The 56,577-nt window shown below is 41.2% G+C and carries 49 protein-coding genes and 2 tRNA genes; 30 read left to right on the top strand and 21 right to left on the bottom strand.

The window, feature by feature from the left end:
• Positions 1-184: 184 nt before the first annotated feature.
• The 10 genes from HCZ11_RS17665 to HCZ11_RS17620 all read left to right on the top strand — a co-directional run bounded on the left by HCZ11_RS17665 (position 185) and on the right by HCZ11_RS17620 (position 10,506).
• Positions 185-261, top strand: a tRNA-Arg gene (locus HCZ11_RS17665).
• Between the two features lie 476 nt (positions 262-737).
• On the top strand, positions 738-1,997 hold the full coding sequence (locus tag HCZ11_RS17660; RefSeq protein WP_167659082.1) for a hypothetical protein: 1,260 nt from the start codon (positions 738-740) through the stop codon (positions 1,995-1,997).
• Positions 1,998-2,013: 16 nt separating this feature from the next.
• Positions 2,014-3,390: an SH3 domain-containing protein gene (locus HCZ11_RS17655; RefSeq protein ID WP_167659081.1), complete on the top strand. Its 1,377-nt coding sequence runs from the start codon at positions 2,014-2,016 to the stop codon at positions 3,388-3,390.
• A gap of 8 nt (positions 3,391-3,398) precedes the next feature.
• Entirely contained in the window at positions 3,399-4,511 is a 1,113-nt protein-coding gene (locus tag HCZ11_RS17650; RefSeq protein ID WP_130050798.1) for a dipeptide epimerase, read from the top strand.
• Positions 4,508-5,257 (top strand): L,D-transpeptidase, encoded by a 750-nt coding sequence (locus tag HCZ11_RS17645; RefSeq protein WP_167659080.1) that lies wholly within the window; start codon positions 4,508-4,510, stop codon positions 5,255-5,257. The genes HCZ11_RS17650 and HCZ11_RS17645 overlap by 4 nt, the downstream gene beginning before the upstream one ends.
• An 80-nt stretch (positions 5,258-5,337) precedes the next feature.
• The gene (locus HCZ11_RS17640; protein ID WP_130050800.1) at positions 5,338-6,906 is read left to right on the top strand and encodes a sodium:solute symporter; all 1,569 of its coding nucleotides are present in this window, start codon (positions 5,338-5,340) and stop codon (positions 6,904-6,906) included.
• Positions 6,907-7,818 carry a BadF/BadG/BcrA/BcrD ATPase family protein gene (locus HCZ11_RS17635; RefSeq protein ID WP_167659079.1) on the top strand — a complete coding sequence of 304 codons (912 nt, stop codon included), beginning with the start codon at positions 6,907-6,909 and terminating at the stop codon, positions 7,816-7,818.
• Entirely contained in the window at positions 7,808-8,743 is a 936-nt protein-coding gene (murQ, locus tag HCZ11_RS17630; RefSeq protein ID WP_130050802.1) for an N-acetylmuramic acid 6-phosphate etherase, read from the top strand. Before HCZ11_RS17635 ends, murQ begins: the two co-directional genes overlap by 11 nt.
• On the top strand, positions 8,743-9,921 hold the full coding sequence (locus HCZ11_RS17625) for an exo-beta-N-acetylmuramidase NamZ domain-containing protein (protein ID WP_167659078.1): 1,179 nt from the start codon (positions 8,743-8,745) through the stop codon (positions 9,919-9,921). The genes murQ and HCZ11_RS17625 overlap by 1 nt, the downstream gene beginning before the upstream one ends.
• Before the next feature lie 153 nt (positions 9,922-10,074).
• A complete protein-coding gene (locus HCZ11_RS17620; protein ID WP_167659077.1) occupies positions 10,075-10,506 on the top strand; it encodes an energy transducer TonB in 432 nt (143 codons plus the stop codon).
• Between the two features lie 69 nt (positions 10,507-10,575).
• Here HCZ11_RS17620 and HCZ11_RS17615 read toward each other — a convergent pair whose 3' ends face one another.
• Positions 10,576-13,596: a carboxypeptidase regulatory-like domain-containing protein gene (locus tag HCZ11_RS17615; RefSeq protein ID WP_167659076.1), complete on the bottom strand. Its 3,021-nt coding sequence runs from the start codon at positions 13,594-13,596 to the stop codon at positions 10,576-10,578.
• A gap of 377 nt (positions 13,597-13,973) precedes the next feature.
• Entirely contained in the window at positions 13,974-14,819 is an 846-nt protein-coding gene (locus tag HCZ11_RS17610) for a MurR/RpiR family transcriptional regulator (protein WP_054560797.1), read from the bottom strand.
• 337 nt (positions 14,820-15,156) lie between these two features.
• On the opposite strand from HCZ11_RS17610, the gene pbp4b reads away from it, so the two are divergent.
• Together pbp4b and HCZ11_RS17600 are read left to right on the top strand one after the other, a co-directional pair.
• On the top strand, positions 15,157-17,604 hold the full coding sequence (gene pbp4b / locus HCZ11_RS17605) for a penicillin binding protein PBP4B (RefSeq protein WP_167659075.1): 2,448 nt from the start codon (positions 15,157-15,159) through the stop codon (positions 17,602-17,604).
• 94 nt (positions 17,605-17,698) lie between these two features.
• Positions 17,699-19,075: a Na+/H+ antiporter NhaC family protein gene (locus HCZ11_RS17600; RefSeq protein WP_130050807.1), complete on the top strand. Its 1,377-nt coding sequence runs from the start codon at positions 17,699-17,701 to the stop codon at positions 19,073-19,075.
• A 265-nt stretch (positions 19,076-19,340) separates the two neighbouring features.
• Here the strand turns inward: HCZ11_RS17600 and HCZ11_RS17595 are convergent, their stop codons facing one another.
• The 4 genes from HCZ11_RS17595 to HCZ11_RS17580 form a co-directional block, all read right to left on the bottom strand.
• On the bottom strand, positions 19,341-20,477 hold the full coding sequence (locus HCZ11_RS17595; protein WP_167659074.1) for a PQQ-dependent sugar dehydrogenase: 1,137 nt from the start codon (positions 20,475-20,477) through the stop codon (positions 19,341-19,343).
• A gap of 261 nt (positions 20,478-20,738) precedes the next feature.
• Positions 20,739-21,338 (bottom strand): hypothetical protein, encoded by a 600-nt coding sequence (locus tag HCZ11_RS17590; protein WP_167659073.1) that lies wholly within the window; start codon positions 21,336-21,338, stop codon positions 20,739-20,741.
• Positions 21,328-21,879, bottom strand: coding sequence for an RNA polymerase sigma factor (locus tag HCZ11_RS17585; protein ID WP_130050812.1), 552 nt, complete (start codon positions 21,877-21,879; stop codon positions 21,328-21,330). Before HCZ11_RS17585 ends, HCZ11_RS17590 begins: the two co-directional genes overlap by 11 nt.
• A gap of 6 nt (positions 21,880-21,885) precedes the next feature.
• Positions 21,886-22,533, bottom strand: coding sequence for an energy transducer TonB (locus HCZ11_RS17580; protein WP_130050813.1), 648 nt, complete (start codon positions 22,531-22,533; stop codon positions 21,886-21,888).
• A 118-nt stretch (positions 22,534-22,651) separates the two neighbouring features.
• Between HCZ11_RS17580 and HCZ11_RS17575 the strand changes: the two genes are divergently transcribed.
• Together HCZ11_RS17575 and HCZ11_RS17570 are read left to right on the top strand one after the other, a co-directional pair.
• Positions 22,652-23,158, top strand: coding sequence for a DUF3087 domain-containing protein (locus HCZ11_RS17575; RefSeq protein ID WP_130050814.1), 507 nt, complete (start codon positions 22,652-22,654; stop codon positions 23,156-23,158).
• A gap of 9 nt (positions 23,159-23,167) precedes the next feature.
• Positions 23,168-23,617 carry a low molecular weight protein-tyrosine-phosphatase gene (locus tag HCZ11_RS17570; RefSeq protein ID WP_167659072.1) on the top strand — a complete coding sequence of 150 codons (450 nt, stop codon included), beginning with the start codon at positions 23,168-23,170 and terminating at the stop codon, positions 23,615-23,617.
• A 190-nt stretch (positions 23,618-23,807) separates the two neighbouring features.
• Here the strand turns inward: HCZ11_RS17570 and HCZ11_RS17565 are convergent, their stop codons facing one another.
• Complete coding sequence (locus HCZ11_RS17565; RefSeq protein WP_167659071.1) at positions 23,808-24,881, bottom strand: energy transducer TonB; 1,074 nt, start codon at positions 24,879-24,881, stop codon at positions 23,808-23,810.
• A 544-nt stretch (positions 24,882-25,425) separates the two neighbouring features.
• Here HCZ11_RS17565 and ribA point away from each other — a divergent pair.
• From ribA to csrA, 6 genes are all read left to right on the top strand, one after another.
• The gene (ribA, locus tag HCZ11_RS17560; RefSeq protein WP_130050817.1) at positions 25,426-26,052 is read left to right on the top strand and encodes a GTP cyclohydrolase II; all 627 of its coding nucleotides are present in this window, start codon (positions 25,426-25,428) and stop codon (positions 26,050-26,052) included.
• A gap of 78 nt (positions 26,053-26,130) precedes the next feature.
• Positions 26,131-26,925: a BPSS1780 family membrane protein gene (locus HCZ11_RS17555; RefSeq protein WP_130050818.1), complete on the top strand. Its 795-nt coding sequence runs from the start codon at positions 26,131-26,133 to the stop codon at positions 26,923-26,925.
• Positions 26,925-27,377 (top strand): regulatory protein RecX, encoded by a 453-nt coding sequence (locus HCZ11_RS17550; protein ID WP_130050819.1) that lies wholly within the window; start codon positions 26,925-26,927, stop codon positions 27,375-27,377. Before HCZ11_RS17555 ends, HCZ11_RS17550 begins: the two co-directional genes overlap by 1 nt.
• Before the next feature lie 17 nt (positions 27,378-27,394).
• Positions 27,395-29,995 carry an alanine--tRNA ligase gene (gene alaS / locus HCZ11_RS17545; RefSeq protein ID WP_167659070.1) on the top strand — a complete coding sequence of 867 codons (2,601 nt, stop codon included), beginning with the start codon at positions 27,395-27,397 and terminating at the stop codon, positions 29,993-29,995.
• Between the two features lie 6 nt (positions 29,996-30,001).
• Positions 30,002-31,219 (top strand): aspartate kinase, encoded by a 1,218-nt coding sequence (locus HCZ11_RS17540; protein ID WP_130050821.1) that lies wholly within the window; start codon positions 30,002-30,004, stop codon positions 31,217-31,219.
• A 93-nt stretch (positions 31,220-31,312) separates the two neighbouring features.
• Complete coding sequence (csrA, locus tag HCZ11_RS17535) at positions 31,313-31,504, top strand: carbon storage regulator CsrA (RefSeq protein WP_036970495.1); 192 nt, start codon at positions 31,313-31,315, stop codon at positions 31,502-31,504.
• A 27-nt stretch (positions 31,505-31,531) separates the two neighbouring features.
• Here the strand turns inward: csrA and HCZ11_RS17530 are convergent, their stop codons facing one another.
• Positions 31,532-31,999, bottom strand: a complete 468-nt coding sequence (locus tag HCZ11_RS17530; RefSeq protein ID WP_167659069.1) for a YcxB family protein — start codon at positions 31,997-31,999, stop codon at positions 31,532-31,534.
• Between the two features lie 123 nt (positions 32,000-32,122).
• On the opposite strand from HCZ11_RS17530, the gene HCZ11_RS17525 reads away from it, so the two are divergent.
• On the top strand, positions 32,123-33,046 hold the full coding sequence (locus HCZ11_RS17525) for a hypothetical protein (protein ID WP_167659068.1): 924 nt from the start codon (positions 32,123-32,125) through the stop codon (positions 33,044-33,046).
• A 429-nt stretch (positions 33,047-33,475) separates the two neighbouring features.
• Here the strand turns inward: HCZ11_RS17525 and HCZ11_RS17520 are convergent, their stop codons facing one another.
• Complete coding sequence (locus HCZ11_RS17520) at positions 33,476-33,667, bottom strand: hypothetical protein (RefSeq protein ID WP_054551284.1); 192 nt, start codon at positions 33,665-33,667, stop codon at positions 33,476-33,478.
• 49 nt (positions 33,668-33,716) lie between these two features.
• A complete protein-coding gene (locus HCZ11_RS17515; RefSeq protein WP_130050825.1) occupies positions 33,717-33,890 on the bottom strand; it encodes a DUF1328 domain-containing protein in 174 nt (57 codons plus the stop codon).
• A gap of 534 nt (positions 33,891-34,424) precedes the next feature.
• On the opposite strand from HCZ11_RS17515, the gene HCZ11_RS17510 reads away from it, so the two are divergent.
• The 4 genes from HCZ11_RS17510 to HCZ11_RS17495 all read left to right on the top strand — a co-directional run bounded on the left by HCZ11_RS17510 (position 34,425) and on the right by HCZ11_RS17495 (position 37,878).
• On the top strand, positions 34,425-34,673 hold the full coding sequence (locus HCZ11_RS17510) for an OadG family protein (protein WP_130050826.1): 249 nt from the start codon (positions 34,425-34,427) through the stop codon (positions 34,671-34,673).
• Positions 34,674-34,688: 15 nt separating this feature from the next.
• Positions 34,689-36,461, top strand: a complete 1,773-nt coding sequence (gene oadA, locus HCZ11_RS17505; protein WP_130050827.1) for a sodium-extruding oxaloacetate decarboxylase subunit alpha — start codon at positions 34,689-34,691, stop codon at positions 36,459-36,461.
• Positions 36,462-36,473: 12 nt separating this feature from the next.
• Positions 36,474-37,604: a sodium ion-translocating decarboxylase subunit beta gene (locus HCZ11_RS17500; protein ID WP_130050828.1), complete on the top strand. Its 1,131-nt coding sequence runs from the start codon at positions 36,474-36,476 to the stop codon at positions 37,602-37,604.
• 97 nt (positions 37,605-37,701) lie between these two features.
• On the top strand, positions 37,702-37,878 hold the full coding sequence (locus tag HCZ11_RS17495; protein WP_165385086.1) for a hypothetical protein: 177 nt from the start codon (positions 37,702-37,704) through the stop codon (positions 37,876-37,878).
• A gap of 150 nt (positions 37,879-38,028) precedes the next feature.
• On the opposite strand, the gene HCZ11_RS17490 is transcribed toward HCZ11_RS17495, so the two are convergent.
• Positions 38,029-39,345 (bottom strand): peptidoglycan DD-metalloendopeptidase family protein, encoded by a 1,317-nt coding sequence (locus tag HCZ11_RS17490; protein WP_130050829.1) that lies wholly within the window; start codon positions 39,343-39,345, stop codon positions 38,029-38,031.
• A gap of 398 nt (positions 39,346-39,743) precedes the next feature.
• Here HCZ11_RS17490 and tyrS point away from each other — a divergent pair, with 398 nt between their 5' ends.
• Complete coding sequence (gene tyrS / locus HCZ11_RS17485) at positions 39,744-40,943, top strand: tyrosine--tRNA ligase (RefSeq protein WP_130050830.1); 1,200 nt, start codon at positions 39,744-39,746, stop codon at positions 40,941-40,943.
• A gap of 61 nt (positions 40,944-41,004) precedes the next feature.
• On the opposite strand, the gene HCZ11_RS17480 is transcribed toward tyrS, so the two are convergent.
• The 4 genes from HCZ11_RS17480 to folE2 form a co-directional block, all read right to left on the bottom strand.
• On the bottom strand, positions 41,005-41,955 hold the full coding sequence (locus HCZ11_RS17480; RefSeq protein ID WP_130050831.1) for a regulatory signaling modulator protein AmpE: 951 nt from the start codon (positions 41,953-41,955) through the stop codon (positions 41,005-41,007).
• Position 41,956: 1 nt separating this feature from the next.
• A complete protein-coding gene (gene mtnN, locus HCZ11_RS17475; protein ID WP_130050832.1) occupies positions 41,957-42,664 on the bottom strand; it encodes a 5'-methylthioadenosine/S-adenosylhomocysteine nucleosidase in 708 nt (235 codons plus the stop codon).
• A gap of 103 nt (positions 42,665-42,767) precedes the next feature.
• Positions 42,768-43,361 carry a DUF2726 domain-containing protein gene (locus HCZ11_RS17470; RefSeq protein ID WP_130050833.1) on the bottom strand — a complete coding sequence of 198 codons (594 nt, stop codon included), beginning with the start codon at positions 43,359-43,361 and terminating at the stop codon, positions 42,768-42,770.
• A gap of 81 nt (positions 43,362-43,442) precedes the next feature.
• Positions 43,443-44,363, bottom strand: a complete 921-nt coding sequence (folE2, locus tag HCZ11_RS17465) for a GTP cyclohydrolase FolE2 (protein ID WP_167659067.1) — start codon at positions 44,361-44,363, stop codon at positions 43,443-43,445.
• Positions 44,364-44,537: 174 nt separating this feature from the next.
• Between folE2 and arcB the strand changes: the two genes are divergently transcribed.
• Positions 44,538-46,865, top strand: coding sequence for an aerobic respiration two-component sensor histidine kinase ArcB (gene arcB, locus HCZ11_RS17460; protein ID WP_130050835.1), 2,328 nt, complete (start codon positions 44,538-44,540; stop codon positions 46,863-46,865).
• A gap of 6 nt (positions 46,866-46,871) precedes the next feature.
• On the opposite strand, the gene arcA is transcribed toward arcB, so the two are convergent.
• The 5 genes from arcA to trmB all read right to left on the bottom strand — a co-directional run bounded on the left by arcA (position 46,872) and on the right by trmB (position 51,727).
• Entirely contained in the window at positions 46,872-47,588 is a 717-nt protein-coding gene (gene arcA / locus HCZ11_RS17455; RefSeq protein WP_054551295.1) for a two-component system response regulator ArcA, read from the bottom strand.
• Positions 47,589-47,693: 105 nt separating this feature from the next.
• The gene (locus HCZ11_RS17450) at positions 47,694-48,215 is read right to left on the bottom strand and encodes a YfiR family protein (RefSeq protein WP_130050836.1); all 522 of its coding nucleotides are present in this window, start codon (positions 48,213-48,215) and stop codon (positions 47,694-47,696) included.
• Complete coding sequence (locus tag HCZ11_RS17445) at positions 48,215-49,837, bottom strand: ATP-binding protein (protein WP_130050837.1); 1,623 nt, start codon at positions 49,835-49,837, stop codon at positions 48,215-48,217. The genes HCZ11_RS17450 and HCZ11_RS17445 overlap by 1 nt, the downstream gene beginning before the upstream one ends.
• Positions 49,838-49,955: 118 nt before the next feature.
• Positions 49,956-50,984: a 16S rRNA (guanine(1207)-N(2))-methyltransferase RsmC gene (gene rsmC, locus HCZ11_RS17440; protein ID WP_167659066.1), complete on the bottom strand. Its 1,029-nt coding sequence runs from the start codon at positions 50,982-50,984 to the stop codon at positions 49,956-49,958.
• 17 nt (positions 50,985-51,001) lie between these two features.
• Positions 51,002-51,727 carry a tRNA (guanosine(46)-N7)-methyltransferase TrmB gene (gene trmB / locus HCZ11_RS17435; RefSeq protein WP_130050839.1) on the bottom strand — a complete coding sequence of 242 codons (726 nt, stop codon included), beginning with the start codon at positions 51,725-51,727 and terminating at the stop codon, positions 51,002-51,004.
• Between the two features lie 200 nt (positions 51,728-51,927).
• Here trmB and mutY point away from each other — a divergent pair, with 200 nt between their 5' ends.
• Complete coding sequence (gene mutY, locus HCZ11_RS17430) at positions 51,928-53,007, top strand: A/G-specific adenine glycosylase (RefSeq protein ID WP_167659083.1); 1,080 nt, start codon at positions 51,928-51,930, stop codon at positions 53,005-53,007.
• Positions 53,008-53,022: 15 nt separating this feature from the next.
• On the top strand, positions 53,023-53,295 hold the full coding sequence (locus HCZ11_RS17425; RefSeq protein WP_036970432.1) for an oxidative damage protection protein: 273 nt from the start codon (positions 53,023-53,025) through the stop codon (positions 53,293-53,295).
• Positions 53,296-53,346: 51 nt separating this feature from the next.
• Here HCZ11_RS17425 and HCZ11_RS17420 read toward each other — a convergent pair whose 3' ends face one another.
• Positions 53,347-56,109, bottom strand: coding sequence for a hybrid sensor histidine kinase/response regulator (locus HCZ11_RS17420; RefSeq protein WP_167659065.1), 2,763 nt, complete (start codon positions 56,107-56,109; stop codon positions 53,347-53,349).
• Between the two features lie 393 nt (positions 56,110-56,502).
• Here HCZ11_RS17420 and HCZ11_RS17415 point away from each other — a divergent pair.
• Positions 56,503-56,575 (top strand) — tRNA-Phe (locus HCZ11_RS17415).
• The last annotated feature ends 2 nt before the right edge of the window (positions 56,576-56,577 follow it).

The following is a 56,577-nucleotide window of genomic DNA, read 5'->3' as shown; positions in this document are numbered from 1 at the left end:
GCATAGCTCAGCTGGATAGAGTACCTGGCTACGAACCAGGCGGTCGGAGGTTCGAATCCTCCTGCGCCCACCACTTTCTATACATTCATACTGCAATGTTCGAAAGTGCAAACCGACTAAATGTCGGTTTTTTTGTGTTTTAATAACACCGTCATTGCAAGACGTAAATAAGCAGAACAATTGCGGACGCGTAGCTCAGCTGGATAGAGTACCTGGCTACGAACCAGGCGGTCGGAGGTTCGAATCCTCCCGCGTCCGCCACTTTCTTCTGGAAAGTGACATAAACCGACGAAAGTCGGTTTTTTTGTGCCTGCAATTCGCGTAGGAGCTTGAAAACTCGATATAAACCTGTAGCAGCGATTTTATATCGCGTTTATTATCGTAATATTCGTAGCAGCGACTTCAGTCGTGAACATCACGCTTCCACTCCACAAATTAAACCCCAACTCAAAATACAAAAAATACACCCAGTAGGCGTGAAACTTGTTTCGCGCGCATCGCGCATTAAGATAATGTCGCTCCAGACGATGAACAATACCCCTTCGAGACGATAGACTTTAATCGTTAAATTATTTTTTAAGCCAGCGTCTTATAGGCAATAAAACCGAGTTAATTTGCTTCATGAAGAAATTGTGTTAGATTTAATAAAATATTCCAAAAAAAATAACAAGTGGGAATTTTATTTTATGTATGCGAAAGGTGCATATCAAAAACGGCTGGCTATAAGTTGCGGCTTGATGCTTTTGACTGGTTGTGAAGCGAACACAGAAAAAACCCCATTAACCGACAAACAATACTTTGAGCAGGTAATGTTAGCTCCCGCTATTTTGCCAAAAGATTTAAAAAATACTGGTTGCTTATCACTGGAAGGTGAAAGTCAGCAGCCAGGCTATAAATCAGCAACTGAGGTTAATTATCAACAGGCAGGTTGGCAAAACAGAGTGGCGGCCGATTGGCAGTATTTCTTAGCCTCTGAGCAGCCAGGTAAATTTCTATTAATAGATTATCAAGTACAGGCTGGGCAGCTAGCCTATCGCTATTTAAGTGATGGCAGCCATAATGAATTGTATGAGCCTTGGAGCTCATCAAAAATTCAAGCATTTAGCGGTGCGCTATCTAAAGTAAGACAAACCCACCCAGAGCTTGGTGCAACGCTCTATGCAGGTGATACAGCGCTGGCAGATTTGATCAGCAGTATTAATAGCTATGAAGCATTTGGTAAAGCCGATGGCAACTCAAATGCTATTGCCAGTTATTTTGTGAATGTGGCAGGGCGAGAGTACTTACGTGGACTTTTTAATGATGGCTGGCTCAAACTACAGGATGAGCGTTTGTTATTTAACGGCGCATATGGCTCAGAGCAGTTTATGCCATCAGACGAGTATTGGCATAACCCTGCAAAGAATGAGCTTGATGCAAAAGTCGTTCATTATATAACAAGCAGTGATGATCCCGGCTATTTAGGATATCGTTGCGACAGTTGTGGCTTAACGGGCAACAAAGCAATGACTACACTTGCTCAAGCTGAATGGTTAAAGCGCTTGGTTAGTCATCAGCGTGAGCCAAGTACACAAATGCCTTATTTACAAGCAAGTGATGTTGATGTGCTACTTAACGGCACAGGTCATACCTACGAACAGGCTCAAGTAGGCGGCATGATGGTAGGTATCAGTCATATTGTTACAAATGCGTTGGCAGATGTTATTGCGCCAAATGATAGTCGCTCTGCAAAAGAGGTGCTCGATAGCGCAACCAATGGGCAGTGGCGTGTATGGCAAAAAATTGGTTGGGGACCAAGTGAAACGCGCTCCACCACAGAAGCCGTGATGCTGGCACATGTGTGTCTAGGAAATTATCAAGGTGGGCGTGAGTTTACATTTAGTGTACAGCAGTCAACTCAGGGGGCTGACGAAGCCAATTTGCCGACAGTCGGTAAGCAAATGCAGCAAAAATTGCAGCATGCTTTTACAAAATTATTAGATTCACGCTTTCAATAAGAATTAAGGTACAGCTATGCGTCGTTCAATTATCGCTTTATCAATTACTTTAGGTGTTGCCTTTAGTGCACCCATGCATGCCGAAGGTTGGCAATCAGATGTTATCGGGGTCACGCAGTCACAGCTTTCTCCTAGCTACTGGTTAGCGCAAGGGGCATCGGCAAAAATGATTATGACGGAGGCTCAAATTACTGCCTTCAACGAAAAACTTATTAAAGATAATAAATACATTGTTGATCCACTGTCTTTCCAAAAATCGCTCAGTAAAGACGAGCTAACAAGTGCCATTCACTCGGCAAGTTCAATTCCAAAAAGCCCGCGTTTTTTTACCGACGGCCGACAACTCACAGCGAAAGATTTTGCTAAATATCAGGCTAACTTAAATCTTAACAAAGTCGCAGATACTAATAAGGTGCGTTTTGCAGTGGTAGTTAAACGTACTGCATTACGTACATTTCCAACTTGGGATCGGGTTTTAAATAGTGGCCTTGATCAAGACTTAGATCGCTTCCAAGAAAGTGGCATGTTCCCGGGTGAGGCTGTGGCTGTATTACATCAAAGTGCAGATAAAAAATGGTTGTTAGTACGTGCTTACAACTACTTAGCATGGGCACCTGCCGAAGATCTTGCCTTTGCTGATGCGGATAAAATAAAAGCTTATCGTGAACAAGATAATTTCTTGGTTGTGACAGGTGCAAAAGTAAATACTGCTTATGTGCCAAACGATGAAAGCCGCTCAGAAGTGCAACTAGATATGGGGGTACGCTTACCCTTAGTTGATAGTGAGAAAGTACCTTATTTGCTAAACGGCCAAAATAGCTATGCCAGCCATGTTGTACAGTTACCTACTCGTGATGAGCAAGGTCAACTTGTAATTAAACCAGCGATGATCAGCAAAACTGCCGATGTAAATTTAGGTTACTTAGACTACAACGAGCAAAATCTAATTAAACAAGGCTTTAAGTTTTTAGGTGAGCGTTATGGTTGGGGGCATGATTACAATGGCCGCGACTGCACCGGGTTTGTTGGTGAAATTTATAAAAGCTTTGGCCTATTAATGCCGCGTAATTCAGGGCAGCAAGGCAGTAGTGAATACGGGCAAAATAATCGTTTTGATAAGAATACCGCTGCGGATGCCAAGATACCAACGGTTAAAAATATGGCGATTGGCGATCTGATCTATATTCCTGGTCACGTGATGATGTACTTAGGGGAGCATCACGGCGAGCCGTATGTTATTCATGATGTCAAAGGATTAGGTTACAACAAAGGCGATGGCAGCTTTTATAGTAGTGCCTTGAATGGGGTGTCTGTGACACCTTTATTGCCACTAAGATTATCTCAAGAAACCAGTTATTTAGACCGTGTTTATAACATTAAGCGTATTCGCTAGAGGCCGATATGAAAATTAAAGCTGTTCGCTTTGCAAAGCTCAAAGTGCCATTAGTTACCCCATTTAAAACAGCACTGAGAGAAGTGAGTTTTATCGAAGACTTAGTGGTTTTAATCGACACTGAATGTGGTCAAACTGGCTATGGCTCAGCGGCCTCAACACCGGTTATCACTGGTGATACCCATCAAGGGATGATAGCGGTCATTAAGCAGTTTATTGCGCCTAAGTTGGTGGGGCAAGAAATTGAAAACATCAACCAGCTCACTCAAATTATTCAATCAACCGTGGTTGGCAACAGTAGCGCAAAAGCCGCCCTAGAACTGGCTGTGTACGACTTGTGGGGTAAGCTCTATCAAGCACCTTTATATAAGTTACTTGGCGGCGGTAAGTCAGAACTTAAAACGGATATTACCATTAGCGTCGATAACATAGATAAAATGCTCAGTGACTGTCAGCTAGCCGTTGAGCAGGGCTTTGACGTATTAAAAATAAAAATTGGCAATAACCTTAATCAAGATATTGAACGTGTCAAAGCAATCCACGCGGGGTTTGCTGCTAAGGCGCAATTACGTTTAGATGTAAACCAAGGTTGGAATGCCAAACAAACTGTGTTTGCATTACAACAACTTGAGCAAGCTGGCGTGGTGTTAGAGTTAGTTGAGCAACCAGTAAAAAGCAGTGACTTTCAAGGCCTCAAATATATTACTGAGCGGGTGAATACACCGATTATGGCTGATGAAAGCGCCTTTTCACCTAAGCAAGTAATCCAGCTTTTAGAGTTGGGAGCGGTTGATATTATCAACATCAAGTTAATGAAAACGGGCGGTTTAAGCCGGGCAATTGAGATTGCTAACATCACAGCCCAATATCAAGCTGAATGTATGATTGGTTGTATGCTAGAGGGCAGTATTGCTGTCGCAGGGGCTGCGCATTTAGCTTCTGCCAAAGCACAACAAATCAGTAAAATTGACCTAGATGGTCCAGCTCTTGGTCAGTATGACCCTGTACAAGGTGGGGTTGAGTTTATCGGCCCTCAAATAAGCTTATCGGATAAACCAGGTCTTGGTATTGAATCAATAAAAGGGCTTGAACTAATAACAAACGGAGTATGGCCAGCATGAAAAAACTAGTTAGTCTTATTGCAGCTATGAGCTTAACGGCTTGTGCAAGCAAAGAGTCACCTAAACCTGTTATTGATAACAGTCATCAGCAACTCGTGGTGGTGGTCGCTAATGACAGTGATGCTATTGATGCCACGCTGTATCGCTATGAAAAAGACGCCGGTAAATGGCAACAACAAGGCGAACAACATGCGGTAGTACTTGGTCGTACCGGTCTTGCTTGGGGAGTGGGGCTGCACCCTGCACAACCAGGTCAGCAAAAACAAGAAGGGGATGGTAAAGCGCCTGCTGGTATTTTTGAGCTAGGTACTGCATTTGGGTATTTAGATTCATTACAAACGAACCTAAGTTATCAAGCAATGACTGCAAACGATTACTGCATTGATGTGAAAGGCTCGCCTTTTTACAATCAACTGGTCGACAAAGCACAAGTAGGCGAAGACGCAGTAAAAGACTCTTCAGAATGGATGCGCCGTGATATATACAGCCAAGATAATTTGTATAAAAAAGGCATTGTTGTTAAGCATAATCCAAGCAATATCAATGGCGCGGGTAGTTGTATCTTTATGCATTTATGGCGTGCGCCTAGCAAGCCTACAGCTGGTTGTACAGCAATGACAGAACGCAATATGGACGCTTTGCTTGCTTGGTTAGATGAACGTAAAAAGCCTTTATTAGTCAGCTTGACCAAGGCGCAATATCAACAAAAGCAAAGTCAGTGGCAATTACCTAACTTAGCTGAATAAAAATAATAAAATAAAAGTATTTTAATTCTGTCATAATGATGGAATAATATATTCCATTGAGGTTTGGGTTAGGATAATAAATGAGTGCAAATTACGCTTTACTTGATTGGCTAGTATTCGCAAGTTACGGTGCAATTTTATTGCTAAGTGGCTGGTGGTTTAATCGCAAACGCGCTAACTCAAGCCAAGATTTTTTTCTAGGCGGAAATAGTATGCCAACTTGGATGGTGGCTATTTCTGTTTTAGCTACCTCACAATCTGCAGCAACCTTTATCGGTGGGCCAGATCAAGGCTATCAAGGTGACTTTTCCTACATAGCCACTAATATCGGTGCGTTTATTGCCGCCTTTGTCGTATCGGCATTTTTAATTCCAAAGTTCTATCAGCAAAAAGTATTTACGGTTTATGAGCTACTAGAAAAACGCATCGGTCCAAAGGCAAAGCGTCGCAGTGGCTTGATGTATTTATTTGGCCGTGTGTTTGCCAGTGGTGCGCGTTTGTACATGGCGGCCATTGCCGTGGCGATGATTTTATACGGAAATATAGATGCAGACAGTGTGGTTATAGCTACTCTGGTGTTAGCACTTGCTGGCTTGCTTTATACCTTTTTGGGGGGGATTCGCAGTGTTATTTACTCAGACGTGTTGCAAAGTATTGTTTACGTGAGTGCTGCTATAGCGGTCATATGGAGCTTACTTGCCGTTATTCCTGCTGATTTTTCGACTATTATCGCAACACTCAATGAGCCAAGCCCAGGTGCAGATTCTAAACTAGCACTGTTTAAATTTGATTTAGATTTTGGCCCGTCTGGGGTGTTTAACATGGCCTCTGTTTTAACAGGTTTTGTACTTTTAAACATCGCTGCATTTGGTTTAGACCAAGATATGACGCAGCGTTTATTAACCTGTAAAAGCCCTAAAGAAGGCAGTAAGGCGTTATTACTATCTGTAGTGATGGTGATTCCCGTTATGGCTATTTTTATCTTTATAGGTTTTCTGCTTTATATTGTTTATCAGCAACCTGCATTGATGAACAGCGAGGCAGGCCAAGCCGTTGTACAAGAGTTTAATGGCGAAAAAATCACAATCTTTATGTACTACGTATTGAACGAAGTACCAGCAGGAGTTAAAGGTTTGGTGAGCGTTGGTATTATTGCTGCCGCTATTTCTACGTTGAACTCAGGGCTTAGTTCGATGTCTTCAGTCATCGTACAAGATATCTATCGTCCGTATTTAGAAAAACATAATAAACAAGTTAGTGATCATCACTTTGTCAAAGCAGGTCGTGTCGGTATGGCAGTGGTGAGCCTTGCCTTAGCGCTAATGGCTATTCTTTGTTATTTCTGGCAGCAATACAGTGATATGCCATTATTAAAATTTGCTTTAAGTGTGATGGTGTTCTCGTACAGTGGCTTGTTAGGTGTGTACTTTACGACGTTGTTCACCAAACGTGGCAGTGAAGGCTCAGTGTTAGCTGCGCTGATAGCAGGTTTTATGGTGACCTTATTAATGCAGCCATACATGATTGACTGGTTACTACCTGAGACAATGCGTTTTTACCTAGGATTTACTTGGCAACTGTGTATAGGCACTTTGCTTGCGACACTTGTGTGTTGCTTTGGTAAATCATCGAACGAGAAGAGTGCATAAATGGCAGTTCGCTATATTCTAGCCATTGATGGTGGCGGCACTAAAGTGTTAGCTGAGCTTAAGGAGCTGGCAAGTGATGCTGTTTTTCATGCTCAGGCAGGTTCTGCATCAATTTCGAATGATCTTGATTTAGCGTTAGAAAATATTGTTAAAGTGACCCGCGATGTATGCCAGCAAAGTGGCGCAGAGCCAAGTGAAATCGTCACCGTTATGGGAGTGGCTGGTGGCTCATCGGTAAGCCTTGCTGAGCAATTAAAAGTGATGCTTAAACTGGTGTACGAAATTGAATTTGCCAGTTTGCAAATCACCAGTGATGCAATTACTTCATTATATGGTGCAAACCTTGGCGAGCCATGTGTAGTTATTGCACTTGGCACAGGTGCTGTCGGAGCAAGATTAAATGCTCAAAAGCAAACAAAGTTGGTTAGTGGCTGGGGCTTTACTGTTGATGATTTTGGCGGTGGTGCCCGTATCGGCCTTATGGCTGTGCAGCAATTATTAAACGATATAGATATTTATGATTTACCAAAAAGCCGATTAACGATTCGTTTGAGTGAGCAGCTAGGATGCACTCGACAAGCAATTAGTAGTTGGCTTAAACAAGCAAAACCTGCGGACTATGCAGCATTTAGTCCTTTAGTGTTTAGCTTGAAAAATGACTGTAAAGCGGCAAATAGTGTATTAACAGAGCACACTCAATCGGTAGTTCAGTTAATTAATAAAAGCCGAGGAAACTCACTATTACCAGTGATTTTAATTGGTGGTTTGGCGAAAGTTAGCCAACCATTATTGCCACTTGCTTTACAAAACGAATTATCTCCTTGCAAGGGAGATTCATTAACTGGTGCTGCGATTTTAGCAGCAGAGCATTACCATGACATTATTGAAAAAGGACAACCCAATGAGCCCTGAGCACGTATTTAAGCAACAGCGTGAGTTACTCGAAGAGTTAAACGGCATTGTCTCCGAAGGACAAAACCCAGACACTTTGGATATCGATCTGCTCAGCTCCACTGAGATCCTCACTAAAATCAATAATGAAGATCATAAAGTGGCTGAGGCGGTTAAATTAGTTATCCCGCAAATTAGTGAAGCGGTAGACCACGTAGTCGAAGCCTTTCAAAATGGCGGTAGGTTGATTTACATTGGGGCAGGCACTAGTGGTCGTTTAGGGATTTTGGATGCGGTTGAATGTGCTCCTACCTATAGCGTGAGCGATCAGCAAGTGTTGGGTATTATTGCCGGTGGTGACACTGCTGTTAAGAAGGCTGTTGAAGGTGCTGAAGATAGTACGACACTTGCCGTTGAAGACTTAAAAAATGTTAATTTAAACAGTAAAGACGTGGTGGTTGGCATTGCTGCCAGTGGCCGTACTCCTTATGTTTGCTCGGCAATTGAATACGCTAAATCACTCGGTTGTGTGACTGTGGGTGTCACATGTAATCCAAATTCAGCGGTGATGCTTTTACCTCAAATTGGCATTTGTCCTGTTGTTGGAGCTGAAGCCGTAACTGGCTCAACACGAATGAAATCGGGCACTGCGCAGAAACTCGTACTTAATATGCTAAGTACAGCTAGCATGATCCGCACTGGCAAGGTGTATAAAAACCTGATGGTTGATGTGAATGCTAGTAATGAAAAACTATATGCTCGTGCTATTCGTATTGTTATGCAAGCAACAGACTGTACTCAGCAGCAAGCTGTTGATGCATTAAAGCAAGCAGATCAAAGTGCTAAACTTGCTATTTTAATTGTGCTAACAGGAAAACCTGCGCCTGAAGCAAAACAGTTACTTTCAAAAGCCGGCGGCTTTTTACGTAAGGCGGTTGAAGAATAATGCGTTTTTTAGCTGTTTTACTCGTTAGTTGTTTCGCGCTTTTAGGTTGCCAAGAAACGCCTGTACAAGCACCTGAGAAAACCCAGCCTTTGCAAGTGGGGGCTGCTAATTTTCAAGCCTACGTTCCAGCACTAAAAGGTAAACGTGTCGGGTTAGTGGTTAATCAAACATCAGTAGTTAATGGTCAACATTTGGTTGATGCATTACTAGATAGAGGCGTTGTCGTTAGCAAAATATTTGCCCCTGAGCATGGCTTTCGCGGCGATCATGACGCTGGAGCTCATGTTAAAAGCACAGTAGATGCTAAAACTGGCATCGATGTTGTGTCGATTTATGGCAGTAACAAAAAACCAAGCCCTGAGATGCTTGCAGATTTAGATGTCATTATTTTTGATATTCAAGATGTCGGTGTGCGTTTTTACACTTACATCAGCTCAATGCACTACGTGATGGAAGCCGCAGCTGAAAATAGTAAAGAGGTTGTGGTTCTAGACAGACCAAACCCGAATATTGCCTATGTTGATGGACCTATCCTTGACCCACAATTTCGTTCGTTTGTTGGCATGCACGAAATTCCTGTTTTGCACGGTATGACAGTGGCGGAACTTGCTCAAATGATCAAAGGTGAAGGCTGGATAAATGATGCTAATAAGCTTGAACTAAGCGTTGTGCCCGTTGCGAATTATGACCGTACTATGGCTTATGAGCTACCAATAAAGCCTAGCCCTAACTTACCGAATGCACAGTCAATTGCGCTTTATCCATCACTATGTTTCTTTGAAGCAACACCCGTGACTATTGGTCGTGGCACTGACTTTCCGTTCCAAGTGATGGGCTATTCACCAGTAAAATTGGGTGAATTTAGTTTCACGCCAAGGGCGATTAAAGGCGCTTCAATGAACCCTAAATTCAAAGGCGTTGAAGTATTTGGTCAAGACTTACGAGATGCTGATATTCATGGCTTAGATTTAAGTGTGTTTATTTCGGCATACCAACAGCTGAGCGCGAATGAGCAAGAATTTTTTGAACGCGCTGACTTTATGGACAAACTTGCAGGCACTGATAAATTGCGTTTAGCCATTGAAGCAGGCCAAACTGAGCAGCAAATAAAGCAAAGCTGGCAAGCCGATTTAAGTGCTTTTAAACGCAAGCGAGCCCCATATTTGCTGTATCAATAATAGCTAGATAACTAGATAAAAAAGAACGAGGCGCTTGCCTCGTTTTTTAATATCTCTAAAAATTAATTGTGGTATATTCAGGAACTTGTTTTCATACCAATTTGCTTAATTCAATTATGTATTATTACGAGTTGGTATCATTAAGGATATACCATGAAAGCTTATTTAAGCATTGCCGTACTTGCTTTACTAGCTGGCTGCTCACAACTCCCTAACACTTCAAAAAGTAACTCAACCGATGTACTCGACCTTCGTGATGATAAAAATGCAGCAGAGCAGTTGTGGACACTTAAAAATGCAACAAAGCCTAACTACCCAAAAGCAGCTTTAATATCTAAGCAGACGGGCTGTGCGCGCTTTGTAATTACCATTGATAATCAGGGTAATACCACCGATATTCGTTTTGTGGAGAGCTTCCCAGAAGGGCTGTTTGTAGGTGTGTCACGAGAGTCGCTTAAAAATTGGCAATGGCAGGCAAGCACAAGTAACAACGAGTCGCGAGCGATTATTCGAACTGTGCAGCTCGACTACTTTATGAAAGAAGCGACTAATTTAGCTGCGGCAAAAGCATTTTGTACAATTTAAGCTTTTGGCTTTTACTTTTTTCAGGCATAAAAAAGGGCCGCAATAGCGGCCCCAACAGGATAAATTAACTTAGAACTTGAAGTTAAACGACAGCTGCACGCGACGTGGGCTGTAGTAGTTACGATATTCACCAAAGGTTTCTGACGAGACATATGGGTTATTGTTGTAACCTGTTTGACGGTCAAATACATTGAAGATATCAGCACGGAATTGTAGTTCCATGTCACCTGAGAACTTAAAGTCTTGGGTGTAGTTTAAGTCAAGTTGCCAATGGCTTGGGCTACGACGACTGCCTGCAGGCTCGCTGTAACGCGTTGTGCCATTTGAGTAACCGTAGATTGAACCATCCCATGCTTCCCAAGGTTTACCCGACTGGAATACAAAGTATGCACCAATGTTTGCATCCCATGGCACTGTATAGTAACCATAGACTTTTACTTTATGCGGTTTATCACCTGATAATGTGCCGTATTTGTAATCCCAAGGGTAACGACCACGGCCATCACCATAGTTTGATGAACCAATGAAGGTATTCGCATCTGTTGTTGCTGTGGTGTTATCTTGGTCGAAGTTACCGTAGTAATGACTCCAAACATAAGAAGCATTGATATAGCTGTTTTCACCTAGGTATTCAGCTTCGATGCTTGCTTCCCAATATTTAGTCTCGCCGCCATCTACTTCGGCAATAACATAAGATGAACCACCAATTTCATCGCGGATTTCAGCGAGGTTATCGACATAAAGGCCTTTGTCTGCAATATGTTGTGGTACGCCATCAGCATCAACGCCAGAGTAGTCAGTTAAGCGGGCATTGTTTGGCATATCTTCCCAGAAATGTGATGCCTTACGGTGACGAACATGAGCACGTAATACTAAATCAGAACCCACATATTTAGTGGTACCAAGTGTAAACTCTTTGATTTGACGAGGCGTTAAATCATCAGCAAATACTTTACCAGATGAACCTTGACGTGGTTCTGCGTAAATTACTTTACCCGCTTCATCAAATTCAACTTCGATTTCGGCACGGGTATTACGGTCCCAAGAGGCGGCACGTGCAAGTGAGCTTGCTTCAGGGTTATACATTGAGAAGTTAGCAAATACAGAGTCTTGATCTGCATAATTCCAATTCACACCTAAACGAGGCTGGATCATATCTGTCCAATCTGTTTGATACATTTCGTATTTTTCGCCTGGTGCTAACTCATAACCAGAGAGGGTACCAGATGCCGATTTAAGACCTTGACCATACCAAGTATCGCGGCTCACAAGCACACCCACATTGTAAGTCCAATCACCTACTTCAATGGTGTCGTTGATTTCGAAATTCAGCGTTTCCATTTCTGAGTTAATAGCAGAAACCGCATCGCCACCTGCTACTAAGCTCATTTGTTGCACGCGAGCACGGTAAATAACCGGCGCAGAGCTGCCTTCTTCTAAGCTTTCATCTAGGCCGCCAACATAAGAAATTCTACCCCAACCATTTGAAAGGCGAGACAGTACTTCTTTACTTTCTTTCCATTCACCACCTAAATGTAATGTATGGTAACTATCGCCCCAGCTAAATTCATGTTCTAGATTTAACTCAAAGCTATCACGGTAAAAGTCGATATTATCGTATTGGTAATACGCACCAACACCGCCGCCACCTCGCATTTGCCCATCTTCGGTATAACCGTATTGTGCAATTAGTGGTGCAGCGCCTGCATTATATGCAGCAATTTGCTCTGCTGTGTAGTTATCATCAGCATCTAATAAGCTTGGTACACTGAAGTAACCCATTTCAGTTAGATTACTTAAGTCAAGTTGACCCGTTAACGATGGTACTACAGATAGTTTTGTATCCGGAGTGGTACCAGACTCTATCTCTAATTTACTGTATTGGAATGAAAGAGTTGTTGCATCACCTAAAAGCCACGAACCATCTAAGGTAAAGATATCTTGGTCGGCTTCATCACCAGCAGAAACACTATCAGTTTCGTAAGCGCCAACAGAGCGACCTTCGATAGTTTTTTCTGAGGTACGCTGTGAAATATTAAGTAAAATATCGTCAGTAGGTGCCCAGGTTAACTTACCAAAGTATTCATCTCGGACATTTTTATAGTCTTTTACTTCACCATAGGCTGTATCTTTATTAGTACGAGTTTCTTCAGGACGATAATAAGATGTATAAAAATACAAGGTATCTTCAATAAGCGGGCCGCCTAAACTTGCTGTTAACCAGCTTTTATCTAGCTCATAGCTTTCTTGACCTGTTGGTGTTGCCACTAAACTCTTAGGTTGAACTTTGTATTCAACATTGCCGTGGAATTCGTCAGTACCTGATTTTGATACAGTGTTGATTGAGAAACCACCTGAGCGGTTAAAGCCAACGGCTTTTGCACCACCGCGGTCCATAGTAACGTAAGCAACGTCATGGGTTGATGGCTCAGATGCTAAGTTACCAAACATTGGGAGTGAAACATCTACGCCGTCAAAGCCGTAAGAGTTATCAACACCCGAACCACCTGCTGATGGACCAAGCGTTGCATTTTCTGATAGCTCAACACCCGGAACAAGTTTTAGTAGGTCACGGTAATCTTGACCAACTGGCACGCTGTTGATTGCTTCTTCGCCTAATGAGTTAGTCAGTGCAGACTTACCTTGGCGGAATAATTTACTGCCAGTAACTGTAATGACTTCAACGTTTTCGTTAGCACCGCCCATAGTGATATTTAAGCTTGATGTTTGCTCAAGTAAAACGTCGACAGTCATGGTTTGAGTTACACCGTTTTTATCAGTGAAAGTCAGTTCATAAGTACCTGGTTTTAATTGCGGTAAGTCGTAGCTGCCATCTTCTCGCGTAACGACTGTACGTGGTTTTGGCATCACATTACTTTTTGCTGTAACTGTGATCCCCGCCAGTGACTGCTGCGCTTTAGGTGATGATACTTTACCTTTGATCCCGCCGGTTAGATTTGCAAAGGCTGGCGCGCTGGCTAGAGCTGCGGCCATAACAACACCGGTGAAGGCTGTTTTCTTTGCGCGAAGTGCATTGCTTGTCGCTTTTGCTATATAGCTCATTGCGAGTGTGGATGCATGTTGTTTCATTGTTTCCCGTCCTTATATTTATATGCTTTGCTGGACTACTTACCCAATTGAGACTTATGAACTTTAAAATTATGTTGCCCACATATTAAACAGGTGTTATCTAAGTTGGTCAAGAATATTTTTTCATTTAAAGGTTGGTTTTTAGGAATAAAATATATAACCGATTTTAGGTAAAGCTCAGTAATGACTTGCTTTAGCAGGGTGCTAATTTATTCTTAGTACAATTTTGTAAGAAATTATGACTTCTTAGTCAGTGGCTTAACAGAAGCATTATATGGGGTGAAGGCAGTATTGAGTCGTTAATTTAAGGTAAAATTCAGGCACTAAAAAAGCAGCCAGAGCTGCTTATTTGTGTTCTTATCGTAGAAAATAAGAAATTAGTTATTCTTAAATTCCCCAACAACTTCATTAGAATGTTCTAGTAACTTGCGACCTTGGCGGCTCGATTGCGTTAGGGCGATAAACAAAATGTCGATTACAAAATCTTGTGCCGTACGCGCTAAAATTGATGATAAACGCACAGATTCGCCTTCAGCAACCGAATAAAGCTTTACATCTGCTGAGTCGGCTACAAGGCTACTACCAAATTTTGTGACTGAGATCACCGAGCTTGAATTTTTCTTGGCTTGCTTTACAACTTCGGCAATTTCGCGAGTCATACCTGATTCACTTATAGCAATGACCAAATCACCTTTTGAAAACGTCGCCACATACGCAAGTTGTGCGTGCCCATCCGGCTCCGCAATTGCTGGCATACCGAGTTTTTGTAATTTATAAGAAAAATCTTTTGCAACCAGAGCCGAGCCACCTAAACCACAAATTAGAATGCGTTTTGCAGATTTTAATAGCTCTACTGCTTTTTCGACTGCCGGCGCTTCGTTTAGGTTCTTGGTTTCGGTTAATACCGCCAGTTTACTGCTTAATAGTTTTTCGGCGATTTGCTCTAGCGAGTCATTAAGGGTGATTTTACCATGTAGCTTAGGTTCGCTGCTTTCATCATTAAGGGCATCAATCACCGCAAGCTTAAAAGCAGGAAAGCCTTTATAACCTAATTTTTGTGAAAACTTCACCACACTTGATTGGCTTACACCAACCACTTTTGCTAGTTCAACCGATGATAAATTACGAATAGCATTCGCTGAATTTAACGTAAAGTCAGCAAGCTTGGCTTCGCTGCTTGATAGAGATTGACGTAAGGCTTTTATTTTTACAAAAGTAGACATAGGGCTCACTTTGTTTGCTTAACTTAGTCAAAACGCAAAGCAATGGTTCAATTATAAACACAGGGCTTGGGCGCATTGTTTGCTTAACATGACGACTTATTTTTGTTTTAGCTAACCTAAGTTTGGAATATTTTTCTTAATTTAGATGGAATAATATAGTTTTATTCCATAATAGATACAACACTAATTATTGAGATAGCTCTATTTTTAGTAGCTTATCGATAATATATGCTTTTTATTCTTTATTTGTGAAATAAAATATTTTACATGTTAAGTAGGTGTTGCTACTGTATTGCTGAGAATCGTCAACGCTTAAATCATCAGGTATGAATCTGTTATGAGTTTTACCCCTTTGAAAACATTTCTTAAACAGCTGTGTTATCTCAGTAGTGTGGCATTATTAGTAAGCTGTGCCAGTAATCCATATACCTACACACAGTCAGCTAATTATAGCCACCGTGTTAAGTTTTTAGTAATGCATTACACCGCAATTGATTACGAAAAATCAATGCACGCTTTAGTCGATGAAGGGGGCTTGAGCTCTCATTATTTATTACCTGAGTCAGGCGATCCAAGTTATCCAAAAGACGATTTAGAAATTATTCAGCTCGTTGATGAAAAAGACAGAGCATGGCACGCCGGACGCAGTTTTTGGCAAGGCCGAGAAGATTTAAATGACCATTCAATTGGTATTGAAATAGTGAATGTACCAACCTGTCATATTCCTGAGCAAACTAAGCTTGCGATGGAAAATGACGCTAGTAAGTTATGTATTTTTCCAGACTATGACGCCAAGCAAATAGAGCTATTAATAAAGTTAAGTAAAGATATTCTTGCTCGTAACCCTGATATTGGCCCAACTCAAGTGATTGGCCATTCTGATATTGCCCCAAGCCGTAAGAACGACCCTGGTCCGCGTTTTCCTTGGTATCAACTGTATAAAGCGGGTATCGGTGCGTGGTATGAAAGCGACACTGTTGATAAATATTGGCAGCTATTTAGTGCATCAAAGCCTTCTGTTGAATTAATGCAAAAAGCATTGCGCAGTTACGGCTATGAGGTGATTGCAACGGGTCAGCTTGACTCGCAAACGCTCGATGCCTTAAGTGCTTTTCAAATGCACTTTTTGCCTTGGCATGTAAGCGGTAATAATGATGCAAGAAGTGCCGCTGTGCTTTTTGCGTTATTAGATAAATACTTTCCTAAAAAGAGTGAGCGGTTATTTCAAGAATATCAGCAGCAACAGCAAGCGGTTGAGCCAGAGCCAAAAACACTGGCTAATGCACAAGTTGTAGTGCGTATTCCAGCACTTGATCCGAGTAGTCGCGCGCTTGTTAACGACAGAGGTACATTTACAGCTTATAAAGGTCGCGGGGAGATCATCATTGAAAATCAGAATGCAACCAGTGCTGACATTTTTATAAATGGCGAAAAAATTAATATAGCATCGCCATTAACAGCTGAAAAAATATATCAATACAGTTTAGCTAAGCGTACCCATAATGGCATTAACACTTATAAAGTAGAGAATGTATTGCCTGAGGGGGCAAGCTTAACCTTACGTTTTCCCTATCCAAAGCTGGACAAAAGCAGCTCACAAAAACGCTTTACTGCCGTTGATGAATTAATAAATCAAGAGATTCAAGAGGGCTTTCCGGGCGCTGTACTTGCCGTTGTTAAAGATGGCAAACTGATTAAATTAAGCCATTATGGTGCGGCTAAGAAGTATCATGCTGATGGCAGTGAGCTTAACAGCCCACAAGCCATGCAAAACGATACCTTGTTTGATATAGCTTCAAACTCAAAAATGTTTGCCACTAACTTTGCACTCATGAAGCTTGCCAGCGAAGGTAAACTAGACGTAGAGAAACCTTTATTTTATTACCTGCCAGAATTTAGAGGCAGCGGGCGTGAGCAGCGCTTAGTAAAAGACTTACTCACACACACTGCGGGTTACCCTGCAGTGGTTGATTTTCATCGCAAAGATAATAAATTTGGTGAGCGATTTTTTTCGCAAAACAGCCTGCGTACTAAAAACCTGCTATTAACTGGCGTCCCTTTCGTCGCTGGCCGTAACGTAAAACACTTATATTCTGATATCGATTATATGTTGCTAGGTGTACTGGTTGAACGCATTAGTGGTATGGCGCTCGATACTTATGTTGAAAGCCAAATTTATCAGCCGCTTGGTTTAACGCATACAGTTTATAACCCGCTGCAAAAAGGTTTTCTAGCCTCACAAATTGCCGCCACTGAGATTAATGGTAACACCCGAGGTGGACGCATCGAGTTTGAAAATATTCGTACCGATGTACTACAAGGTGAAGTACATGACGAAAAAGCGTTTTATGCCTTGGGTGGCGTAGCAGGACATGCAGGGCTTTTTAGTACCGCCAGTGACTTGTCAGTGTTAATGCAAGTACTACTTAATGGTGGCGGCTACGATAACAAGCAGATTTTTACACCGCAAGTACTCGAACAATTTACAAAGCCAGAGGCGAGTGATGAGACCTATGGCTTAGGGTGGCGACGAGCGGGGCATCAAGCGCGTAAATGGCATTTTGGCCCTTATGCCAGCCCGCGAGCTTTTGGTCATACAGGCTGGACTGGCACTGTAACCGTAATAGATCCCGAGTATGACCTTGCCATCGTACTACTAACTAATGCTCGTCATACACCTATTGAAGGTTCGCAAGAAAATTACGAGTTTGTTGGCAAACGTTTCGAAACGGGTAAGTATGGCTCTATTATCTCACTGATTTATGAGAGTATATTAAATCACTAGTCGAATTAAGTTGAGTTTAGTGGCAAAGCCATTAAGCTTAGCGAGTTTTCGCATAATAAAAATAAAATGTTGTTCTTAATTTAAAAGGGTTTTTATGTCTTGGTATTCAATTTTACCACCCTTGATTGCTATCTTAATTGTGTTTTGGCGCAAAGAAGTGATCATGGCGTTATTGGTCGCGGTTGCGTCGTCTGAGTTTTTACTTGCTCTGAATGGTGAAGGTAATACCTTGTTTTTCACCTTTATCAATACCATTGAGCGAGTTATTGAAGTTGCCAGCTCCCCTGGTAATAGCCGTATCCTTATCTTTAGTATTCTAATTGGTGCTTTACTTGCTTACATTCGTGAATCTGGCGGTGTGGCTGCTACAGTTAATTTACTGATGAACAAAGGGGTTGCCAAAAGTAAGCGCCAAGTGGGTTACTTAACCATGTTCTCAGGTATTGCGGTATTCATTGAATCGAACTTAAGTGTATTAACCTCGGGGATTTTATCGCGTGGTTTATTCGATAAATTCAAAATGAGCCGAGCACGCCTTGCTTATATTATCGACAGTACCAGCGCTCCTGTGTGTATCTTAATCTTGCTAAATGGCTGGGGCGCTTACGTGCTGGGCCTACTTGGCAATTACGAAATGGAAGAGTCGGCGGTATCGGTATTGTGGGGCAGTATTGGCTATAACTTTTACGCCATTATTACTTTGCTCATCGTGTTTTACACTATTACTTTTGACAAGGTACATGGCCCATTAAAGCAAGCTGAAGAAAATATTGAACAACAAGAAACCGAACTGACTGAAGAAGTTAAAGGCTCAAAAGCGCGTTATATGCTTGTTCCGCTTATTACTTTAATTGGTAGTATGGTTGGCTTTATGTTCTGGACTGGCGATGGTGATATTGCCAGTGGCAGTGGTTCTAAATCAGTGCTGTATGCAACTATTTTAGCGTGTGTTGTAGCTTACTTCTTAATGATCAGCTCTCGTGACTTTACTCACCATAAGCTGGTGGATATCGGCTTTAAAGGTATGGGAGAGCTGTTACCACTGGTTGCTATTGTATTGTTATCGCTGACCTTAGGCGCCAGCTTAAAAGACTTAGGTACAGGTGTGTTTGTAGCAGGCCTTGTGGGTGATTTCTTACCTATATACTTGGTTGTGCCAGTACTGTTTTTAACCGGTGCGGTGATTTCATTTACCACAGGTACCTCGTGGGGCACTTTCGCAATTCTTATTCCGATTGGTGTACCGCTCATTCAAGCTTTAGGGTTACCACCTTCATTGGTCATTGCGGCTATTTTAGGTGGTGGTGTGTTTGGCGATCACTGCTCGCCAATCTCAGATACCAGCGCGGTGTCGGCCATTGCATCTGGGTGTGATTTATTAACTCACGTAAAAACCCAAATGCCATACGCCTTATTCGGCGGCGCATTAACTTTCATCGCTTACCTAGTGACGAGTATTATTGTTTTATAAGTAATAGCTTTGAGCTTTAAGTCTTAAGTTATAAGTAAAAAACCACAGAGGGAGTCTGTGGTTTTTTATTGCTTGAATTTCGATAACTCGCATATTCAAGTCTGATAGCCGTCAGTTTGAAAGCTGATGGCTCGTTGAACCATCGTGCGAAATAAATTTCACGCCTACGAGGGGTAAACCCGCTGTTACCTAAAAGCTTGCGACTTTACTCTTGTAACTCGCTACCTTGTATTAAATCTTATAGCTGACGGCTGAAAACTGAAAGCTATATTTTCGGTACAACCTTATAAACACCCACACCATCAACACCAAGATATAAATCACCATTAGGATGGGTGGCAAGGCTGCGCACACGACCTACACCTTCAAATACCTTGCTGTGGCCTATTACTTTGTCACCATCAAGTTTCACCAAAACAAGGTGACCAAACTTCATCGAGCCTACGGCAATGTGACCTTGCCACTGTGGGTATTTATCACTGGTGATAAACTCCATGCCTGATGGGGCAATTGAAGGCACCCAATACCAATCAGGTTGTTCCATTCCATCGCGACTGGTTTCGTCGGTAATTTTTGTACCAATGTAGTTGATCCCATAAGTGATCTCAGGCCAACCATAGTTTGCACCTGCTTTAACTATATTGATTTCATCGCCGCCACGAGGGCCATGTTCATGACTCCATATAACCCCCGTTTCAGGGTGCATTGCCATACCTTGAGGGTTACGGTGTCCATATGAATAAATGCTTTTGTGAGTTGTTTTATGGTTATAAAACGGGTTTGATTTAGGGATAGAACCATCGCTATTGATACGGTGAATTTTGCCTGCATCATAGTCAAGGCTTTGTGGGTGAACGTCTCTTTTGCCACGGTCGCCAATAGAGAAGTACAAGTAACCTTCTTTGTCGAACTCAATACGTGAACCATAGTGTTTTGTTGTTTTAATATTTGGCTCGCCATCAAACAATAATTGCTGATCGACGAGCGTCATATCTTTAAAGCGGGCACGCATAATCGAGGTATTGTAACCCTCACCATCGCCTTCATAGCCCGAGTACGAAAAGTAAATCCAGCCATTTTCAGTAAAGTTCGGATCAAGCTCTATGTCTAATAAGCCCCCTTGACCTTCATCATGTACTTTAGGTGTTCCTTTAACTGTTTGCTCAACGAGTTTGCCATCACGAATTAACCTAAGCTCACCACGTCTGTCGGTAACGAGTAAGTCACGCTCGTTAAGCCAAGCCATACCCCAAGGAATTTGAATTCCTTCGCTTACTAATTCTAGTTTGTAGTTATTAGCGCTAGCATCCAGTGGAATTTTTTGCTCCGGCTGAGCACAGGCTTGCAAGCTCGACAAGCTAATTGAGGCAATGATTAAACTGTTAAACAAAGACCTTTTCATGGTAACTCCATAATATTTAAACACGATGTTACTAGCCTAGCTGGTTCAGCATTAAAGTGTTATTAACATTAGAGCAATGTGCGATTATTGGTAGGAAAAGCGAGGTAAAGAGCGGAGGTTTAGCCGTCAGTCTGAAAGCTGATGGCTCGTTGAACCATCGCGCGAAATAAATTTCACGCCTACGCGGTGCTACCTAAAAACTTGCAACTTTACTCTTGTAACTCGCTAACTTGTTTTAAATCTGATAGCTGACAGCTGTTTTCAAGCTTTACACTTTTCCGCCTCATGGGTCAGCTGTTTGAGTGCGATGATTTGGCCTTGTTTGTTTTGGTCTAGAGCGAGTAGATCACCTTGGTGAATGTGGGTATCGAGTGTGCCGTGTTTTTGTAGCTCTTTAAGGAGTGATTGTTTTATTTGTACAAGGACATTTTGCTCGCAGTCGGCGATATACCAGTCGTTATCAACGCTTACTAAACGCCCTGTGAAGCTGGTGCGGGCTTGGTGATTTGCAAGTGCTTGTTGGTAGTTAGTATCTAGGTTTTGTTTTTGTTGTTTAAGGTTACTCACATAGCTGCCTTTAGCGTCGAGTTCATGTACCTCAAGCCATTGATAATCTGATAAATCCACCGCATAAACATCGGTTAACTGGCGGTTGTTGTATTGCAGCATGACAAAGCCAAGAATGGCTAAAGCAGCAAAAACTCCGGTCATTTGTAGGCCTAAAAAGCGCTGTGGTGTTGGTGTGGCTGACTGTGGTTTTTGCATGTGTGAAAGCTCGTCGCTGCTTAAGCTGTGCTGTGCTTTGCGCTTTTGAAAATGTGCTTTTAAATCAGTATCGAGTTGCTCGTCGTTACGCTTCATGATGGCCTCCTAGTTGTTGTTTCAGGTTTTGACGGGCATATCGCAGCCGAGTTTTAATGGTCTCTGGGTTACTTTGTGTGATAGCAACAATATCTTCGAGACTAAAGCCTTCTTGTTGTAAGGTCAGCGCTTCACGTTGTACAAAGCTAAGTGCCATTAGTGCTTTATCAAAGGCTTCGTAGTCGTAGTGATAACTTGTATCCTGAGATTCAGTAAATAGTTGGTTGTCTTCTAACTCAACGAACTTTTGTTGCTTACGAAATTCATCAATTAATAAATTACGTGCTAACCGGAAAAGCCACGCTTTTGGGTTGTTCTGATCATTGTAAAAGTCGCGTTTATCAATGACTTTTAACCAGGTTTGCTGGCATATATCAAGGGCCAGATCTTTATCACTCTGAGTGACTAGGTAGTGATAAAGATCGTTCCCGTATTGAGCAACGAGTTGGTTAAGGTAACGGTTGTCGCCCGTTTTGGCATACTGCGCCAAACAATCTGTGTTTGGCTTGTCAAATAACCATGTCTTGATGCTCATTAGCATAGGCAGTTATCCATCTATTTTAAAATCAAGTTGAACACTTTGGTTTGCTTGTAATTGTGCCACACCTTCAACAACTTTAGGGCGATATTTCCAACGTTTAATAGCGCGAATTGCTTCACGGTCAAATACTCGCTTAGGCTCAGCATCAATAATAACAGGGTCAATCACTTCACCAGTCGGTGAAATGCTAAAGCTAATTTGCACCCAGCCTTCAATGCCATCACGAGCTGCTACTGGTGGGTACTTAGGGTTTATGCGCACAATTGGCGTTGCATCTCCCGTTGGTTGATTAATGCTTTTGCTTAGCGTGTCGCCAATGTTATCGAATGTCATCGTTGGTGTTAAATCTGCTACCACAACTGTATCAGGGTTATCAATCGCTGGGCGTGGTGGCGTTTTTGGTGGCATTTTTGCAGTTGGTGGTGGCGGCAGTGTTTGCTTTACTTGTACTTTTGAGTCTTTGGGTACTTCATAAATTTCAACCGTGATATCTGGGCCTGTTTTTACATCGGCTCTTTGCTCAGCAGAAATTAAGTACTGCATAAATGCAAATGCTGCAAAGGTCATGACACCGCCGCCAATAATTGCTGCGGTTGTCTTTAAAGCCGCCTTGCTGTTATTCAAGCTTGCTGAGTTTAGTGGTAAAGTATGCATAGCCGTTCCTCTTTGGATAATTGCTTTCATAGCTAAAACGGCTGGCAAATAAAAAAGGGGTGAAATTTTTTTCACTTTTTATTTCTTCACTAATTTTAGTGTGACTTTTTAGGTTGTTATGAAACTTATTCAAATAGACAAAGCACGTTACCGTAAACATTTAAACCAAGTGATTATTGCCTGTGTAATTGCTTTAGCCATTGGCAGTTTAGCTATTTCACAAACGCTAATTGCGTTATTCCCTGACTCAAGCGGTAGTCATTTTCATTGGAACCTATTAGGTGTTGTTGTGTGTAGTTTGCTGGTGGGCTTTGTGCTTAATAAATACCGCAATCATGATTACATGACTGAAATAGTGTATGTGTGGGAGCTTAAAAAAGCCCTTAATAAAATCACCCGTAAAATGCCTAAGTTAAAAGCAGCAGGGCGTGAAGGCAATGCAGATGCTTTATTAGCAATTCAATACAGCTATGCTGGTTCGCGTTTGTTATGGCAGCTCGATGACAACACCATTACCATGGATGAGCTGGCAATTAAGCAGGCAGAGCTTGATAATGTTGCAGATAAATACAATCTTACTCTTGATGCAGAACGTTATGATGAGTCAATCTTAAAGCAATTTTAAGGACGAATAATGAAAAAGATTTTGATTGTTTGCTTAGGCAACATTTGCCGTTCACCTACTGCTGAAGCGGTACTTAGAAGTCGTGCTAAGGCGCTGGGTGTCAATGTCAAAGTTGATTCTGCTGGCACCACTGGTTACCACCAAGGTAATCCTCCAGATTCACGCTCAAAAGCAGCAGCTGAAAAGCGCGGTTATAGTTTTAAAGGGATTTATTCGCGACCAGTGGCTCAAGCTGATTTTCATGAGTTTGACTTAATTCTCGCAGCCGACAAGCAAAATCTTGCTGATTTACATGCCATGTGCCCAGAGCACTTAGAATATAAGTTGTCGCTGTTTTTAAGTCATGGTGATGCAGGAGAGAGCGAAATCCCCGATCCCTATTATGGTGGCGATCAAGGCTTTGAAAAAGTACTCGATTTAATTGAGGACGCAGCCGATAACCTGCTTAAAAAGCTATGATACCAATCCGCAATAATACTTAATCATTTTGAGGGATTAAACCTTTCGCTATCTACGTTAAAAATTTCTGATTTAGAACAACTAAATAACGAAATTTTTGCCTTGCTATCAACGAGGTTTTCTTGCCTCAAAATAGATCACTTAATAAAGCGAATTGGTATAAAAAAGGGTCGCACTGCGACCCTGTTATTTAGTTGTTGATTTTAAAGTCTAATTGCACCCGAGAAGTCGCAGCAATCGCTTGACCGTTTTCAAACTTAGGGGCATAACGCCATTGTTTTACTGCTTTAATCGCTTCTCTTTCAAATGCAGAGCCACCCTCAGAACCTACCACAGTTATGTTGTCTACAAAGCCAGACGGGGTTACTTCAAACTCCATTACGACACTGCCATCTTCCATACGTTGAACTTTTGATTTTGGATATTTAGGATGCACGCGGTATAACGGTTCTTGTTCTTGGCTCTCTTTCCATGGCACCATTTTCGCTATCGCTAAGCAATGTTTAGTTGCTTCGTCGCTTTTACCTGTTTTTTCGTATAAGTGAACTAGCTTTGAATGGGCGTTTAATTCGGTTTGATGATCAAAGTCTAACTCTTGATCAAATACACTAACTACGTGATTTAAACGTTCAATGGCGGTGCTGTATTTACGTTGATTTTCTGCAAATGCGGCAACTAAAAAGTCTGCACTGATCCGATCAACTGCGTTATTTGGTAAGTTTTCTTGGTAGTACTTATCTGCTTCTTCAAGATATTCCTTTGCTGTGTAATAGCGCTCGCCACTACCTTTGTAAGCGAGGATACGAGCGGCGGTCATTTTTGCATCTGCAACAAGCTTGGCTGAGTTTTGTTTTTCAGCAATAGCAATGACATCATCAAGATATGTATCAGCACGCTTTGCTGAGGGAGTTGATTCTGCCATGCCGATTAATGAGTCATACACTTGTACACTTAGCTTGCCATGGTTTTGTTCTAGTATTTCGTAGGCTGTACGATATAACTCAAAGCGTTGTTCTTGTTTGTATTCAGCAAGGCTGTTTGCATAGTTAATAGCAAGATTAGCGGTGTTGTCGGCGCTTTCTCCATAAATTTCTTTGCCAAGCTCAAACGCTTTTTTGGCAAGCTCACTACTGTCTTGCTTATTTTCTACAGCGGCGACATAAGCGCGGTAGGTCTCGTTAAATTCTTGGGTGGTCGTTTCATTGGCAATGCCTTGCTGGCTAAACAGTAGTGTAATGCATAAGGCAAGTGAGCTTTTTTTCATAATAGTCCTTATTATTTTGCCCAGAAAGAAGGGGAGATTAATACTTGTTGATGATAATTATTATCATCATTAGGTGCAAGGTAGCAAATTACACTCGATGTGTCACTGTTAAGGTTTAAGGTACGAAGTATGATTCGTTGAACTGATGATTGGCAGGCTTAGTCGCAGGGCGCTACAAATTAGCACGAAGGCTTTTTTCATAATATTCCCTATTATTGTTGTTTTTATTAATGGTTTGAAAAAAGGCTTAGCGGTTTATTGAGATTAAACTAATCTATTTTTTCGAATATCTGCAAAGGTTTATTAAGTAATTTTTTAATTCAATAGCCTAGCTGTAGAGGGGAGAGCTTTTAAGGTACTTTATTAGCGCCACTAAAGCGAGGCGCAAAGCTCGTATCTTGGGGTGGTTTGAGTGTATAATACTTGAATTGCTGGTAACTGCCTCAATATTAGTTATCACTCGTCGTATGTTGCATCCTTACAACCTTCAAGCTGTTGTAATCACATTTGCAGTATCGCATTTATTTTTTAATTTGGATTTGTCGTGGCGCAAGTAAGAGCAAGAGTCCAGCTGAATGTTGGCAAAAACAGTGATATCCCTGCAGAAATCGTATCTTTCAGTGGCTTAAAAGATGGCCAAGAGCATGTTGCTTTAGTTTTTAATCAAGCCGACACAGAGCAAGACGTACCATTAATTCGTATGCATTCAGAATGTTTAACGGGAGATGTATTTCACTCGTCTCGTTGTGATTGTGGTGAGCAATTAAATGAGTGTATCGAAATGATGCACCAGCAAGGTGGCATTTTATTATATTTACGCCAAGAAGGCCGTGGCATTGGTTTATACAATAAAATTGATGCGTATGTATTGCAGTCACAAGGCATGAATACTTACGAAGCGAATAACCACTTGGGTTTTGCTGACGATTTGCGTGACTTTTCAGACGCAGTGTTAATGTTAGAAGCGCTTAACTTAAATCACGTTAAGTTAATGACAAACAACCCAAATAAGCTTAAAGCACTGCGTGATGCAGGCATTGAGGTTGAGTCGGTGGTTGGCACTCATGCACACATCAAAGCGGGTGTGGTAGGTAACCGAGCTTACCTCGAAACGAAAATCAAACATGGCTCGCACATGCTTGATATTAAAAAAATTAAAAAGCCTGAGTAATTTTCACTATAGGTGACTATAAACAAGTAGCGCACCCAGTTATACTCGGTGCGTTTTGTTGTTATTGAATGAGAAACTATGTCGATCGAAGTACGTATTTTTAAAGCAGGTGCAGGCGTTAAATGGTTTAAAGCTGGATGGGAAATCTTTAAGCTGCAACCGTTTACCTTTATATTAATGCACCTGCTAATCGTGATAATTAGCTTTTTGGCATTGCTGCTACCTTTACTGCAAGTTGTTGGTGCATTTGTAACCCCGTTTTTGATGGCTGGTTTTTATCAAGCTGTATTAACAAAACAACAAGGCGGGACTATCAGCCAAGCTGATATCTTTAAGCCGTTTAGTAATAAAGGAAACCGTATAGGTTTAGTGCGCGTTGCAGTGTATCAGATGGCGGCAGGTATTTTATTAGCCTTACTTTCTAATTTCATTTTTGCTGATGCCTACGCAGTTATTTCGAGCCAGACTTTTGATCCGCAGAACCAAACACACATTACAGATTTATTGGCAACCATTTCAATGGGGCAAGTTGCGGTATTTCTATTGGCTATCTGTGTGTATCTAACAGCTTTTGCTTATGCAGTGCCATTGGTTTACTTTCAAAAACAAAGCAATATGTTTCAGGTTTTAAAAACCTCATTCATGGTGTTTTACCATAATATGGCACCACTGAGTGTTTATGGTCTAATTTGCGCCGTTTTAATGGTAATCTGTATTCCTTTATCATTTATTCCTCTATTGGTTTTAATGCCAATTTGTTACATTAGTTTCTTTGTGTCTTTTCAGGCTATTTTTATGCCGGTTGTGCCAAAAGGTGATGACCAAACAAAAGCACCTGAAGCACAGTCACAATCAGGACGCTTTGACGCGTAATGGATGATAAAGAACAAAAGTTAAAGAATTATGTACTTTGGTTACTGTCTCGACAAGATTATTCGCGTCGAGATTTAACACGAAAGTTACTGCAAAAAGAGGCGTCGCCGGAGTTCACAGAACGCTTGTTAGACTGGTGTGAGTCACACAACTTTATTAACGAACAGCGCTACTGTGAAGGGTTTGTACGCCGCCATTTAGCTAAGTATCATGGTGCAAAACGCATTCAGAGCGAAGCAATGGCAAAAGGGATAGACCGAGCATTATTAGATAAGACGCTCGAGGAGTTCGAAGTCGATTGGTTCGAACTCGCGCAGGACGCATATTTAAAGAAGTTTTCAAATTCAGGTAAAGAACTCGACCATAAAGAAAGAGCGAAACGTGTACGCTACTTGATGTATCGAGGCTTTAATTACGAACAAATTGATTTTGCAATGCAAGCACAGCAATAAACGGGTGAGATTTTCACATGCAGCATATGACTACCGCACAGATCAGGCAACAGTTCTTAGACTTTTTTGCCTCTAAACAACACCAAATTGTTCCTTCAAGCTCGCTGATCCCGGGTAACGATGCCACGTTATTATTTAATAACGCCGGTATGGTGCAATTTAAAGATGTATTTTTAGGTGCCGAAAGCCGCCCTTACTCACGTGCGACCAGCTCACAACGTTGTGTGCGTGCAGGTGGTAAACATAACGACCTAGAAAACGTAGGTTACACTGCACGTCACCATACATTCTTTGAAATGTTAGGTAACTTCAGCTTTGGTGATTACTTCAAGCAAGACGCAATCAAGTTTGCGTGGGAGTTTCTAACTGATGTTGTAAAACTACCGCAAGAAAAGCTACTAGTAACCATTTATCACGATGATGAAGAAGCCTTCAACATTTGGCATAAAGAAGTGGGTCTAAGTGAAGATCGCATTATTCGCATTGCAACTAGCGATAACTTCTGGTCAATGGGTGATACGGGTCCTTGTGGTCCATGTTCTGAAATCTTTTACGATCACGGTGAAGAAATTTGGGGTGGTCCTCCTGGCTCTCCAGAAGAAGACGGTGACCGTTTCATCGAGATCTGGAACCTAGTATTTATGCAGTATAACCGCCATGCCGACGGCACAATGGAACCTCTTCCTAAGCAGTCTGTTGATACAGGTATGGGTCTTGAGCGTATCTCTGCAATTTTACAAGGCGTTCACTCAAACTACGAAATCGATTTATTCCAAGCACTTATTGCCGCTGCAGCTAAAGTAACAAACGCGCAAGACTTAGATGATAAATCACTACGCGTTGTTGCTGACCACATTCGTTCATGTGCGTTCTTAGTATCTGATGGCGTTATGCCATCAAACGAAGGCCGTGGCTATGTGTTACGTCGTATTATTCGTCGTGCAGTTCGTCACGGTAATAAGCTAGGCGCGAAAGGTGCGTTCTTCTACAAGCTAGTTGCTGCTCTAATCGAACAAATGGGCCAAGCGTACCCAGAGCTTGCTAAGCAACAAGAAATTATCGAGAAAGTACTACGTATTGAAGAAGAGCAGTTTGGTAAAACACTTGAGCGTGGTCTTGCTATTTTAGAAGAAAGCCTAACTGACATCAAAGGTGATGTGATCCCTGGCGACTTAGTGTTCAAGCTTTATGACACTTACGGTTTCCCTGCTGACTTAACAGCAGATGTGGCGCGTGAGCGTTTCATGACGATTGATGAACACGGCTTCCAAGAATGTATGGCTGTACAGCGTAAGCAAGCACAGCAAGCTGGTAAGTTTGGTGCTGATTACAACCAACAACTTAAGTCAGAAAAACACACTGACTTTAAAGGTTACGATGCAGAGCATTACACTGGCACTGTGGTTGAGCTTTTCTCTGAAGGTCAATCAGTTTCTGTACTTGAAGATGGTCAAGAAGGTATCGCAATCTTAGACCGTACACCTTTTTATGCTGAATCTGGTGGCCAGGTTGGTGACACGGGTGTGTTAAAAGTCGCTGGTGGTGAGTTCGTAGTCACTAACACTACTAAGCTTGGTAACGCATTTGCGCACCACGGTCGTGTTCAAGGACGCATTGGTACAAATGATAAAGCAGAGGCAACAATTGATGCAGCACGTCGCGATAGCATCAAGAAAAACCACACTGCAACACACATATTGCACGAGACGTTACGTCAAATTTTAGGTGAGCACGTAAATCAAAAAGGTTCACTTGTTGACCCTGAGCGTTTACGTTTTGACTTCTCTCACTTTGAAGCGGTAACAAAAGACGAATTACGTCAAATCGAGCGCGCAGTGAATGATGAGATCCGTCGTAACTTTGCTCTTGAAACTGAGCTAATGGCTATTGAAGATGCCAAAGCAAAAGGTGCAATGGCATTATTCGGTGAAAAATACGACGACGAAGTTCGCGTAGTAACCATTGGTGATTACTCAATTGAACTATGTGGTGGTACTCACGTTAAGCGTGCTGGTGATATCGGCTTATTCAAAATTGTGTCAGAAAGTGGTATCGCGGCAGGTATTCGCCGTATCGAAGCAGTAACAGGTGCAGAAGCTGTTGCCTATGTTAGTGAGCAAGAGCAACAGCTAAATGATGTTGCAGCGCTAGTAAAAGGTGATAGCAGCAGTGTACTTGAAAAAGTGACAGCATTACTTGAGAAGTCAAAAGGTCTTGAGAAGCAAATTGCCCAGCTTAACGACAAGCTAGCAAGTGCGGCAGGGGCATCGTTACTTGACTCTGTAGTTGAAGTGAATGGTATCAAACTTCTGGTAGCTGATGTTGCTGGTACTGAATCTAAAGCACTACGTGGCATGGTTGATGACCTGAAAACTAAGATTGGTTCAGGTGTAATTGCGCTTGGTGTAGCCAATGGCGATAAAGTAAGCCTGATCGCGGGTGTAACTAAAGACCTAACAGGTAAAGTGAAAGCTGGTGAGCTTGTAAATTACATGGCTGCACAAGTAGGCGGTAAGGGCGGTGGTCGTCCTGATATGGCACAAGCAGGTGGTACTCAGCCAGAGAACCTTACTGCAGCCTTAGAAAGTGTAACTGGCTGGTTAACTGAGCGTTCTTAATCACTAGTGGCACTTATCGTCCAAAAATTCGGTGGCACCTCAGTTGGCTCAATAGAGCGAATTGAGGCCGTCGCCGACCTTGTTGTAAAAACTAAGCAACAAGGCCACCAAGTTGTGGTAGTGCTTTCGGCTATGTCGGGAGAAACTAACCGTCTTATTGAACTCGCTAAACAAATCGATTCTCGACCTAGCGCTCGTGAGCTTGATGTATTGCTGACCACAGGTGAGCAAGTCTCAGTCTCTTTATTGGCAATGGCTATCATTAAACGTGGTCATTCAGCGGTAAGCTTACTTGCCGATCAGGTTAATATTCGCACCGACAATATGTTTGGTAAAGCGCGTATTGAAGAGGTTGCTGCGACTCGTCTAAAGCATGAGCTTGAGCATAACCGTATTGCCATAATTGCAGGCTTTCAGGGGCGCGATATTGAAGGTAATATCACCACGCTCGGTCGCGGTGGTACAGATACTTCTGCGGTTGAGATTGCAGGTGCTGTCAATGCGGATGAATGTCAAATTTACACCGATGTTGATGGGGTATACACCACTGATCCGCGTATTGAACCAAATGCGCGACGTATGAGCCATGTTACCTTCGAAGAGATGCTCGAAATGGCCAGTCTTGGGGCTAAGGTTCTGCATATTCGCAGTGTCGAAGCCGCAGGAAAATACAATATACCGCTCAGAGTGTTATCGAGTTTTAACCCGGATCAAGGAACCTTGATCAGTTTTGAGGAACCGGATGTGCAAGCAAACATTGTGTCGGGTATCGCCTTTAATCGTGACGAAAGTTTGATTTACGTCAATGGCGTGCACCAAGGGACGGAAAACCTTGCAAAAATATTGAAACTTTTCGCAGAATTCGGCATCGAAATAGATATGATTAATCAAGTTAATCATAACTTTGAAAAAATAGACTATGCTTTTACTGTGCACACGAATGATTTTGAGCAAGCACTCGAAATTCTGACCAAAAACCAAGATGGTATCAGCGCAGAATCTATTAAAGGGGTCAGTAATGTTGCCAAAGTGTCTGCAGTAGGTGTAGGGATGAAATCTCACTCTGGTGTGGCAAGCTTATTTTTTAATGCGCTTGGCGAAGAAAACATCAAAGTGATGCTTGTGTCGACATCAGAAATAAAGATATCAGTTTTAATTGATGAAAAATATTTAGAACTAGCTGTACGTGCACTACACAAAGTTTTTTTAACTGAAAATGAATAAGATCTAGAGTTTTTACTTACTTTTAAGTCTAGATTTCATTAGAATGTTTTTGACGCGGAATCTTTTAATTTTTTGGAACATGGGAGCAAGAGAATGCTAATACTAACTCGTAGAGTAGGTGAAACCCTTATGATCGGTGACGAAGTTACAGTTACTGTTCTTGGTGTTAAAGGAAATCAAGTTCGCATTGGTGTAAATGCACCTAAAGATGTATCAGTACATCGTGAAGAAATCTACATGCGAATCCAAGCAGAGAAATCTAACCCAAATCCGGGCAATGTTTAATCAGCGATAGATATTTTTAAGAGCCACTCATTGAGTGGCTCTTTTATTTAGTTCAGCTGTTATTTCATCATTTAGCGCTTGTTTAGAAATATATTGCATACCGCGCTGCGCCTTTAAAATATAACCTCGCTCAGTTTCAATAATCTCACTAATTTGTTGCCAGCTTAATTGGTAGCTTTTATGTGGGTTTTCGGCCTTCACTCCTTCATCATCAAAGGTGATGGTCACTTCGCTACCTGATGCTCGGCTCATCATTTGTCTTGCGACCCACCATGGGCGCTTGTAATAAAACGATAAACACTCAACGACAGCAAGCATAATCATAAAGCTGCCCAGATAATGATTCTCTAATTGATAAAAAGCTAATAAGCCTAAGGTTATTAACAATGCCAACAGCGGGTATTTAGGCTTGGCTTGTGATGAATAAGGTAAAGACTCATCAAAGCATTCGTAATAATACGGTCTATCTAGTGTGTAATTTGTACTTAATGTCATTCTCAGACTCACTTATTCGACTGGCAGCAGTTTAACATTGATAGAAAAAAACTGCCGCAGTTGGTTTTCATTTAGTTGTCATTATGAGAGCTTAAGGTATCTGTATTTTTAGGGGTAAGTTGTATGTTTGTTAGTTCAATGTCATTAGCGCTTGCAATGACTTCAAATACTTTTTTAGTTATGGGCGATATGCCATACACCCCGATTGATGAAATTAATCTCGCAAATGACGGAAAAATTACTAAGGCAATCGCTGCAACACCCCATGGCTTTTTAATGCACCTTGGCGATATGAAATCAGGAGCGCTTGCTTGCACGAATAAGCTTTTGCAAACTAATAAGGCGTTATTAACATCGCTGACTACGCAGCCTTTTATTTACACCCCAGGTGATAATGAGTGGACAGATTGCGACCGCGTCACATTAACTCCTCAATTTGATGAGCTCGAACGGCTAAGTTTTGTTAAAGGCTTAATGTTCGACGATGCTTATAGACAAAAAGCAAAACAGTTACAGGGTTATTTAACACAAGCTGAAATGCTAGAGAATGCTCGTTGGCAATTCGATGGCATTGAGTTTCGCACCTTACATATACCAGGTACTTTTAATGGTCGCTCGCAAATTTTAAAAAGTGACAAAAGCGCAGCACTTGATGCAGCCGACAAACGTGATAAGTACAATTTAATTTGGTTAAAACAAGCACTCGTTCAGCAAGATGCTAAGGCGTATGTGTTTGGCTTTCAGGCTGATATTTACCACCCGACCAGTAAACCAGTTTGTAGTGAATCACAGCGCTCAAACTGTGATGCTTTTAAAGTATACCGTGATGCCATCAGTGACTTCGCAAAGCACACCAATAAGCCTGTGTTAGTGATGCATGGTGATACAGGTCCATACTGTAAACAACAGTTAGCAAGTAACTTAACACGCTTGAATGTACCTGGTGATTTTGCTGTGAGTGATGTAGCAAAAGTGAGCTTTGTTGATGGGAAGTGGCATATAGCGAGTGTAACAACAAATGAACTCCTCACAACGGGTTGTAAGTGAAACCCAACAAGTTAGCGAGTTTCTAGGTGAAAGAGTAAAGTTACGAGCTTAAGGTAGCTGCGGGTTTACCCCGCGTAGGCGTGAAATTTATTTCGCGCGATTCTCTCAATTTATGCGGCTGTAAGTCGGGCTTTAGCCCGTCACGTATGTGTGATAAAACACGTGTCGCCATAAATGACGACCTATATGACGTAGGGCAAAACGGAGCGAAACCTAACAATTAGCGTGTTTCTGGGGGAAAGAGTAAAGTTAGCAAGCTCCTTGACACAAGCAACAGGCAGCCTAGAGTTGCTAACTTGCTAACTTGCTAACTTGCTAACTTGCTAACTTGCTAACTTGCTAACTTGCTAACTTGCTAACTTGCTAACTTGATAACTTGCATACACAAAAAAAGCGACACTTGGCCGCTTTCTTCATAAAGTGTTGTGATTAGCAGTTAGTTTCTTCTGCGTTAACACCTTCTTTTACTTCTTCACATGCGTCTTCAACAGCATTTTGTGTATCAGTAATTGCTTCATCAATACGCTCACCTGCATCTTCTGCCGAGTTATCTTCACAACCCATGATGAATAGACCTGAAAATAGAGCGATAGTAGCGGCTTTCAAAGTTGAATTTTTCATAACGAAATTCCTTGTAAATAAAATAAATTAAGTGGTTATTTGCTTATAACTACTTAGGGGCGTTACCTCTAAGAGCTCCAGATACCAGTGAAATAACTAGTAGTACTAAAAATATAAAAAAGATAATTTTAGCGATGCCTGCAGCGGCTCCTGCGATACCACCAAAACCTAACACTGCTGCGATTAACGCGATAACTAAAAAAGTAATGGTCCAGCGTAACATAATGGTCTCCTTGGCTATTTAAATTTTCTAAAGTTCGATGTAACTGAAGCGAGTTCTGTGCCAGATGTTTTACTTGTTTTATTTCAATGGCTTACCTTTATTTGTGATGCTGGTAGATGTTCATCACTTGGTAACATTTACGAGTAAGCATGTAAGTTATTCATAGTGATATTTTTTCATATTGAGTTGCATGAGAAAAACATCAGATTGCCACAGTATTGGTAAGACCAATTTAACTTTTTATTGGTTGGTAAAGTCTAACACCTTGTTGTGTGTGGTTTTTAGACGCTTGTTGGTTTTTAGTTAATAGCTGAACATATAACTTATGGCTATATCGACTATTTATATCATCTATATCGAGGCTTTGAATGATGGAAATGTAGGGTGTTAATTATATGTGCGGCATGTTATTTTAAAATTAATTGGTTTTACCAATTTACAATGGTGCTATACAAATGATTTTGGTTTGTTATTATTGGTGCATAATTATTTAACAAAAATAACTTTTTATTTTAAGTAAGCGAGGGGAGTCGTATGGATATAGGTGGATTACTCACCACTGCGGCCAGTTTGATGGTAACAGGCATGGTAGGCGTGTTTGTTTTTCTGACTATTCTGATTACAGCAGTCACTTTAATGTCAAAACTAGTTGGTCGATTTGATGATCCAGCAAGTGCAGAACCTACGCGAACAGCAAAAATTCAACCTCAACAGGGTGTGCCTCAGGCACATATTGCAGCAATAAGCGCTGCAATCGCTCAATTTCGAAATAAACAAAAATAACGGGGCAGCTCGAACATGGCTAAATTAAAATTAACCGAATTAGTATTGCGTGACGCACACCAGTCTCTTTTGGCAACGCGTATGCGCTTAGACGACATGCTACCCATAGCCGAAAAACTCGACAATGCGGGTTATTGGTCAATTGAATCATGGGGGGGGGCAACGTTTGACTCGTGTATCCGTTATTTAGGTGAAGATCCTTGGCAACGTATTCGCGAACTAAAGGCTGCAATGCCAAACACTAAGCAGCAAATGTTACTTCGTGGACAAAACCTTTTAGGCTACCGTCATTATGCTGATGATGTGGTCGAAAAGTTTGTCGAGCGAGCACACAAAAATGGTGTTGATGTATTTCGTATTTTCGATGCGATGAACGATGTACGAAACCTTGAAACTGCTATTAAAGCAGCTGTTAAAGTGGGAGCTCACGCTCAAGGTACAATTTCATACACAGTAAGTCCTGTACATACACTTGATATGTGGCTGAAACTTGCAAAACAGCTTGAAGAGCTTGGCTGTCATTCGATTTGTATTAAAGATATGGCAGGTTTATTAAAGCCATATGATTGTGAGCAGTTGATCAAAGGCCTAAAAGAAACCGTGTCTATTCCTATTGCGATGCAATGCCATGCTACTACTGGCTTAAGCACTGCAACTTATCAAAAAGCAATCGATGCAGGTATTGATATGCTTGATACGGCGATTTCGTCAATGAGTATGACTTATGGTCATAGCGCAACGGAGACAATAGTTTCAATTGTCGAAGGCACAGAGCGAGATACTGGCCTTGATTTAAACCAATTAGAAGAAATTGCAGCTTACTTCCGTGATGTACGTAAGAAATATGCTGCTTTTGAAGGTAGCTTAAAAGGCGTTGATGGTCGCATCTTATTAGCACAAGTACCTGGCGGCATGTTAACTAACATGGAAAACCAGCTTAAAGAACAAGGCGCGGCTGATAAGCTTGATCAAGTATTACTTGAGATCCCACGTGTTCGTGAAGACTTAGGTTTTATTCCTTTGGTTACGCCAACCTCGCAAATTGTAGGTACCCAAGCGGTACTTAACGTATTAACTGGCGAGCGTTACAAAACCATTACTAAAGAAACTGCGGGCGTGCTCAAAGGTGAATATGGTGCCACTCCTGCACCTATGAATAAAGAGCTGCAAGAACGAGTGCTAGAAGGCGCAGAGGCAATTACTTGTCGTCCTGCAGATAAATTAGAGCCTGAACTTGAGAAACTTGAAGCTGAGTTATTAAGTGAAGCCAAAGAGCAAGGTTTAGAACTTGCTGATGACGTGATTGATGATGTACTTACATATGCATTATTCCCACAAATAGGCCTTAAATTTATTAAAAACCGCAACAACCCAGATGCGTTTGAAGCAATTCCAACAGGTGAAGTTGCCAAGTCTGAAAGCAAACCTGCTTCTTCAAGCCCTGTAAAAGCGGAGCAATACAGCGTTAAAGTTGATGGTAAAGTTTACGATGTCGTCGTAGCACAAGGTGGTGAGCTTAAAGAAGTAACTTTAAAAGACAGTGAATTAATTCCTCAGTCTGCTTCAGCGTCAGCAGGCGAAACACTCAATGCGCCTTTGGCTGGTAATATTTTCAAAGTGAAAGTGAAACCAGGCCAAACAGTAAATGAAGGTGATGTGGTTATTATCATGGAAGCGATGAAAATGGAAACAGAAGTTCGCGCCGTACACTCAGGTACAATTGCAGAAGTATTAGTAGCTGAGGGTGACTCTGTTGCCACTGGCGATGCGCTAATCGCGCTAGCATAGGAGAGGCAGAGGATGGATGGTGTTTTAAACCTCTGGCATGCCACGGGTATTGCTAATTTTACCTTTGCGGCATTGATCATGATTGCGGTTGGTTGCTTGTTACTTTATTTAGCAATTGCACGTAACTTTGAGCCACTGTTGTTATTACCTATTGGCTTTGGGGCTATTTTAACGAATATCCCTGTGGCCGGGTTATCTGAGCCGGGTGGGTTACTTTATTATGTGTACCACATCGGGATTGATTCTGGGGTGTTCCCACTTTTGATCTTCATGGGGGTTGGTGCGCTTACAGACTTTAGTGCCTTGATAGCAAACCCTCGTATGTTGTTGTTAGGTGCGGCTGCACAGTTTGGTATTTTTGCTACTCTATTTGGTGCAATACTACTTAACTTTATTCCTGGCTTTGAATTTACACTACAAGATGCATCTGCGATTGCCATAATTGGTGGTGCAGATGGTCCAACAGCTATTTTCTTAGCATCTAAGTTAGCGCCTGATTTACTTGGTGCAATCGCAGTTGCGGCTTATTCATACATGGCATTGGTGCCAATTATTCAGCCGCCAATTATGCGTGCACTAACTACACAAGAAGAGCGTGAAATTCAAATGCCGCAACTTCGTACTGTATCGAAGAAAGAGAAAATTGTTTTCCCGTTAATGGTGTTGAGTTTAACCATCTTGTTTTTACCAGCTGCAACACCTCTGGTAGGTATGTTCTGCTTGGGTAACTTGATGCGTGAATCGGGCGTGGTTGATCGTTTAAGTAATAGTGCACAAAACGAAATCATCAACATTACCACCATTTTCTTAGGCTTAGCGGTGGGCTCAAAGCTTGCGGCAGATAAGTTCTTAACCGTAGAAACAATAGGTATTTTGGTGTTAGGTGCTTTGGCCTTTGCGATAGGTACAGCTTCAGGTGTGTTTATGGCAAAAGGGCTTAATAAGATCTCTAAATCGCCAATCAACCCATTAGTGGGCGCAGCAGGTGTATCAGCGGTACCAATGGCAGCACGTGTGGTTAATAAGGTTGGTCTTGAGAGCAACCCGCATAACTTCTTGTTAATGCATGCCATGGGGCCAAACGTAGCAGGGGTATTAGGAAGTGCCGTTGCAGCAGGTATTCTTTTAGCTATTGTTGGCTAAGTCGATTTACTTCCAACCGACTGGCGCAGTAATTTTACTGCGCTTTTTTTTGTCTATAGACTAGGTAGTTAAATGATTCTTGTGTAAGGAAGCCATCATGAATATTTTTATTATCTTACTCTGCCTTTTTGTTGCCTTGGTTATTCTAATACCGCTACTTGAAAAGTATCAGTCTAAAATGGGGCTTGATGGCGCAACTAAATATGCAAAGTATATTTGGCCACTAGTGATGATTTCGCTAATTATTCAGCTTATCTATGTATTATTAAGATAATAATTGTATCGGTAATGAGCGTGTTTAATTTAAGGTATGAATAGAGTCGGCAATAAGTTTAGTTTGATAACGCCATAACCGTTTTAGCTTGAATTGTCTCAGAAACGAAAAAGCCGCTTCAATTGAAGCGGCTTTATTATGTTTACTTAGCTACTTATTTAACGCTAGTTGTAACTCTCTGTTACGCTGTAATTGCGCTAAGAAGTTATCAGCAATTGGTTTAAACTTAGCTAGCTCATCGCGCGGTAAAGGCTCTGATTTAGGTAGTTTGACTGTTTTCGGATTACGGTGCACACCGTTTACTAAGAATTCATAGTGTAAGTGTGGGCCTGTTACGCGGCCTGTCGCACCAACGGTACCAATTTTTTGGCCTTGCTTCACTTTTTGGCCTGTTCTAACCATTTTCTTGTTTAAGTGTAAGTATTTAGTCACATACTGTGTGCCATGGCTAATAAATACGTAGTTACCATTGTACTTACTATAACCAGCTTTAATTACTTTACCATTACCCGATGAAACCACTGGCGTACCTGTACGTGCAGCGTAATCAATACCATTATGTGGTTTTACCGTCTTAGTCACAGGGTGTAAGCGGCGAGGATTAAAGCTCGAGCTAATATACTTAAAGTTAACTGGCGCACGTAAGAAGGCTTTTTTCATGCTACGGCCTTCAGGTGTGTAGAAGTTACCATCTGTATGGCGAATAGCGGTATAACGCTCGCCTTGATTAATAAATTCTGCGGCAATAATTTTACCATCACCAATGTACTCACCATCAACATAGTGAGCTTCGTAAATAAGACCAAATTGGTCACCTTTACGAATGTCATTAGCGAAGTCGACATCCCAACCAAAGATGTCAGCAAAATTCATAATTTGACGCTCGCTTAAACCAGCGGCAATACCAGACGTCCAAAAACTATTAGAGATCTCACCGCCAGCTGATTTACTTAGCGTTTCGATTTCTTTGCTATCAATAGCGGTGTCGTAGTTACCTTCGTCATTTAATGTAACGTATAAGGTATCTGTTTTTGAAATCACATAACGAAGCTGCGCTAGAGAGCCATCTTCGGCCGTTGCAAAGCTTAAGATTTCGCCTGGGTGAATTTTTGTTAACTTACGAGTTTCAGCGTTGGTATTAACTAGTTTGTGTAATGTTTGCGCTGAGAAACCCGCACGTTTGAATATAAGTGCTAAATTATCGCCATTACGTACTTCATGGTCGATAAGCTCGTATTCTGGAAGTTTTGCTGCTGCTTGCTCCGAATTTAGCTCAGTTAGTTTTTCGTTATCATCAACTTTAACTTGTAATTCGTAGCGTTTGCCAATTTCAAGTGCGTTCGCACTGTTGTCCTTTGATGCGGTGGCTTTTTCAGAAGGCAATAATGCCAAGCCGACAATAGCAGAAACCAAACCGAGAATAAGCAGTTTGTGTTTTTTGGGAAGTTTGTGCACTACGTGAACCATATCGTGCCTTTTCTGCTGTCAAGAAATTTAAATACTAATATCGCAGGATATACCTAAAATAGAGCAAATACCAGTGTTTTGTAGATTTAAACTGGCGCTATTTTACGCTAGAATTGGCCTGCGCGTTAAACTTTTTTGGTTGAAATTGCAGCAGATGCCTATGGTTAAACTAAATCTAGATTAGTTAACTAAAGTACCTTCATAAAATTGCAATAACGCGGTATAAAGAACAATCATGCGCGCTGCCTTCAGGGCTGTTTCTTAAACTATTTAAGTTAGGCTTTTTTCTAGTGTCGCTTTTTGGTGCTAACTAGCTAAATTTTAAAGTTTTTAGCTCTATATTTATAACCCTGACAGGCCACCACGCCCCGGTAGCTGAATTTTTGGAGTAATACACAGTGGATTTACAAACCGCTCTAGCTGAGATAAAACGCGGTGCAGAAGAGATATTAATTGAAGACGAATTAGTTGAAAAGCTAAAGTCTGGTAAGAAACTTAAGATCAAAGCGGGTTTCGATCCAACTGCGCCTGATCTGCATTTAGGTCATACAGTTCTTATCAACAAAATGAAAACCTTCCAAGATCTAGGTCATGAAGTAATTTTCTTAATCGGTGATTTCACCGGTATGATTGGCGATCCAACGGGTAAAAACGTAACACGTAAACCGTTAACTCGTGAAGATGTTCTAGCTAACGCTGAAACATATAAAGAGCAAGTATTTAAGATACTTGACCCTGCTAAAACTACTGTTGCGTTCAACTCTACTTGGATGGAGAACCTCGGTGCTGCAGGTATGATTAAATTGGCTGCGCGTCAAACAGTAGCACGTATGCTAGAACGTGATGACTTTAAAAAGCGTTATGCCGGCGGTCAATCAATTGCTATCCACGAATTTTTATATCCACTGGTACAAGGTTGGGATTCTGTTGCATTAGAAGCTGATGTAGAGCTTGGCGGTACAGACCAACGCTTTAACCTATTAATGGGCCGTGAATTACAAAAAGATGAAGGTCAGAAGCCACAAACAGTATTAATGATGCCACTGCTTGAAGGTACTGATGGCGTTCAAAAAATGTCTAAGTCATTAGGTAACTACATTGGTATTACTGATGAGCCTAACGATATGTTTGGTAAAGTCATGTCTATTAGCGATGAGCTAATGTGGCGTTACTATGACTTATTAAGTGCCTTATCAATCGAAGAAATTGCTGCACTTAAACAGCGTGTTGCTGATGGTGCGAACCCACGCGACATCAAGATTGAGCTAGCGAAAGAAATGATTGCTCGCTTCCACAGTGAAGAAGCAGCAGAAGGCGCTCATCAAGATTTTATCAAGCGTTTCCAAAAGAATGCATTACCAGATGAGATCCCTGAAGTAACAGTAACGATTGCTGAAGACACTGTGTTCATCACTAATTTATTAAAAGAAGCTAACCTTGTAGCAAGTACATCAGAAGCAATGCGTATGATTAAGCAAGGCGCTGTAAAGATTAATGGTGAAGAAAAAGTAACGGATACTAAGCTTGAAGTTGCTAAAGGTACAACACAGATTTACCAAGTAGGTAAGCGTAAGTTTGCTAAAATCACCTTAGCTTAATTAAATAAGCTACAGAATAAAAAAACCAGCTGCGGCTGGTTTTTTTGTGCTTATATTTTGATTAGTTTGTGAATAGGCTAATTACTTCAATCCCGACTATAAGCAGTAACCAAAATGCTTTCGCTTGATTTAAACGATTGACTAATGCGGGAATATCATCAGCATTTGGTAGGCGATCGGTACCAACACGCATTTTATTAAAGCGCTCACCTTGGTATAGGGCAGGGCCACCTAACTGCACTTGCAAAGCAGCCGATGTAACACTCAACAGCCACCCTGTATTGGTTTGATAAAAGTGTCTGCCATAGTGTTTTATATAATGAATACATTGCTTGCTGGCATTGGTTGCTGCAATCGTTAATGCGACTAATCGAGTGGGTAGCCACTCCAATACAAACAGGAGCTTAGCAATGGGAGCCAAAAACGGGTTGTCGGGTTTGCGGTTTTTTCGCCATGCTTGATGAATTAATGTGAGTAAGCGATAAACCAAAGCAAGGATAGCGCCGCCAAGTATATAAAAGAAAATAACGGCAAAATAATGCCGTGCACTTTGTAGCACCAGTGACTCCATCGTTGCTTTGCAAATTCCAGGATCTGATAAACGTGATACATCACGGGCAACGAGGCTAGCTAGCAGCTCTCTAGCTGTCGCTTTTTGATTGAGCTTGAGTAATCTGGCAATACGTAAAGATTTCTTCTCTTGAGCGCGGCTACTGAGTAACAAATATAAAATTAAGCCATTTAATAACTCAGGATAAAAAGCAAACTCTAAAAACAGCACGATCAATGTCACTATCACTAAAATAGTGAGTGTAAAAGCCAAAGTTGAGGCTAAATACTGATAGCTTTTGGGGTTCGTTGGGTTGTATAAACGCTCGCCGAGTGCAGAGAAAATAACGGTTAAAAAGGTGTTTGGATGATACCAACTAACCAAAGGAAAGAAGCGCTCAGCTAAGAGCGCTACAAAAAATACAATAATGTCCAAATGGTTTTGAACAATATTTGTAATCACCTTATAAACTCACCGACGTCAGTTTTTCAAGTAGAGCAACCACCATTTTAGAAGAGTTGATAGATGCAGTTTCGATATACTCTTCAAATGATTGCGGCGATTCTTTACCAGCAATATCAGACATTGAACGAATCACAACAAATGGTGTTTCTAATACGTGGCAAGCTTGAGCAATTGCCGCACCTTCCATTTCTACAGCAAGCATCGTTGGGAATTCAGCGCGTGTTTTTTCAATTCGTACTGGGTCACACATAAATGAATCACCGGTACAAATTAGGCCAATCATGGTTTTAACATCGCTGATTTGGTTTACGCTTTGCTCTGCCGCTTCAATCAGTTTAGGGTGAGCAGCAAAGCCTGCTGGCATTTGTGGTACTTGGCCAATTTCGTAACCAAATGCAGTAACGTCTACATCGTGATGGCGCACTTCTGAAGAGATAACCACATCGCCTACATTTAGTGACGGTTCAAAACCACCTGCAGAACCTGTGTTGATCACACAATCTGGGCTGAAGTTATCGATTAGTAGTGTTGTTGCTACTGCAGAAGCTACTTTACCAATGCCAGATTGAACTAAAGTAACAGTGTTACCCGCTAATTCACCGGTGTAAAATGTAAAACCAGCTTTAGTCATGATGCTTGGGTTTGCCATCGCTTCGCGTAAGATTTTTACTTCTGGCTCCATCGCGCCAATAATACCAACGTGCATAATATTTGATTCCTTAGATTGAATAGAATGATTATACCTAAAAACAGCTGAAACAAACAAAAAAGCAGACTTTAAAGTCTGCTTTTGCCAATATTATGACAGGCTAGATTTCAGCGAGCGCCGTTGAGTGTGCTTTTGCTTGTGATGGTGACAACACGGCTGGTTTAGTTACGCGGTTACGTGCGGGTCTAACTGGTGCTGCTGCAGGTTTACCAAGCTTAAACATGATTGCATCACGTACTTCTCTTGGTTGATAACCTGATTTTACCTTCATACGAATATGTGGAATGCCTGCAGCTTCTAATGCGCCGCTAACAAACCAATCTCGTTGAGCTTTGTGGCCGTCGCGGTTGGTGTTATTTACCAAATCAACAGCGGCAACAATAGTTAGTTTATCTTTGTCGATAAGTACATAATCTAACTGTTTGTTTTTGGCTTTAGCCATCGCTGCGCGTTTAGCTTTTACCGATAAACCTTGTTTACAGTCGATTAAATCAATCAGTTTAACGCGGCTTACGATTTTATACTGATCGCCTACAGCACGTTCAAGAAGATGTAAAAAAGCACTCTCAACTTGCGTAAAAACAGTTTGCTTACGAGTGAAAGGATAGGGGTTTCCGCCTTCATCGGTAAACTTCGACGCAACAACAGAGGCTACTACGACTAAAACTAAAATTGATAATAAAGCGAATTCCATACGGTAACTCCACAACAACAAATTGACACTGAAAATTAAAAGCAATTAGCGTGCCTAAGTGTGTGGAGGTACTCGAAATTTTTAAGCTGTGTATCCGCCTGCAATCCCTTTAACTGCGATTGCTACTGCGTCATGGGCATGAAGTGATTCGTAGTGATTGATTTGCAACCAATAATCTGCGTAGTTATGCTGTTCAAGTAAGCCTTTAATTTTACGTGCAGCATCTTCGCAGAACATTAAGTTTTGACCATTTAAGCGGGCAAATTCTTGCTCATCTTCACGTTTAACTGCCGCTTGCACAGGTGTTTTTAGCTCAGCTTCTAACGCATCAATTAAGCCAACCACATCAAAACTGTCAACGTTACTATCGAGTTTTACTTTCACGTTTGCAATTGAACGCTGTGAGTGTGGTGTAGCAACAATTCCGTCAGTTGTGCCTAGCCATTCTAAAACAGTTTGCTTATCAACATTTTGCTCTGCAAACTTTTCGCTAAACGCATTTTGAATTAATTGACGAGCAAGGGCTGCTGAACATGGGCATGTTGACGAGTAAGTTACATCAACCATTAACTCAAAGCTTAAAACACCTTGGTTGATCTTCGCGATCAGGTGAATAGGGTAGTTTTTCCAACCCACTTTGCCACTTAATAAAGATCTACGACGTAAAGGCAGCTCAAATTTAAATTCGATTTGTGCTTGGTCACTTAAATCATCATGACTACTAATAAAGGCATCAAGTGCTTGGGCAAGTGTTTGTGGATTAACTTGCTGCTCGGTTGATAAAGTGTCTAACGCTAAAAATAAACGCGACATGTGAATGCCTTTCGCGTCTTCTTTATGCAAGTTTACAAAAGCTCGTGCCTTGGCAATTACATTTACAGGGGCAATATCGCGAGTTTCAAAAATGAAAGGAAGTTCAATTTCGCCCATGCCAACCCAGTCTAATTTACCTGTTTGTAGGGCGGGAGCCGTATCAGCAATATCTGGCATCGTGGTTTGCATGGTAATACTCATTCTTTGCAATTATTAAAGCGCGGTATTTTACATGAAAAAATATAAAAAAGCGGCGTTGATGAAAAAATTCTATGTTTATCGCACAATATGAATATTTCTAAAGGAATAGTGATAAAATCAGCTATGCTGTTTTTTTTCGATTATGTGCCTAAGCTTTAATATATGATTGATTCTTCTTTGAGTCCGTGGGCTCGCACACTCTCAAGCTTTATTTCTAAATACGGTGAGTTTAAAACTGCCGCCGCCTGTTATGCCTTATTATTGGTCATGTCGCTGATCTTATCGTGCATGTTTTATTATGTAGCAGTCGGTACGGTGACTTTAGTTGATGTTTTGGCGGTGATGTTCTTCACTGCGGTGGTATCGCCGATTTTAATTACTGTGCTGCTTAACTCAATTCGTCAGTTAGAAGCCTCTTACAGCTATCTAGATAGCGCAACCAAACAAGAAAAACTACTCAACCAAACGCTAAAAGACAATATCAGTCGCTTAAATGAAGAGATTGATGAGCGTAAAATGGCGTTTCATGCCAAACACAGAGCAATCGAAGAACTCAGGCGTGAAATTGCCGAGCGTAAGAAAACCCAACAAGAGCTTGCACAACAAGGTATGTTATTGCGCTCTATTGTCGACTCGTCTCCCGATTTGTTTTATTACCGCGACAACAACGGCGTATTTGCTGGCTGTAATAAAATGTTCGAACAAGTGATAGGGAAAAGCAGCGATGAGTTAATAGGTAAAAGTGTTGAAGAAATCTACCCAAGTGATTATTTACCTGAGGTACTGCGCACCGATAAAAAAGTATCACAAACTCACCAAGCTCTCACTCTTGATGTTGAATATCCAGTAGGGGGTGAAAAGCGTTGGTTTGAAATGCGTAAGTTACCCTTTATTAATGAAAAAGGTGAGTACATTGGTTTACTTGCTTTTGGACGTGATATCACCAGTCGTAAAGAAGCAGCACAAGCACTTGAAGCAGCCTATAAAGATAAAGGTAAGTTCATTGCGACTTTAAGTCATGAGTTAAGAACGCCGCTTAACGGTATTGTGGGTTTAACCCGCATGCTACTTGATACTGAACTAGATAAACAGCAACGTAGCTGGTGTAACACGGTATTTTCGAGTGCCGAAACCCTTGGCAATATTTTTAACGATATTATTGATTTAGATAAAATTGACCGTGAGCAGCTCGATATTGTTGCCGACTCAGTCAACGTGGCCGACTTTATTAATGATGTAGTGAACTTTGCCGGTCTGATTGCTGAACAAAAAGGGCTAGAGTTCAATATTAAGCGCAAAGGTACGCTGGATGTTTACGCATCGCTCGACCCAACTCGTTTACGCCAAGTCGTTTGGAACCTTATCAACAATGCGGTTAAGTTTACTCAACAAGGCCATGTTGAACTTGAATGTCGTCGTGAGAATCGTGCCGATGGTCCGTGGTTAGTTATGCGAGTCAGTGATACAGGGCAGGGTATTCCGCAAGAGCAACTACACCGAATTTTTGACATGTACTATAAAGCACCTGATATCAATGGTACTAATGCCATTGGCTCTGGTATCGGCCTTGCGGTAACGAAAGCACTCGTTAGCGCGATGAAAGGTGAAATTAATGTCAGCAGTACAGAAGGTGAGGGCAGTGTTTTTGTAGTCGAAATACCGCTTCAGTTATGTATTGCGCCTACAGAGCAAAGTTATGCAGTTCGTAGCTTAAACATTCTTTTAGTGGAAGATGTGCCGCTAAATGCTGAAATAGCAACTAACTTACTTGAGCAGCGAGGGCACGAAGTTATTTGGGCTGAAACTGGTGAAGATGCGCTGTCGTTTGTCTATACAGAAGATGACTTAGATCTAGTTCTGCTTGATATGCAATTACCTGATATCAATGGTGATGAAGTAGCTCGTCAAATTCGTGACGATGAACACTTTGATAAGCTGCCAATCGTCGCCTTGACTGCCAACGTACGTAGCGCCGAAGAAGAGCTTGCTGGCATCAATATTCAAGGAGCACTTGCCAAGCCTATCAACACCACTAAACTCGATAAAATGCTCGGCGAGCTATTTGATATCAAACAGCAAAAAAACTGTCAGCCTGAGCCAATCAAAGCCGTGACTGAAAAAGATTTATCAGGTATTCGCATTGAGTTACTCGACATAGAAACCATCGAAGACTTTGTAGGCTCTATGGGGCTGGTTATATTTAATCGTAGCTGTGAGTTATTTAATAAGTTAAACCCTCAGTACCAAACTGAGCTGGCAGATGCCTTAGCGGCAGATGATAGAGAGGAGTACAAATCGGTGGCACACAAATTAAAAGGTGCGGCTGGTTCTGTAGGCTTAAACGATGTGCAGTTACACGCTAAGAAGATGGAACACGGCGCGCTTGATGAAAGTAGTGAAGAGTTACAACTGTGGCTTGATGAACTAGCAGTTAAAATAAATGAAGGGCGTGAAGCCCTCCAATTATTCTTGCAACAGTTAGAAGATTAATTCTAATTAGCTGTCGATTTTACCAATGAAGCGGTAGCCTTCACCATGGATGGTGCTGATTAGCTCAGATGTGCTGTTATCGCTTTCAAAGTGTTTTCTGATACGACGAATCGTTACGTCTACAGTACGGTCATTAGCGCGAAGCTCACGACCAGTCATGTGCTTGATTAATTGCTCACGGCTGAAAATACGGCCCGGTGAGTCAAGCATTAAGCGTAGCGCGCGGTATTCACCTTTAGGTAAACGCTTCGCATCGCCACTTGGTGATGTTAAACAACGGCTGTTTTCATCAAGTTCCCAACCGTTAAATGTGATAACACCATTTGTTTCGATATTCGCTTCTTCGCCACCAAGGGCTGTGCGCGAAATAAGGTTACGAGCACGAATAGTTAATTCGCGAGGGTTGAAAGGTTTAGTGATGTAATCATCAGCACCAATTTCAAGACCTAAAATGCGATCAACGTCGTTGTCACGACCTGTTAAGAAAATTAAACCAACGTTACGTTTTTGACGTAATTCACGCGCTAAGATTAGCCCGTTTTTACCTGGTAGGTTGATGTCCATAACTACAAGGTTCACATCATCATTATTTGTAAGCTTGTCATGCATATCATCGCCATCAATGGCTTCAATAACTTTGTAACCTTCAGCTTCAAATAAACTAACGAGGTTTAGTCGAGTTACGTCTTCATCCTCTACGATCAGAATGACTGGCGTTTGCATTGTATATTAACCTTTTCGGAAATTTTATTTACAAAAATTCGGTATTATCAAGCAAAACCGAATACTAGAGATTATAGGATTAGATCCAATTGTTAACAAGTAAAATCAATTTGGATAAAACTTAGCCATAGCTAACAATCGAGATTGCACTTTAAAGTTATGCTGCAATACGTGCTGCTTATTGATATACAGTCGGATTTTATTTCCTTCTTGAACCAGAGAGGCTATACCGCCATTTTCTAAAAAGCTGATACTTTCACCTATCGTTAAAGTATCCAATGAAATTGTATCGGTCCAAAGTGGAAGTATATCATTTTCTAATGTTTCATCAATGTATGTGATATCACAAACTTGAGAAAGTTCAGAAATTTGCTGGGTTTTTTTCACTAATATAACTTTGATTGGCTTTTTGTTAATTTGCAGTTCATTTCTATCTTTAAGAAACGCACCAGGGCCTTTATCTAAGTCATAAAAACAGAATGAAATAGGTGGAGGATCCATTTGCTCATTAAACTTAGTGAACTTGGCAATTTGATACAAAAATGCCGATTTTACCTGGTCAGGTGATTTTGCAGATACCGGGCACACAACAAGCAAAGTTAATAAGATACAACTCACTAATCTCATTACGCTGCACCTTCTTGCAACGGCAGGGTAATTATAAAGTGTGTACCTTCTTGGACTAGTTCATCGTATACGATGCTACCACCGAGTGCTTGAGTCACTAGGTTATACACCAAGTGCATGCCTAAACCACTACCACCTTCACCACGTTTAGTCGTCACAAATGGGTCAAAAATACGTTTTCGAATCGATTTTTCTACACCATGGCCATTATCAAAGTAATGAATGCTCAAGCTACTTTCGTTGCGCTCAACGTTAAAGGTGATTTCGTTATTTTGATCGTCACTAAATGCATGTATCACCGAGTTACTTAACAGCTGTTGTAGCACTTGTTGTAACGGTCCAGATTTGGTTTCAATACTAACATCATTGTTGCAGTTAATCGTGATTTTTGGATTACGGTATTGAATTTCAGAGCGCATCGACATCACTACATCGCTCAATAAATTATTTAAGTTTATTTTAGTGGTGACTTCGACATCTTGATTAACGGCAACTTTCTTAAAGCTAGAAACTAGTTCAGCAGCGCGATTTAGGTTGCGATAGATGAGGTCTAAGTTTTCAATGCCGTCATTAATAAAGCGTTTTAAGTGTGCTGAAGTTAGAGTTTTTTGTTCAAATAGGGCATTAATTTCAGCGAGTTTATCACGGAGTAGAGTAGAGCCTGTAATACCCAAGCCAATAGGTGTATTTACCTCATGGGCAACGCCAGCAACCATTTGGCCTAGTGAAGCCATTTTTTCGTTTTCGACGATTTGGTTTTGGTATTGATGCATTCGCTCAAGGGTATTGAGTAGTTCTTGGTTAGCCTCACGTAATGCGATTGTGCGCTGGTTTACTTTTTCTTCAAGGCTTTGGTTTAGTTGTTTAATCTCTTGTTTGTCTTTTTCGTGGCGCTCAATTTGCTTTTTAGTGCGCGCGAGCATGATGTTTAAGCTGCCAGCAAGTTGATTTATTTCATCAATATTGGTTTTTTTGGCACGAGTTTCATAGTTATGATTTTTCGATACATCTTGCAGCAGGTTACTCAGCTCATCAATAGGGTTTGCAATGCGTTTTTGAATACGTCGAGCAACAAAGTACACCAGAACTAGAACAAATAAGGTGAGCAAAATATCGATGATAATCTTACGATTAATGTACTGATTTAGCCTATCTAAGCCGCCGCGAACGTACACGTAACCAATGGTGTCGCCTTCGTATACGATAGGTGTTATTAGCTCTATATCTTCATCTTTAAAACGCGGTTCTAATAAATTATCGATGCTACCGACTTTAATGGGTACAGGTGGTGTTCGGTTGGCATTAAAACTACTAAAAAACACTGGTTCGTTTGATAATTCATCGATTGAGTAGATGTGGATGTTTTTAATGAGCGGCACAGACTCAAATGATTTTAAGCGCTCAGATTCTGTTTCGTTATCATCAAACAATACGGTGATTTGTGCATTGTAGGCGATTATTTTCGATAGAATAGAGATTTTATCGACAATCAGTGCTTTTTGCTCTTTGACATCTAAGTAAGTCGAAATAGAAATAGACAAAGACAAACATAACGCAGTAACTAGCATTACCGCATTGGTCAACGCTTTACGAATACTTGTTTGTGTCGAAAATGTCGGCATGCGCTTTTGAAGGCCAGAATTTTTGTTATTAGTAAGAGTTTAGTCTAGCAAAGACAATTGAAAGTAACTAAATATTTTAAAAAATATTTTTACTACGAATAAGCTATTTACTCAACTTTTATTTAGCTGAGTAAACTGCAAATTTAGTATTCTTGAAATCGGTACTGTATTGGCCAAATTGCGCTTCTAAAATAGGTGGGTATTTTAAGAAGCTGTTTGCAACTATGGTCAACTGACCTTGTTTACTTAAGTGCTGCTTAGCTGAGCTAAGAAATGCTTCGGCAATGGTGTAGTCTGTAGCAATACCGGTATGGAAAGGCGGGTTACTGATGATTAAGTCAAACTTACCATTAATATTTGCTAAGCCATCACTCAATACCGTTTGGCCTTTAAGGTGATTTAACGCCAGTGTTTGCTCAGTGGCATAAGTTGCCAATGCACTTACATCGCTACAAACAAATTCAAGCTCAGGCTGCTTTAAACCTAAGTAAGTAGCAATAATGCCGGCGCCGCAAGCAAAGTCGAGTACTTTGCCCTTGCTAATACTTGGCGCATTATTTAAAAGTACCGCAGTACCAACATCAAGAGCACCATGGTTAAATACCCCTGGCACACTGATCGCAGTAAATTCGACTTCGCCCGCTTTTACCTGAAATTGCTTATGGTAACGGCTGATATCAAAGCTATCGTTTAGCGTAAGCTCAGATAATAAATACAAAATACAGTGCTTAGCACTATCGATTTTGTTACTAAAATTACAGTGGTCTTTTAGCTGTTTCTCTGCTGATTTAACACCGCTTTTATTTTCACCTACCACAAAAAGTTGTACATCTTGATGACAAACAGCACGGATGTTATCAAGGCACATTTGTGCTTCTGGCTTAGCTTTAGGGTAATAGTAGATAACTAAATCGTAGTTACCATGTGGAATAGTGTGATCAACCACAGCATGTACGCCGGCAATTTTGCTGGCATACATGAAATTTGCGTGGTTATAGCTGAACGCGGTAATTACTGAGTCAGGATTGAGTGTTTTAAGTTCGTGTAAAAAGCTATCTTGCTCAAAGTTAACCACTAAAATCGATTTTCCAATAAGTTCGTCTTCATTTCGAAGCAATAATAAACTTGGATTGGTTAACTTACTCATGTTGCTTTTACCTTCTATTACTTAGTACGCTCAAACATTAGATCCCATACGCCGTGACCTAAGCGGTGACCACGTTGTTCAAACTTTGTCAGTGGACGTGAGTCTGGGCGAGGAACGTAATCGTTGGTTTCTGACTGGTTTTTGTAACCTTCAGCAACTTGCATTACTTCAAGCATATGTTCAGCATAGTTTTCCCAGTCAGTCGCCATATGGAAAACACCACCAATTTTTAACTTGCTACGTAATTTTTGCGCAAACTCAGGTTGTACAATACGACGCTTATGGTGACGTTTTTTATGCCATGGATCAGGGAAGAATAATTGCAGCTTAGATAAGCTTTCATCAGCAATACAATCAGCAAGCACTTCAACCGCATCGTGTTCGAATACACGTAAGTTTGTTATACCAGCTTCGTCCGCATCCATTAAACAGGCACCCACACCCGGGCGGTGAACTTCAATACCAATGAAGTTAAGCTCAGGTGCGTTTTTAGCCATTTCAACTAGCGATTTGCCCATGCCAAAGCCGATTTCTAGTACGACATCGTTATCGTTACCAAACACTTCAGCTAGGTTTAGCATGCCATTTTTGTGCTCAAGGCCCATCGTTGGCCAACACTTTTCGATGGCGGCGGCTTGGCCTTTTGTTAGGCGACCTTCGCGCTTAACGAAACTACGAATCGTGCGGATATATTTACCCTCTTGCTTTGCTTGCTCGAGGTTTGGGTTGCTTGAATCATTCATAAATTTGGCCTGATAAAAACACTGACTATAGAAAAAGGTTGCGTATTATCCCTGACCAGCGCCTTGAGTACAATAGTCAGGGCCTGTTTATCTTGCGAGATTAATTTTGACATTGAGGTAAAGCTGCTGCTGTTCGACTTGCTTGGCCTAACTAACTGCAATAGACTTGGCCGCAATGAGCTTCAGCAGGTAAAGACGTTATTTTGAATTTAAGCAATAAGGAGTCAACTTGGTTTGCAAACCAAGTGGTTGACTGGTATCACCTTCACGGCCGTAAAACGCTGCCATGGCAGTTAAATAAAACCCCTTATAAAGTATGGATTTCTGAGGTTATGCTACAGCAGACTCAGGTCGTTACTGTTATTCCTTACTTTGAAAAGTTTATGCAAAGCTTTCCTGACATCATTGCGCTTGCAAATGCGGATGAAGATCAGGTGCTACACCACTGGACAGGGCTAGGCTATTACGCCCGTGCGCGCAACTTGCATAAAACGGCAAAAATAGTCCGCGATAAATACCAAGGTAAATTTCCAACAACTCTTGAAGAGGTGATGGACTTGCCGGGTATTGGACGTTCAACTGCTGGGGCAATCTTGTCTTTATCGCTTGGCCAACATCATCCAATTCTAGACGGCAATGTTAAACGAGTACTAGCACGCTTTTTTATGGTTGAAGGCTGGTATGGAGTGAAAAAGGTCGAAAATCAACTTTGGTCATTATCATCGCAATTAACGCCTAAAGAGTCGGTCACTGAGTTTAATCAGGCAATGATGGATTTAGGAGCAAGCCTTTGTTCGCGGAGTAAATTCGACTGTGAGCCTTGCCCTTTAAATAGTAAATGCCTTGCTTTTAATGAAGGTAAAGTTAAAGAGTTTCCACATTCAAAGCCTAAAAAAGCAGTGCCTAAAAAGTCATGTCATCAGCTTATTCTGGCCTGTGACAATAAAGTACTCATGGAAAAACGCCCAAGCTCAGGGATATGGGGTGGTTTGTTTGGCTTTTTTGAGTTTAGCGAGTTAACTGAGCTAGAAACATTTTTAGCCCAGCATGGTTTATCTAACGATACGCAGGCACTTGAAGCATTTACCCATATATTTTCGCATTTTGAGCTGACTATTAATCCGCATGTTTTAACACTGCCGAACATTCCTGATCTTATCAATGAGCGTCAATTGGTTTGGTATCCGCTTGATGAGTCAGTTGAAGTTGGTCTTGCAGCGCCTACGAAAAAGCTGGTTAAACAATTAAGCGCAATAGATTACAATAGCATCACGCAATAAGAGTAGAGAGCAATTATGGCACGTACAGTATTTTGTCAAAAGTTACAAAAAGAAGCTGAAGGCTTAGGCTTCCAACTATACCCAGGTGAGCTTGGTGAAAAGATTTTCAACAACATCAGTAAAGAAGCTTGGGGCCAATGGCAACACAAGCAAACAATGCTGATCAACGAAAAGCATCTGAACATGATGGACCCAGAGCACCGTGCTTTTTTAGAAGAGCAAATGGTAGGTTTCTTATTTGAAGGTAAAGACGTAGAAATAGAAGGCTACCGTCCACCAGAAAAATAAGCCTATGATCTAAAAGCAAAAAGGGCCGTTATGGCCCTTTTTTGATAGGTGTTATTCAGTATCTTGCTCTGCTTTTTTTATTTGTTCTTTTAAATACTGCGCTACTTTGGAATATTCAATTTCATAGCTGTCACGCAGTTCAATTAAGTCATCGCTAGAAAGTTCATCTTCTTTACAGCGTTGTTCAAATACAGCAGCTAGTTCTGCAACTTTCATTGCGCCAATCGTTTTTGAAATAGACTTGAGCTGATGACAGGCTGATATAATGGCCTCTAGATCCTGCTCAATGACACCACTGTTGACTTCCTTACTTAGCTGGTAGCTTTGCTCTAAGTACATTTTAAAGAAGCGTAGTTTTTTGTTCTCGTCAGTACCAACATAATCAGCCAATACATTCATATCGATTGGTGCTGCCGGTCTTTTCACTTCGAGCTTAGTAGCCTCAGGGTTCGTTTTGTAAGCGCATTTGTGTAATGTGGCTTCTAGTACATTTAATTCAACTGGCTTAGTGATGTAATCGTTCATACCTATACTCAAACAGCGCTCTTTTTCACCTTTAAGAGCATTAGCTGTGATGGCAATCACGTAAGGTTGTGCATTGATATCTTCAAGCTGTGACGCTTCATTACGAATTATTTCAACCATATCGTAACCAGACATTTTTGGCATATGTAAGTCGGTCAGAATAATTGAGTGTTTTCCTTCACGCCATGCTTCAAGGCCTTTTTCACCATTTTCAGCCAGCTCAACACCATAGCCTAGCAGGTGTAGTTGATCGGTTAACACTTGTTGATTTAGCACGTTATCTTCAACAAGTAATACTAGCTTATTTTCTTCGCGGGCTTTATCAACACTTAAGTAGTCGTTAAGTGATTTTTTTGAAGTTATTTGTTTTGGTTTATGTAAACCAGCTGCCACAAGTAGCGACATCATAAAGTTGGACTTGCATAGCGGTGCTGCGTTTAGGTAGAAAATATTTTTATGATTAACAGCGGCTTCGTCCAGTTTACTTAGAACTATAACTTGTTGTTTATTATCTTCTAGGGTGTAGAGTAAGCGGCGCAAGATATAGTTAATATCTTCCATGCTCTCGATACCATCGAGGATCCAAATAATATCTTTTTTATCCTGTTCTACTTCGATTATATCGCTGTTGTCAGCGATAACAGGAGTTGCTCCCATAAATGATAGATAACGAGTAAGTATCTTTTTACGACCATCATGGTTAGTTACAACCACTACGCGTTGGTTTTTCATTACCTGCTTATGAGCATATTCGACTTTACCTTGTGTACTAAAAGGTAATTCGACAACAAACTCACTGCCTATTCCTAGGTCACTAGATACAGAAATAGTTCCTAGCATTAGCTCAGTTAAGCTTTTGCAAATAGATAAACCTAAGCCCGTACCACCGTATTCACGGGTGATTGAGCCTTCAGCTTGAATGAATGGGTTAAAGATCTCGCGAAGCTGTGCTTGCGTCATACCCTTACCGTTGTCTAATACACTAAAACGCAGGGTGTAGTGGTCAGTGGTGTTTTGTGCCACCTCTACCGAAATCTTGACGTGTCCTTTACGTTTGTCGTCTGTTGAGGTGAACTTAATCGCATTACTACATAAGTTATAAAGAACTTGGCGAACTCGCACTGTATCACCAATCAAGTTCGTAGGAATATCAGGGGCAATAGCAAGTTCTAATTCAAGATCACGCTTTTTAGCAACCGATGATAAAACACGAGCGACTTCTTCAATGGTGTCTGACACAGAAAAAGGAATGTTATCGATGTTTAATTTACCCGCTTCAATTTTCGAGAAATCGAGAATGTCATCTAATATTCCTAATAATGAAAATGCAGAATCACGAATAATTGTGCTTAGTCTGTGCTGTGCACCATCTAGCTCTGTTTGGCGCAGTAAATCAATAGTTCCGATAACCCCGTTCATAGGGGTGCGAATCTCATGGCTCATGGTCGCCAAGAAAGTAGTTTTAGTTTCGTTTGCCTGCTCGGCTTTTAGGGTTGCTTGCTCAAGAGCAAGGGTTCGCTTGTGTACTTCATTTTCAAGGCTGCTTTGTAGTTTTTGTAAATCAGCCTGAGAAGCTTTGTTTTCCGTTATAGCTGACTGAACTTTATTTAGAAGCAAGTTGATGTGTCTAGCTACAGAGTTTAATCCAAAATCCAATTCTTCAGTTACGTGGGTCTGATAATCTGCATTTTCGGTAATTGCTTTTAACTCTTGACTCAAAGCGTTACTGCTTTTACTAAAACGTTTATTGATAAAAATGCTCAGTGCGAAGGATAAAATAATTAATGCAAGAAGAGTCATGGCTGCAAGGGCGAGTGAAACCCCTGTTGATTGTGTAACAGGCTGCTCAGATGGATGTTGTTTTACTATAAGTTCACCGACAGGTTGGTCATTAAGTTCAAGTACAGTGTGAATGAGTGAGTTTTGTTCTAGTTGTTGGTTTACTTTACTTGGCGTTATGAGCTTTTTGTTATTAGCGTAAACCAGTGAAACGTCACCATTGAATTCGTATCTATACAAGTAATAATCAAAGTTAGCCTGAAGGAGGTGTGCTAAGTCTAAAACTTCTTTTACTTTGTCTTGACCTGGCATAGTTAATGCGCTGACAAGTGGAGAAGTGAGTTGAGCTGATAGTTGCTGAGCTGTTAATTGAGGTTTATCTATCTTTTGTGGTTTATTACTAGTTGGATAAAAGGAATAAGCAACAACCGCTAGCAAGGCGATGACAAGGTTCGTGATTATAAAAAGCGGTAAGAGGCCTTTAACAGGTGAATTCGATTTACTTGGCATGGCATTAGTCCAACAATTAAACAGCAACATTGAGCATATTCTTGATTATTAGATAATCCTATCATCTACGAAGAAAAATTCACCACGTTTTTAACATAGGTAACCCTTTTATGATGAGGGTCAACTCAAAGGCGCTAAGTTTGTAGATTAAATAAGCTAAAAGCTATTAAAAACAGCAATCTTGATTGAAAACTGTGCAAACAGTTAGAATCCTCAAAAAAAAGTTGACTTGAGAGGGCAAAACCCGTTTAATACGCCGCACGCCCAGACAGCGACAACCAGTTTTGTTGCTTAAAAGTGCGTTTAAAATTTAGTGCCAAAATAGCTCGGTATTAGAGTCGTTTGGAATTGCATTGAAAATCCTTGTGGATATTCTGCATAAAACTAAATATTGCCCAGATAGCTCAGTCGGTAGAGCAGAGGATTGAAAATCCTCGTGTCGGTGGTTCGATTCCGCCTCTGGGCACC

This window comes from Pseudoalteromonas sp. HF66, from assembly GCF_011806445.1.
GTDB lineage: Bacteria > Pseudomonadota > Gammaproteobacteria > Enterobacterales > Alteromonadaceae > Pseudoalteromonas > Pseudoalteromonas apostichopi.
Note: the sequence above shows the minus strand (reverse complement) of the source record. Positions and strands in the feature narration are given on the sequence as shown.

What these genes read in the sequence shown, in the direction of transcription:
- HCZ11_RS17660 (WP_167659082.1), top strand. Translation starts at nt 738, where the DNA reads ATGCTTTTGACTGGTTGTGAAGCGAACACAGAAAAAACCCCATTAACC.
- HCZ11_RS17655 (WP_167659081.1), top strand. Translation starts at nt 2,014, where the DNA reads ATGCGTCGTTCAATTATCGCTTTATCAATTACTTTAGGTGTTGCCTTT.
- HCZ11_RS17650 (WP_130050798.1), top strand. Translation starts at nt 3,399, where the DNA reads ATGAAAATTAAAGCTGTTCGCTTTGCAAAGCTCAAAGTGCCATTAGTT.
- HCZ11_RS17645 (WP_167659080.1), top strand. Translation starts at nt 4,508, where the DNA reads ATGAAAAAACTAGTTAGTCTTATTGCAGCTATGAGCTTAACGGCTTGT.
- HCZ11_RS17640 (WP_130050800.1), top strand. Translation starts at nt 5,338, where the DNA reads ATGAGTGCAAATTACGCTTTACTTGATTGGCTAGTATTCGCAAGTTAC.
- HCZ11_RS17635 (WP_167659079.1), top strand. Translation starts at nt 6,907, where the DNA reads ATGGCAGTTCGCTATATTCTAGCCATTGATGGTGGCGGCACTAAAGTG.
- murQ (WP_130050802.1), top strand. Translation starts at nt 7,808, where the DNA reads ATGAGCCCTGAGCACGTATTTAAGCAACAGCGTGAGTTACTCGAAGAG.
- HCZ11_RS17625 (WP_167659078.1), top strand. Translation starts at nt 8,743, where the DNA reads ATGCGTTTTTTAGCTGTTTTACTCGTTAGTTGTTTCGCGCTTTTAGGT.
- HCZ11_RS17620 (WP_167659077.1), top strand. Translation starts at nt 10,075, where the DNA reads ATGAAAGCTTATTTAAGCATTGCCGTACTTGCTTTACTAGCTGGCTGC.
- HCZ11_RS17615 (WP_167659076.1), bottom strand. Translation starts at nt 13,596, where the DNA reads ATGAAACAACATGCATCCACACTCGCAATGAGCTATATAGCAAAAGCG.
- HCZ11_RS17610 (WP_054560797.1), bottom strand. Translation starts at nt 14,819, where the DNA reads ATGTCTACTTTTGTAAAAATAAAAGCCTTACGTCAATCTCTATCAAGC.
- pbp4b (WP_167659075.1), top strand. Translation starts at nt 15,157, where the DNA reads ATGAGTTTTACCCCTTTGAAAACATTTCTTAAACAGCTGTGTTATCTC.
- HCZ11_RS17600 (WP_130050807.1), top strand. Translation starts at nt 17,699, where the DNA reads ATGTCTTGGTATTCAATTTTACCACCCTTGATTGCTATCTTAATTGTG.
- HCZ11_RS17595 (WP_167659074.1), bottom strand. Translation starts at nt 20,477, where the DNA reads ATGAAAAGGTCTTTGTTTAACAGTTTAATCATTGCCTCAATTAGCTTG.
- HCZ11_RS17590 (WP_167659073.1), bottom strand. Translation starts at nt 21,338, where the DNA reads ATGAAGCGTAACGACGAGCAACTCGATACTGATTTAAAAGCACATTTT.
- HCZ11_RS17585 (WP_130050812.1), bottom strand. Translation starts at nt 21,879, where the DNA reads ATGCTAATGAGCATCAAGACATGGTTATTTGACAAGCCAAACACAGAT.
- HCZ11_RS17580 (WP_130050813.1), bottom strand. Translation starts at nt 22,533, where the DNA reads ATGCATACTTTACCACTAAACTCAGCAAGCTTGAATAACAGCAAGGCG.
- HCZ11_RS17575 (WP_130050814.1), top strand. Translation starts at nt 22,652, where the DNA reads ATGAAACTTATTCAAATAGACAAAGCACGTTACCGTAAACATTTAAAC.
- HCZ11_RS17570 (WP_167659072.1), top strand. Translation starts at nt 23,168, where the DNA reads ATGAAAAAGATTTTGATTGTTTGCTTAGGCAACATTTGCCGTTCACCT.
- HCZ11_RS17565 (WP_167659071.1), bottom strand. Translation starts at nt 24,881, where the DNA reads ATGAAAAAAAGCTCACTTGCCTTATGCATTACACTACTGTTTAGCCAG.
- HCZ11_RS17555 (WP_130050818.1), top strand. Translation starts at nt 26,131, where the DNA reads ATGTCGATCGAAGTACGTATTTTTAAAGCAGGTGCAGGCGTTAAATGG.
- HCZ11_RS17550 (WP_130050819.1), top strand. Translation starts at nt 26,925, where the DNA reads ATGGATGATAAAGAACAAAAGTTAAAGAATTATGTACTTTGGTTACTG.
- alaS (WP_167659070.1), top strand. Translation starts at nt 27,395, where the DNA reads ATGCAGCATATGACTACCGCACAGATCAGGCAACAGTTCTTAGACTTT.
- csrA (WP_036970495.1), top strand. Translation starts at nt 31,313, where the DNA reads ATGCTAATACTAACTCGTAGAGTAGGTGAAACCCTTATGATCGGTGAC.
- HCZ11_RS17530 (WP_167659069.1), bottom strand. Translation starts at nt 31,999, where the DNA reads ATGACATTAAGTACAAATTACACACTAGATAGACCGTATTATTACGAA.
- HCZ11_RS17525 (WP_167659068.1), top strand. Translation starts at nt 32,123, where the DNA reads ATGTTTGTTAGTTCAATGTCATTAGCGCTTGCAATGACTTCAAATACT.
- HCZ11_RS17520 (WP_054551284.1), bottom strand. Translation starts at nt 33,667, where the DNA reads ATGAAAAATTCAACTTTGAAAGCCGCTACTATCGCTCTATTTTCAGGT.
- HCZ11_RS17515 (WP_130050825.1), bottom strand. Translation starts at nt 33,890, where the DNA reads ATGTTACGCTGGACCATTACTTTTTTAGTTATCGCGTTAATCGCAGCA.
- HCZ11_RS17510 (WP_130050826.1), top strand. Translation starts at nt 34,425, where the DNA reads ATGGATATAGGTGGATTACTCACCACTGCGGCCAGTTTGATGGTAACA.
- oadA (WP_130050827.1), top strand. Translation starts at nt 34,689, where the DNA reads ATGGCTAAATTAAAATTAACCGAATTAGTATTGCGTGACGCACACCAG.
- HCZ11_RS17500 (WP_130050828.1), top strand. Translation starts at nt 36,474, where the DNA reads ATGGATGGTGTTTTAAACCTCTGGCATGCCACGGGTATTGCTAATTTT.
- HCZ11_RS17495 (WP_165385086.1), top strand. Translation starts at nt 37,702, where the DNA reads ATGAATATTTTTATTATCTTACTCTGCCTTTTTGTTGCCTTGGTTATT.
- HCZ11_RS17490 (WP_130050829.1), bottom strand. Translation starts at nt 39,345, where the DNA reads ATGGTTCACGTAGTGCACAAACTTCCCAAAAAACACAAACTGCTTATT.
- mtnN (WP_130050832.1), bottom strand. Translation starts at nt 42,664, where the DNA reads ATGCACGTTGGTATTATTGGCGCGATGGAGCCAGAAGTAAAAATCTTA.
- HCZ11_RS17470 (WP_130050833.1), bottom strand. Translation starts at nt 43,361, where the DNA reads ATGGAATTCGCTTTATTATCAATTTTAGTTTTAGTCGTAGTAGCCTCT.
- folE2 (WP_167659067.1), bottom strand. Translation starts at nt 44,363, where the DNA reads ATGCAAACCACGATGCCAGATATTGCTGATACGGCTCCCGCCCTACAA.
- arcB (WP_130050835.1), top strand. Translation starts at nt 44,538, where the DNA reads ATGATTGATTCTTCTTTGAGTCCGTGGGCTCGCACACTCTCAAGCTTT.
- arcA (WP_054551295.1), bottom strand. Translation starts at nt 47,588, where the DNA reads ATGCAAACGCCAGTCATTCTGATCGTAGAGGATGAAGACGTAACTCGA.
- HCZ11_RS17450 (WP_130050836.1), bottom strand. Translation starts at nt 48,215, where the DNA reads ATGAGATTAGTGAGTTGTATCTTATTAACTTTGCTTGTTGTGTGCCCG.
- HCZ11_RS17445 (WP_130050837.1), bottom strand. Translation starts at nt 49,837, where the DNA reads ATGCCGACATTTTCGACACAAACAAGTATTCGTAAAGCGTTGACCAAT.
- rsmC (WP_167659066.1), bottom strand. Translation starts at nt 50,984, where the DNA reads ATGAGTAAGTTAACCAATCCAAGTTTATTATTGCTTCGAAATGAAGAC.
- trmB (WP_130050839.1), bottom strand. Translation starts at nt 51,727, where the DNA reads ATGAATGATTCAAGCAACCCAAACCTCGAGCAAGCAAAGCAAGAGGGT.
- HCZ11_RS17425 (WP_036970432.1), top strand. Translation starts at nt 53,023, where the DNA reads ATGGCACGTACAGTATTTTGTCAAAAGTTACAAAAAGAAGCTGAAGGC.
- HCZ11_RS17420 (WP_167659065.1), bottom strand. Translation starts at nt 56,109, where the DNA reads ATGCCAAGTAAATCGAATTCACCTGTTAAAGGCCTCTTACCGCTTTTT.